The sequence below is a fragment of the Ihubacter massiliensis genome, assembly GCF_024125305.1.
GTDB classification, from domain to species: Bacteria; Bacillota; Clostridia; order Peptostreptococcales; family Anaerovoracaceae; genus Hominibacterium; species Hominibacterium faecale.
Map to the genome: position 1 here is coordinate 2703005 of NZ_JAMXVH010000001.1, position 57671 is coordinate 2760675.

The 57671-nt window shown below is 47.7% G+C and carries 55 protein-coding genes, 1 tRNA gene and 1 pseudogene (2 of these 57 running past the window's edge); 19 read left to right on the forward strand and 38 right to left on the reverse strand.

The genetic code is table 11. The features are described from left to right. The 6 genes from NIA71_RS12545 to NIA71_RS12570 all read right to left on the reverse strand — a co-directional run. Window positions 1-544: the 5' end (the start) of a sodium:solute symporter family protein gene (locus NIA71_RS12545; RefSeq protein ID WP_253020564.1), read on the reverse strand. 902 nt of this gene lie to the left of the window's left edge; only the first 544 of its 1446 coding nucleotides appear in the window; it begins with the start codon at window positions 542-544; the stop codon falls past the left edge of the window. A gap of 32 nt (window positions 545-576) precedes the next feature. Then, the gene (locus NIA71_RS12550; RefSeq protein WP_253020565.1) at window positions 577-1194 is read right to left on the reverse strand and encodes a hypothetical protein; all 618 of its coding nucleotides are present in this window, start codon (window positions 1192-1194) and stop codon (window positions 577-579) included. Between the two features lie 51 nt (window positions 1195-1245). Further along, window positions 1246-2475 carry a saccharopine dehydrogenase family protein gene (locus NIA71_RS12555; protein WP_253020566.1) on the reverse strand — a complete coding sequence of 410 codons (1230 nt, stop codon included), beginning with the start codon at window positions 2473-2475 and terminating at the stop codon, window positions 1246-1248. A gap of 275 nt (window positions 2476-2750) precedes the next feature. Next, on the reverse strand, window positions 2751-4229 hold the full coding sequence (locus tag NIA71_RS12560) for a sigma-54 interaction domain-containing protein (protein WP_253020567.1): 1479 nt from the start codon (window positions 4227-4229) through the stop codon (window positions 2751-2753). A gap of 202 nt (window positions 4230-4431) precedes the next feature. Further along, window positions 4432-5007, reverse strand: coding sequence for a pentapeptide repeat-containing protein (locus NIA71_RS12565; RefSeq protein ID WP_253020568.1), 576 nt, complete (start codon window positions 5005-5007; stop codon window positions 4432-4434). A 13-nt stretch (window positions 5008-5020) separates the two neighbouring features. After that, complete coding sequence (locus NIA71_RS12570) at window positions 5021-5845, reverse strand: DNA-formamidopyrimidine glycosylase family protein (protein WP_148397911.1); 825 nt, start codon at window positions 5843-5845, stop codon at window positions 5021-5023. Between the two features lie 320 nt (window positions 5846-6165). Here NIA71_RS12570 and NIA71_RS12575 point away from each other — a divergent pair, with 320 nt between their 5' ends. Further along, window positions 6166-6366 carry a hypothetical protein gene (locus NIA71_RS12575; protein WP_148397913.1) on the forward strand — a complete coding sequence of 67 codons (201 nt, stop codon included), beginning with the start codon at window positions 6166-6168 and terminating at the stop codon, window positions 6364-6366. Window positions 6367-6439: 73 nt separating this feature from the next. On the opposite strand, the gene NIA71_RS12580 is transcribed toward NIA71_RS12575, so the two are convergent. From NIA71_RS12580 to NIA71_RS12590, 3 genes are read right to left on the reverse strand one after another with little or no spacing between them, the layout of a single operon-like run. Next, window positions 6440-7054, reverse strand: coding sequence for a hypothetical protein (locus NIA71_RS12580; RefSeq protein ID WP_148397914.1), 615 nt, complete (start codon window positions 7052-7054; stop codon window positions 6440-6442). Beyond that, window positions 7044-7346 carry a DUF2089 family protein gene (locus NIA71_RS12585; protein WP_148397915.1) on the reverse strand — a complete coding sequence of 101 codons (303 nt, stop codon included), beginning with the start codon at window positions 7344-7346 and terminating at the stop codon, window positions 7044-7046. The genes NIA71_RS12580 and NIA71_RS12585 overlap by 11 nt, the downstream gene beginning before the upstream one ends. 14 nt (window positions 7347-7360) lie before the next feature. Further along, entirely contained in the window at window positions 7361-8029 is a 669-nt protein-coding gene (locus tag NIA71_RS12590; protein WP_253020569.1) for a hypothetical protein, read from the reverse strand. A gap of 335 nt (window positions 8030-8364) precedes the next feature. Between NIA71_RS12590 and NIA71_RS12595 the strand changes: the two genes are divergently transcribed. The 8 genes from NIA71_RS12595 to NIA71_RS12630 all read left to right on the forward strand — a co-directional run bounded on the left by NIA71_RS12595 (window position 8365) and on the right by NIA71_RS12630 (window position 16882). Beyond that, window positions 8365-8889 (forward strand): nitroreductase family protein, encoded by a 525-nt coding sequence (locus tag NIA71_RS12595; RefSeq protein ID WP_332108548.1) that lies wholly within the window; start codon window positions 8365-8367, stop codon window positions 8887-8889. A gap of 376 nt (window positions 8890-9265) precedes the next feature. Continuing rightward, window positions 9266-10273 carry a 3-deoxy-7-phosphoheptulonate synthase gene (gene aroF / locus NIA71_RS12600; RefSeq protein WP_148397917.1) on the forward strand — a complete coding sequence of 336 codons (1008 nt, stop codon included), beginning with the start codon at window positions 9266-9268 and terminating at the stop codon, window positions 10271-10273. 12 nt (window positions 10274-10285) lie between these two features. After that, the gene (locus NIA71_RS12605; RefSeq protein ID WP_253020570.1) at window positions 10286-11125 is read left to right on the forward strand and encodes a prephenate dehydrogenase; all 840 of its coding nucleotides are present in this window, start codon (window positions 10286-10288) and stop codon (window positions 11123-11125) included. Then, complete coding sequence (gene aroB, locus NIA71_RS12610) at window positions 11125-12195, forward strand: 3-dehydroquinate synthase (protein WP_253020571.1); 1071 nt, start codon at window positions 11125-11127, stop codon at window positions 12193-12195. The genes NIA71_RS12605 and aroB overlap by 1 nt, the downstream gene beginning before the upstream one ends. Further along, a complete protein-coding gene (locus NIA71_RS12615) occupies window positions 12192-13433 on the forward strand; it encodes a 3-phosphoshikimate 1-carboxyvinyltransferase (protein ID WP_253020572.1) in 1242 nt (413 codons plus the stop codon). Before aroB ends, NIA71_RS12615 begins: the two co-directional genes overlap by 4 nt. After that, window positions 13423-14499, forward strand: a complete 1077-nt coding sequence (gene aroC, locus NIA71_RS12620; protein WP_253020573.1) for a chorismate synthase — start codon at window positions 13423-13425, stop codon at window positions 14497-14499. Before NIA71_RS12615 ends, aroC begins: the two co-directional genes overlap by 11 nt. After that, window positions 14499-15641 carry a bifunctional chorismate mutase/prephenate dehydratase gene (locus NIA71_RS12625; RefSeq protein ID WP_148397922.1) on the forward strand — a complete coding sequence of 381 codons (1143 nt, stop codon included), beginning with the start codon at window positions 14499-14501 and terminating at the stop codon, window positions 15639-15641. The genes aroC and NIA71_RS12625 overlap by 1 nt, the downstream gene beginning before the upstream one ends. Before the next feature lie 11 nt (window positions 15642-15652). After that, the gene (locus NIA71_RS12630; RefSeq protein WP_148397923.1) at window positions 15653-16882 is read left to right on the forward strand and encodes a shikimate kinase; all 1230 of its coding nucleotides are present in this window, start codon (window positions 15653-15655) and stop codon (window positions 16880-16882) included. 279 nt (window positions 16883-17161) lie between these two features. On the opposite strand, the gene NIA71_RS12635 is transcribed toward NIA71_RS12630, so the two are convergent. Both NIA71_RS12635 and aguB read right to left on the reverse strand, forming a co-directional pair. Next, entirely contained in the window at window positions 17162-18799 is a 1638-nt protein-coding gene (locus NIA71_RS12635) for an amidohydrolase (RefSeq protein WP_253020574.1), read from the reverse strand. An 18-nt stretch (window positions 18800-18817) separates the two neighbouring features. Further along, window positions 18818-19705 carry an N-carbamoylputrescine amidase gene (gene aguB, locus NIA71_RS12640; RefSeq protein WP_148397925.1) on the reverse strand — a complete coding sequence of 296 codons (888 nt, stop codon included), beginning with the start codon at window positions 19703-19705 and terminating at the stop codon, window positions 18818-18820. A 192-nt stretch (window positions 19706-19897) separates the two neighbouring features. Here aguB and NIA71_RS12645 point away from each other — a divergent pair, with 192 nt between their 5' ends. After that, a complete protein-coding gene (locus NIA71_RS12645; protein ID WP_148397926.1) occupies window positions 19898-21472 on the forward strand; it encodes a helix-turn-helix domain-containing protein in 1575 nt (524 codons plus the stop codon). Between the two features lie 89 nt (window positions 21473-21561). Here the strand turns inward: NIA71_RS12645 and NIA71_RS12650 are convergent, their stop codons facing one another. From NIA71_RS12650 to NIA71_RS12670, 5 genes are all read right to left on the reverse strand, one after another. Beyond that, on the reverse strand, window positions 21562-22233 hold the full coding sequence (locus NIA71_RS12650; protein ID WP_148397927.1) for a GntR family transcriptional regulator: 672 nt from the start codon (window positions 22231-22233) through the stop codon (window positions 21562-21564). Between the two features lie 16 nt (window positions 22234-22249). Then, window positions 22250-23176 (reverse strand): 4-(cytidine 5'-diphospho)-2-C-methyl-D-erythritol kinase, encoded by a 927-nt coding sequence (gene ispE, locus NIA71_RS12655; RefSeq protein ID WP_253020575.1) that lies wholly within the window; start codon window positions 23174-23176, stop codon window positions 22250-22252. Between the two features lie 44 nt (window positions 23177-23220). Beyond that, window positions 23221-24102, reverse strand: a complete 882-nt coding sequence (locus NIA71_RS12660) for an Ig-like domain-containing protein (RefSeq protein WP_148397929.1) — start codon at window positions 24100-24102, stop codon at window positions 23221-23223. Continuing rightward, the gene (gene tadA, locus NIA71_RS12665) at window positions 24099-24554 is read right to left on the reverse strand and encodes a tRNA adenosine(34) deaminase TadA (RefSeq protein WP_148397930.1); all 456 of its coding nucleotides are present in this window, start codon (window positions 24552-24554) and stop codon (window positions 24099-24101) included. The genes NIA71_RS12660 and tadA overlap by 4 nt, the downstream gene beginning before the upstream one ends. A gap of 96 nt (window positions 24555-24650) precedes the next feature. Beyond that, window positions 24651-25520: a hypothetical protein gene (locus NIA71_RS12670; RefSeq protein ID WP_148397931.1), complete on the reverse strand. Its 870-nt coding sequence runs from the start codon at window positions 25518-25520 to the stop codon at window positions 24651-24653. A gap of 87 nt (window positions 25521-25607) precedes the next feature. On the opposite strand from NIA71_RS12670, the gene NIA71_RS12675 reads away from it, so the two are divergent. Beyond that, window positions 25608-26249: a CvpA family protein gene (locus tag NIA71_RS12675; RefSeq protein ID WP_148397932.1), complete on the forward strand. Its 642-nt coding sequence runs from the start codon at window positions 25608-25610 to the stop codon at window positions 26247-26249. A gap of 102 nt (window positions 26250-26351) precedes the next feature. Here the strand turns inward: NIA71_RS12675 and srtB are convergent, their stop codons facing one another. The 9 genes and pseudogenes from srtB to NIA71_RS12720 form a co-directional block, all read right to left on the reverse strand. Continuing rightward, window positions 26352-27110 carry a class B sortase gene (srtB, locus tag NIA71_RS12680; RefSeq protein ID WP_148397933.1) on the reverse strand — a complete coding sequence of 253 codons (759 nt, stop codon included), beginning with the start codon at window positions 27108-27110 and terminating at the stop codon, window positions 26352-26354. Between the two features lie 185 nt (window positions 27111-27295). Then, window positions 27296-28093, reverse strand: coding sequence for a hypothetical protein (locus NIA71_RS12685; RefSeq protein WP_253020576.1), 798 nt, complete (start codon window positions 28091-28093; stop codon window positions 27296-27298). Window positions 28094-28394: 301 nt separating this feature from the next. After that, window positions 28395-28838: an acetolactate synthase gene (locus NIA71_RS12690; protein WP_148397935.1), complete on the reverse strand. Its 444-nt coding sequence runs from the start codon at window positions 28836-28838 to the stop codon at window positions 28395-28397. 23 nt (window positions 28839-28861) lie between these two features. After that, window positions 28862-30163 carry a phenylacetate--CoA ligase family protein gene (locus tag NIA71_RS12695; protein WP_148397936.1) on the reverse strand — a complete coding sequence of 434 codons (1302 nt, stop codon included), beginning with the start codon at window positions 30161-30163 and terminating at the stop codon, window positions 28862-28864. Window positions 30164-30190: 27 nt separating this feature from the next. Next, window positions 30191-30766 (reverse strand): indolepyruvate oxidoreductase subunit beta, encoded by a 576-nt coding sequence (locus NIA71_RS12700; protein WP_253020577.1) that lies wholly within the window; start codon window positions 30764-30766, stop codon window positions 30191-30193. Between the two features lie 2 nt (window positions 30767-30768). Beyond that, the gene (gene iorA, locus NIA71_RS12705; RefSeq protein WP_253020578.1) at window positions 30769-32496 is read right to left on the reverse strand and encodes an indolepyruvate ferredoxin oxidoreductase subunit alpha; all 1728 of its coding nucleotides are present in this window, start codon (window positions 32494-32496) and stop codon (window positions 30769-30771) included. Window positions 32497-32512: 16 nt separating this feature from the next. Continuing rightward, window positions 32513-33814, reverse strand: coding sequence for a phenylacetate--CoA ligase family protein (locus tag NIA71_RS12710; protein WP_415270806.1), 1302 nt, complete (start codon window positions 33812-33814; stop codon window positions 32513-32515). Between the two features lie 409 nt (window positions 33815-34223). Further along, window positions 34224-34337: pseudogene (locus tag NIA71_RS12715) on the reverse strand (LPXTG cell wall anchor domain-containing protein); the annotation flags it as partial. 91 nt (window positions 34338-34428) lie between these two features. Then, a complete protein-coding gene (locus tag NIA71_RS12720) occupies window positions 34429-34878 on the reverse strand; it encodes a hypothetical protein (protein ID WP_148397940.1) in 450 nt (149 codons plus the stop codon). 315 nt (window positions 34879-35193) lie between these two features. Between NIA71_RS12720 and NIA71_RS12725 the strand changes: the two genes are divergently transcribed. From NIA71_RS12725 to NIA71_RS12740, 4 genes are all read left to right on the forward strand, one after another. Next, window positions 35194-36213, forward strand: a complete 1020-nt coding sequence (locus tag NIA71_RS12725) for a response regulator transcription factor (RefSeq protein WP_148397941.1) — start codon at window positions 35194-35196, stop codon at window positions 36211-36213. A gap of 242 nt (window positions 36214-36455) precedes the next feature. Beyond that, the gene (locus NIA71_RS12730) at window positions 36456-36683 is read left to right on the forward strand and encodes a hypothetical protein (RefSeq protein ID WP_253020580.1); all 228 of its coding nucleotides are present in this window, start codon (window positions 36456-36458) and stop codon (window positions 36681-36683) included. A 262-nt stretch (window positions 36684-36945) separates the two neighbouring features. Beyond that, window positions 36946-38229 (forward strand): saccharopine dehydrogenase family protein, encoded by a 1284-nt coding sequence (locus NIA71_RS12735; protein WP_148397942.1) that lies wholly within the window; start codon window positions 36946-36948, stop codon window positions 38227-38229. Between the two features lie 95 nt (window positions 38230-38324). Continuing rightward, window positions 38325-39668, forward strand: coding sequence for an APC family permease (locus NIA71_RS12740; protein WP_148397943.1), 1344 nt, complete (start codon window positions 38325-38327; stop codon window positions 39666-39668). Window positions 39669-39765: 97 nt separating this feature from the next. Here NIA71_RS12740 and NIA71_RS12745 read toward each other — a convergent pair whose 3' ends face one another. The 8 genes from NIA71_RS12745 to NIA71_RS12780 form a co-directional block, all read right to left on the reverse strand. Next, window positions 39766-41385 carry a carboxylesterase/lipase family protein gene (locus tag NIA71_RS12745; protein ID WP_148397944.1) on the reverse strand — a complete coding sequence of 540 codons (1620 nt, stop codon included), beginning with the start codon at window positions 41383-41385 and terminating at the stop codon, window positions 39766-39768. An 89-nt stretch (window positions 41386-41474) separates the two neighbouring features. Continuing rightward, entirely contained in the window at window positions 41475-42497 is a 1023-nt protein-coding gene (locus NIA71_RS12750) for a helix-turn-helix transcriptional regulator (protein ID WP_148397945.1), read from the reverse strand. A gap of 11 nt (window positions 42498-42508) precedes the next feature. Then, window positions 42509-43504, reverse strand: coding sequence for an NADH:flavin oxidoreductase (locus tag NIA71_RS12755; protein ID WP_148397946.1), 996 nt, complete (start codon window positions 43502-43504; stop codon window positions 42509-42511). Between the two features lie 373 nt (window positions 43505-43877). Beyond that, on the reverse strand, window positions 43878-44807 hold the full coding sequence (locus NIA71_RS12760) for a thiamine pyrophosphate-dependent enzyme (RefSeq protein WP_148397947.1): 930 nt from the start codon (window positions 44805-44807) through the stop codon (window positions 43878-43880). After that, the gene (porA, locus tag NIA71_RS12765; protein WP_148397948.1) at window positions 44807-45994 is read right to left on the reverse strand and encodes a pyruvate ferredoxin oxidoreductase; all 1188 of its coding nucleotides are present in this window, start codon (window positions 45992-45994) and stop codon (window positions 44807-44809) included. Before porA ends, NIA71_RS12760 begins: the two co-directional genes overlap by 1 nt. Continuing rightward, on the reverse strand, window positions 45994-46299 hold the full coding sequence (locus tag NIA71_RS12770) for a 4Fe-4S binding protein (protein ID WP_148397949.1): 306 nt from the start codon (window positions 46297-46299) through the stop codon (window positions 45994-45996). The genes porA and NIA71_RS12770 overlap by 1 nt, the downstream gene beginning before the upstream one ends. Beyond that, a complete protein-coding gene (locus NIA71_RS12775; RefSeq protein WP_148397950.1) occupies window positions 46299-46886 on the reverse strand; it encodes a 2-oxoacid:acceptor oxidoreductase family protein in 588 nt (195 codons plus the stop codon). The genes NIA71_RS12770 and NIA71_RS12775 overlap by 1 nt, the downstream gene beginning before the upstream one ends. 662 nt (window positions 46887-47548) lie before the next feature. Next, window positions 47549-48487, reverse strand: a complete 939-nt coding sequence (locus NIA71_RS12780) for a LysR family transcriptional regulator (RefSeq protein ID WP_253020581.1) — start codon at window positions 48485-48487, stop codon at window positions 47549-47551. A gap of 152 nt (window positions 48488-48639) precedes the next feature. Here NIA71_RS12780 and NIA71_RS12785 point away from each other — a divergent pair, with 152 nt between their 5' ends. From NIA71_RS12785 to NIA71_RS12800, 4 genes are all read left to right on the forward strand, one after another. Further along, entirely contained in the window at window positions 48640-48786 is a 147-nt protein-coding gene (locus tag NIA71_RS12785) for a hypothetical protein (protein ID WP_253020582.1), read from the forward strand. 99 nt (window positions 48787-48885) lie between these two features. Further along, window positions 48886-50646, forward strand: coding sequence for an ATP-binding protein (locus NIA71_RS12790; protein ID WP_253020583.1), 1761 nt, complete (start codon window positions 48886-48888; stop codon window positions 50644-50646). Between the two features lie 5 nt (window positions 50647-50651). Next, window positions 50652-51419, forward strand: coding sequence for a Na-translocating system protein MpsC family protein (locus NIA71_RS12795; RefSeq protein ID WP_148397953.1), 768 nt, complete (start codon window positions 50652-50654; stop codon window positions 51417-51419). 180 nt (window positions 51420-51599) lie between these two features. After that, window positions 51600-53117, forward strand: coding sequence for an amino acid permease (locus NIA71_RS12800; protein WP_148397954.1), 1518 nt, complete (start codon window positions 51600-51602; stop codon window positions 53115-53117). Window positions 53118-53232: 115 nt separating this feature from the next. Here the strand turns inward: NIA71_RS12800 and NIA71_RS12805 are convergent, their stop codons facing one another. From NIA71_RS12805 to NIA71_RS12825, 5 genes are all read right to left on the reverse strand, one after another. Beyond that, entirely contained in the window at window positions 53233-54456 is a 1224-nt protein-coding gene (locus NIA71_RS12805) for a GGDEF domain-containing protein (RefSeq protein WP_253020584.1), read from the reverse strand. Next, on the reverse strand, window positions 54453-55631 hold the full coding sequence (locus NIA71_RS12810; RefSeq protein ID WP_253020585.1) for a sensor domain-containing diguanylate cyclase: 1179 nt from the start codon (window positions 55629-55631) through the stop codon (window positions 54453-54455). Before NIA71_RS12810 ends, NIA71_RS12805 begins: the two co-directional genes overlap by 4 nt. Before the next feature lie 586 nt (window positions 55632-56217). Further along, window positions 56218-56293: transfer RNA gene (locus NIA71_RS12815), tRNA-Arg, on the reverse strand. Window positions 56294-56377: 84 nt separating this feature from the next. Next, window positions 56378-57307, reverse strand: coding sequence for an AEC family transporter (locus tag NIA71_RS12820; RefSeq protein ID WP_148398740.1), 930 nt, complete (start codon window positions 57305-57307; stop codon window positions 56378-56380). 221 nt (window positions 57308-57528) lie between these two features. Beyond that, window positions 57529-57671, reverse strand: partial view of a hypothetical protein gene (locus NIA71_RS12825; RefSeq protein ID WP_253020586.1) — the 3' portion only. The gene runs 40 nt beyond the window's last position; 143 of the gene's 183 nt are visible here — the last part of the coding sequence; its start codon lies beyond the right edge, outside the window; the stop codon is at window positions 57529-57531.

Consider the following 57671-nt stretch of genomic DNA (forward strand, 5'->3'; position numbering starts at 1 on the left):
AAAGCCCGGAAAGCGACGTGTAAAAAATAATGATTACGCCCAGGATCCCAAAGGCTACCCACATATTGATTCCTGTCACATAGGCGATCACCTGGCCGCCTGCTGTCAGCAGCGCCGCTTCGTATAAAAATGGAGGCAGCATTCCGATCGCCATAATCAGTTTTGTCTTTTTGCTGTACATATAGGCCATCAAATCGGGCATCGTGATAACCCAATCAGGCATCTTATCCCTTACGAAAGGCCCAATCCACAATGCCAGCGGCAGTCTCAGTATGGTATTGGGAATAACATAGATAAACAGAATGCAAATTCCCATGGTAGTTCCGCATTCCGCAAGACCGACAATGGACCAGGAGTCGATCCAGCTTGCGGCGCCCACACCGATCAGCACGGGAATTGTCAGCCTTCTTGAAGCCACGAAAAAGCTCTTCATATTTTTACTGGCCCGTTTGCGCATGACCAGCCCTACTGTGATAATTAAAAGGAAATAAACTACGATAATTCCCCAGTCCAGCCCAGACCATATCTTTGTAAAATCAATCATTTTCTTTCTCCTCCTGTGACAGCAAAATGAAATCAGAAATTGTTTTCTACTCTGTATTTGAGGCCCAGAATGTGTTCGCTCTCAACGCCAAAGTCGTCCAGATAGGCATACCTCTTATTTACGGCGCCGTTTTTGTATACGATTTGAAGCTCTACCGCCGGTCTGAAAAAATACTGCTGTTTCTTCAGCTCTAGTTGTCCCGGTCTGCCATAGAAGCGTTTCATAATTTTGTCCTGAATGTATTCTTCTGTCTGCTCCTGCATTTGCTGTTGAGATATTCCCGCCGGCAGCGCCGTCCGCTTCAGCGAACCGGCGATCTTCTTTGTCAGCTTGAGGCCGCCGCTCTCATAAACATCGTATTGGAAGGGATGGGCTTCGTTCAGGTCGAATATCACGCCTGCGTCTCCCACTTTTTCCAGGCCGTTTTTCCGAAACAGAATGCCTCTTTCCGCATGAAAATGATAGACCAGATAACAATATGGTACGTAGACATCCTTCCGGGCATTGACTTCAAACTTTACGATGGGCTTTCCGAAAAAACTGCCGTGCAGAAGGCGTAGTTTTTTCTCCACAGCTTCTTCACGATCCTGCGTTATGGGTGTGTACCAAACTTTCCCCAGTTGTTCTCGTTTTTCTAACCGTTTTACCATATCATCACCTGGTTCATCCTTTCTATTTCATTCCGATTCCTTCTGTTTTCGTTATCCCTCTATGCACACTTCTTTCCAGTTGTATGGGTATCCCGTTTCCATCATTCTCTTAAGGAAAGCGTCCGGATCCAACTGATCCGCAAAGATAATGCCTTTCTCAAGAGGCTGCGTTCCAATCATAATTGTACCGATGGCCAGGGGAAGGGCAACATATACCAAAGCTGTTCCAAAGAGTTTTTTCAATTCAGGCCCCGGCGCATTCATCTTTGGACAATTGGCCTTGTATGTGACTTTTTTTCCGTTCTTTTGGCCAGATACTTCTACGATCAGTTCGATAAACGCAGTCTCATCGGCCTTTTTCAGCTCTTCGTCCGTAGCGCCGAAGATATTGTTTTGCGGCGGCGGTACCATGGCAGCGATCACATCGATGGGCGCTACTTCCTGATCCCCTACTTTCACTTTTTCCTGGGAGCAAAGTCCCGAAGCGTAAAAAATTGCCGGCTGGTACATCAGATAATATTTGAAATCCAGATTCTTTACGCCGGCAAAGGTGGTCGGCATACTATAGATCTCTTCGTGGGAATGATGGGTAACAGGAAGACTCCCAACTGGTTCTGGGAAATCGCACATTTCCATTCCGCCGAAAGGCTCGTATCGGACAAATTTTCCTTCTTCCAGGGCATAGGTCGGGCTTGCGCAATCCACCAGCGCCTGCTTTGGCGACCATCCCGGATTCCAGGGGCGCAGCACCCAGTCGTAAGCGCCTTCCCCCGGCAGGACATTGGCCTTGCCGACCCGCATCTTAATGCTGTCCACCTGGTCCATTTTGTTGGCAAATCTTCTCGCTAAAACATTGGTCATTCCCGGGGCGAACCCGCAGCCAAAGAGCGCGGTCAGCCCGGCGTCTTTAAATTCTTTGCAGAGGGTCAGTTCCTCCACGTCTTTTCCTTCCAGAAATTCATCCCAATAGGGATCGTCAAAGGCCGTGTTGATATAGTTCGCCTTTGCCTTCAGCGCGCCTTTCATCACATAGGTGACCATCCATGGCATTACCATATCTACGACCACATCTACACCCTCGGCAGCTTTCGCCACATCTTCCGGATCAGTCGCATTGACGGATCCCGTCTTTACTTTGGGGCTGTTGATTTCTTTTGCAACAGCGAGGGCAGTCTCTTCTTTTAAGTCTACCAGTCGTATTTCCTCGATCTCACTTTGTCTTGCCAAAATCGATGCGCACGCACCGCCCTGACCTCCGGCACCAACAATCAATACTTTCATTTCGTTCCTCCTCATTATGTGAAAATGTTTGTATCGCGATGCCTCTATAAATCGCAAATCCCGTGCCACAAGTTAAGAAGGTTTAAATATCAACGTTTTTCCGATCAATAAGTTTTCAAAATCTTCACTTTATCTAATTTTTCTGAAAAATTTCATTATTTAATTTCTATTTGGAAACTCAGTGCCTCAATTTCCTGTCCAATGTCCCTTAATCGCTTTCTTTTTTATGTTTCCAGATAGAAACTATCGGTTTCCGATTGGAAACCGATAGCCTTTCAAAATGATAAACCATGTTTTTTAAATTTCTTGGAAACGGTTGATTTGCTGACTTTTAAAAGCTTTGCCACTTCACTTCCTGTCCCAGCCCTCTTCATAGTGGATTGCAGTAGGCTTTTTTCGAAATTCTCTACTTGCTGGGTAAGTGATAGGCTTTCATCCGGCTGCAGCTCTTCATTTACACTGCCGCCCACTTGCCTGGCAGCTTGTTTTTCCGTAATCTCTTCACCTTCCAAGATGATAATCAGGCGCTCGATCACATTTTTCAATTCACGGACATTCCCCGGCCAGTCATAATCGGTGAATACTTCAATTGCTTTTTGCGAAATGCCAATTTTGGTTTTATACTTCCGATTGTAACTGTCGAGGAACCAGTCGATAAGCTCCGCCACATCCTCCCTGCGCTCTCTGAGCGGCGGAATTATCAGAGGAATCACATTTAATCGATAGTACAAATCTTCTCTGAATTTGCCTTCCTTTACAGCCTCCTGCAAATTTACATTGGTAGCGGCTATGATTCTCACATCGATGGGCACCCGTTTTCTGCCGCCGATGCGCATGATTTCTTTCTCCTGAATAACTCGCAGCAGGTTGGATTGCAGGTGAAGCGGTAATTCCCCAATTTCATCCAGAAGCAATGTGCCCTTGTCCGCCACTTCGAAGAGGCCCTTTTTTCCACTTTTCTCTGCCCCGGTAAAGGTTCCTTTTTCATAGCCGAATAATTCGGATTCGATTAGATTCTCAGGAATGGCCGCACAGTTGATTTTGACAAAGGGACCTTCGCTGCGCAGGCTGTTTTTGTAGATCAGATCGGTCAGTTTTTCTTTTCCTGTCCCCGATTCACCTTGGATCAAGATGGTCACATCCTGCTTTGCCACTCTCACAGCCGAATCGACCAAGTTTTTCATCTTCTTGCTTTTATAGATCAGCGCGTCTCCGTCCAGGTTCTTTTTCCGATAATACTCCAGGCGGGACTCGTATTGTTCGGCCGTTTCCTCCATTTGTCTGAGTTTTTCCTGCATCTCCTGCAGCTGTGAGATATCACGATCAGTTGCGACAATCCTCACCAATTCTCCATTATCAAAATAGGGAATTGCTGTGGTCAGTACTTCTTTGCCTTCCACCATCTGAACTTTGCTTATCATTTTTCTATATTTGATCACTTCCAGACAGATTGATTCGCTCCAGTATCCCTCTTCAACCATTTCCCTTACGTTCTTGCCGATGATATCAGGGGGAAGTTCTTCCACATATTTTGCCGATGCCTGATTGACCATCAGAGTGTAGCCTTGTCCGTCTGTTATGTAAATGCCATCGTAAATACAGTCGATAATCGATTGCAGTTCCTTTTCCGAACATTTCATCAAGAGCTCTTTGGGCAGCGCTTTAATCAGTTTTTCCTCTTCAAAATAAAGCTCTGCGTCCGTTTCCTGTTTTACCAGTTTTCTGTTTACGCCGATCAGTTTTGTTCCCTGCATGCCGCACGCCTCCTTTAAAATAGATTAATGTTTATTGTATAATAGCTTGAAGATTCCGTCAATTTGATTAAAATGCCGTCATACAGGAAAAAGGCCCCGCTTTACTGCGGGGCTGGTGATAATCACATTTTTTCACAAAGTCATGGGTTGGTTTGCAGGGCCTCATCCTGAAAAAATGATCCCCTGGCTTCTGAGAAGCCAATCACTCCACAATAATTCCAGTTGCGGAAAGCAGGCGAATGGCATCCGGAAAGGTAAACTTCGCTTTTTTCAGCTGATTATTCTCCAGGGAAATCAGATAATCCTGGGCATCGCGAAAATCAGCTCCGGTCAGGTTGTTCTGCTGAAAGCTGACATCCTTCAGCCCGGCGCGCCGAAACGAGCTGTCCTTCAAATCGCACTGCTGAAAGGAACTGCCGATCAAATCACAATCATCGAACCGGAACTTCTTCATCTTGAATCCCACGAATAAATTGTGTTTCAGGGTACATGCTTCAAAAGCCGAGAAAGGAAGCATAATATTATTTTCCTTTTCCACTTCATTCCAGGCCATGCCAATCACCGAGCAGCCTTCAAAACGGTTGTCCGTAGCATCGGTAAATTTAAAATCGTTGTTTAAAATCGTGCAGCTCTGGAACGTACAGCTTTTGAAGGAACAATGCCGAATCTCCATCTCCAGGAACCTGCACTCCTTAAAGATGCAGTCGGTAAAAATGCAGTCTTCCACAAGGCCGCCTTCATATTGCAGTTTTTCAAATTCTTCATACTCATACAGCATCCGCTTCATCCCCTCACTTTAATGACTGGCATACCGGGCAGTAATAGACGTTTCCTCCCAGATAGGCCTTTCTTTCAATGGCGCTGCCGCAGACCGGGCAGGGTTCTTTCCAAGTTTTGCTGGAAAGAATCGATTTATAGCCTCCGGGATTTCCAAATAAATCCTTCTCCGTATTCCTGCCGCCTTTTTCCGCCATCTCCGCCAGAGTTTCCTTTATACTTTCAAAAATCCGCCGCCGCTTTTCTTCCAAGTCACACAGCTTGCTTTTGGGGTTTACACCTGCACGGAACAAAATATCCTGCAAGACACCGTTTCCCAGACCGGGAATGCGTTGCTCCGTAGCCAGGAGCCCTTTGATGCTGAGGATCTGTTTGGCCTCATCCCATATTGAGCAGAAATGATAAAAATCAAAAGCTTCCGTCAATGGAGACGGCTTTGATTTTGCCACTGAATAATACATATCATCATTCTCATCCTCTTTGAATAAATGGATCCCGCCGTACATCTGAACACTGCATGTCAATGCTGTTTTGTCTGTGAATTCGATAAACAGCTGATGCTTTTCCGGCTTTTTTTCATCTGCTTGAAAAAATCGCAGATTTGTGCCGTCGTTGAAGGTCAGACACAGATCGCCAATATGAAGCTGTACGATGCCTGCGAGGGCTTGGGCTTCATGGACTGTCTGGCCCTCCAGCTTGCTGGGATAGTCTTGCGGATCCCCTGTGAAAAAAGCGAATTTGTGGGGCGACTTTGCCGCATTTACAGTCTCGATGCCTTTTCCGCGGATGGTCTGGTTGAGCTGCTTTGCCAGCGTGCTGCTTTCTGGAATTTCAATCATGTATCCGATCCTCCTATATTCGTTGTCACAATTATCACACGTTTGTGCCGGCAGGTCAATATGCACCAGCGATTCGCTGCAAATTCATGCCGGAGCGTATGGCGGCATTGCACCAAAGCATTTGTCGTAAGCAGACCCAGCGCCGTATTTTGCTCTCCTCCGTGCGAGAACAAGCACAATGTTTACAATCGTAGGGCGAAGATGGCCAATCTGAATGAAACCCTATGGATGGAAATTATGGTGTATGGTACAATGTAGATGCATCTATTCCATCTTTGAAACAGACAGAATTGAACTAGGAAATGGGAGGAGAAAATATTATGAACAAGAAAACAACCGTGACTTTATACTATTTAGCTTCGGTGTTATTTTACATAGTCGCTATTACTAAGTTTATCAATTCGGGCTTTTCATCCGGCGTAATTTGGCTGTGCTTAGGTTCTGCTTGCCTTTGCTTTGGAGCAAGTGCCCAGAGTAAGAATAAGAGGTCTGATGATGAAGATACTTCCAATAAGAAGTAATCGACCAAATGGATAAATTCCATTTGATCGGTGGGATCGCAAATCCAGCCAGTCGGCGGACCGCACAAAACATTTAAAGCCCCTCCACCTGCAGCTTTTTCAGCTCCGCTTTCCGCCTCCTGGCCCGCACCACCAGGCGTCCGATCACATAAACCGGAATCATGGGAACGACCACCCATAAGACACTGGCAACCCAGGAGCTCGTCGTACTTACATAAAGTCCGTCGCCAAGGGGAATCATATCTTTCTCAATTGCATCCCCGGCGGGAAAACCGGTCAGCTTGCTCCCATCCAGCATCCTGTCGATCGTTTCCTGGTAGATGGCCCTGTCGCTTTCGCTCTCCAGCCTGCCGCTTTTGTCAAAGGATAAATAGACCTCATCGATCAAGGTTCCCCTTTTGTCGCGAACCTGCAGATCAGAGAAGTCCACCAGTTCTCCCTTTTTATCATAACGAAGGCTGATCGCAAACTGATTGCCGCCGTCCTCTGCGGTAAGTTTTTTTACGGTATAGGAGCTGGATGCCTCTAACAAGCTTAAATTCAGGCAGATCACAATAGCCGCTGCCGCCGCCATCGGGATCAAACCCCACCATTTGTTCCTGCGGGTGGAAAGCAGAAGTTCCAGGCCTAAAAGCACAATAATGAAAACAAGAAAGATCAGAAACCATATCATGGCATTACGCTCCATCCTGCCGCTCCTTTCTATACTCATTGATAATCAACTTGGCCGTTTCAAAGTCCAGCTTATCGTTTAAGGCCAGTTTCTTGATGAAATCCACATAAGGTTCCGGGCCTTTTTCCTCTTCCATCTGAATTTTTTGGATCAGCCGGTCCAGACGCAGCCTGACTGTGGGATATGTGACTTCATATTGGCGGGCCATATCCTTCAAAGACCCTGAGGATAAAACAAACCGTTTAATAAACGTAACGTCCTCTTCTTCCAAACCCGCCATCCATTCCGGTACCAGTTCAATGGTCATAATTGATTTCCTCCTTATAGATCCTGTATTTTCGTGCTGTCCAGCCCAGAGGCTCTTTTTCGTTTTTCCCTGATCTTACCGGCCAGATAAATGGCAAGCAGGACCAATGTGAGAAGGTTATGAATCAGAAAATTCCTTGGAAACAGGCTTTTGTCAAAATACGTAATTTCACTGTCATAGCCTTCTCTGATCTTGTTCAGCTCATCGATGGCGGCTGATTTGCCGATCATTGTATTGCCCGCCCACTCTGCTTTCAGCGCGTCGTTAACAGCCGTTTCATATTGTAAAGCCTCTTTGCCGCCGATCATTCGGTGCTGCCGGTCGAATTCCATATCCATATATTTGATGGTCCCGCCTTCCTTGACGGCCAGTTTGCCGAAGCCCTGGATCTGGTCTTGTTCATCCTGGACGACCTGGAATTTTCCCACAGCGTCCTCAAAGTTCTCGGGATCCTTATAAATGTAAATTTCACTGCGGGCTGCTGGAGACCTATGTTCGGTTACCACACTGAAAAACACACTGCTTCCGGTTCCAAGGACCAGTGCCGCCGCAATTAAAACGACCGCAGTTTTTTTCTTTCTCTTAACCAGCTGGACCTCTGCCGCAATAGCGGCGATAATCAGGCAAAGGCCGGTGAACACCGATAGGGCTGATATATAGCCGATCCATATAAATGAAGTCATACACACGTCCCTCCTTTAATAATTTTAAAATAACATTTAATTTTATTAAAGTCAATATTATATTAATATTTATTTTTCATAAAACCCATTTGACACCTTTTCAGAAAGAGACTACAATAATAAAAAAGTTTCCTTTGGAAACGTTATTCGCGCTTCGCGCTCACTTTCACAAGGTAAACTTTTTTGAAATACAGGAAATGCTACGCAATCGATATTTCCTGTATTATAGCAAAGCTCCGCAGCTAATCTGCGGCAAAATTCAAGATTGGATGTCCTGCCCAGCCGGAGCTTGTTTTCCTGGCGAAGGGCGGGAGCGAAACGGAAAGGAGATGCTTATGATGAAAAATGAGGTATTGCAAAATATCGTAACAAGAAGATCCATTCGTAAATATAAACAAACCCAGATTAAAGAGGAGGAACTGGAGACTGTTTTAGAGGCCGGCACTTACGCGCCCTCCGGCAGGGGCATGCAGTGCCCGATTCTGGTGGCCGTACAGGCGCCGGATACCATGGCCAAGATCGTAAAGATGAACGCCCAGGTCCTGGGATCCGACAAGAATCCTTACTACGGCGCGCCTACCGTCATTCTTGTCTTTGCGCCGGAAGAGCGCACCACTTATATTGAAGATGCCAGCTGTGTGCTGGATACCATGATGCTGGCGGCCCATTCCATCGGGCTGGCGGCCTGCTGGATTCACCGTGAGCGGGAAATGTTCCAAACCGAAGAAGGCAAAGATCTGATGAAGCAGTGGGGGATCCCCGAAGGCTTTGCGGGAATCGGCTCCCTGGCTCTAGGCTATGCGGACTGCGATCTGCCCCTGCCCCCGGAGAGAAAATCCGGCCGCATCATCCGTGCTTAGTCTTGCAATCAGCTGAAAATACGGCAATCGGCTCGGCAGACCATGCACCGGTGTCAGCAAGTTCATTATTTACGCAGCACAAATTTTGTAAAGTTTTTTATGGTTTTTCACAAAAACCGCTTTACATCTGCGGATGCCCTGTGGTAAAATGCTTACAGATTATCAAGAGAGGATAAAAGCGATGTTAAACAAATTCAACACATTTGCAGCTGAATACTTTTATTTTTACTTTACTTTCTTTTTTAAGGGTAAAGTGAATTTTGCTGCAATGGGATAACTCGTTTAACTAGTTGAAAGCCAATCAATACCACGAGATACTCTCCGCAAGTGAAATTCACTTGCGGAGTTTTTTCGTTTTAAGGAAAAGGAGAATAGCATGATTATTATCTTAAAAGACAATCCGGAAGAAAAACAACTTGAAAATTTAATCGCCTGGCTCAAGAGCATGAACCTGGACATTCACTTCAGTCAGGGAAAAAATACCACCATTCTTGGATTGATCGGTGATACTTCCGCCGTAGACATCGATCTCATCAACGCCCTCGATATTGTGGAAACCGTAAAGAGAGTCCAGGAACCTTATAAAAATGTGAACCGCAAGTTCCACCCTCAGGACACGATCGTAGACGTTGCCGGCGCTAAAATCGGGGGCGGAAATTTTCAGATCATCGCAGGACCCTGCTCCGTCGAATCCAGAGAGCAGGTCTGCCAGATCGCCAAGGACGTGAAAAAAGCCGGCGCTCATCTCTATCGCGGCGGCGCTTTCAAGCCGAGAACTTCACCATACGCATTCCAGGGCATGCGCTCCGAAGGAATCAATCTGCTGCTGGAAGCCAAGAAAGAATCTGGGCTGCCCATCGTTACAGAAGTAATGGATTTATCCCATCTTCCCCTTTTCGAGGATGTGGACGTCATCCAGGTCGGCGCCAGAAATATGCAGAACTTCGAACTTTTGAAAGAGCTGGGACATCTGGATAAGCCGATTTTGCTCAAACGGGGCCTTTCCAGCACCTTGCAGGAACTGCTTATGAGCGCAGAATACATCATGGCCGGCGGCAATGAGAATGTGATCCTCTGCGAAAGAGGAATCCGGACCTTCGAAACCGCCACCAGAAATACCTTGGACCTGGCGGCAGTACCGCTTCTTAAGACCATGACCCACCTGCCTATCGTCGTCGATCCCAGCCACGCCACCGGAATTGCCCATCTGGTAAAACCAATGGCTATGGCAGCAGCAGCGGCCGGCGCCGACGGACTGATGATCGAGGTACACAACGATCCGCCTCATGCCCTCTGCGACGGAGCTCAGTCTCTCACACCAGAAGCGTTCACCGACGTGGTGGAAGCAGTCAACGCCATTTTGCCCCACGCATACAAGGGTTAAGGAGCATCTGCCATGAAAATTGCAATTATCGGTCTGGGGCTGATCGGCGGCTCCATGGCAAAAGCGATTAAAGAAAACACCGATCACATCGTATATGGATACGACAGGAAGGATACGGTCATAAAAAAAGCTCAGCTGATCGGCGCCATCGACCAGGCGCTGACAGACAACCTGCTGAAAGAATGTGACCTGACTATCGTGGCTCTTTATCCTAAGGCCGCTGTCGATTATATCAGGGAGCATCAGGAGATGTTTAAAAAAGGCTCCATTGTGCTGGACTGCTGCGGAGTAAAACAAATTGTCTGCAGCCAGGTCGAGCCCATGGCGCTGAAACAGGGCTTCGTCTTTATCGGCGGACATCCCATGGCCGGTTTGGAGCATTCCGGCTTTGACCATGCAAAGAAGGCCCTTTTTAAAAACGCTTCTATGATCCTAACCCCGACAAAGGGCAGCGTACAGGATGTGGAAAAAGTAAAAGATTTATTTACTGCAATCGGCTTTACCAACCTGCAGATCGCAACACCGCAGGAGCACGATCAGATGATCGCCTTTACCTCCCAGCTGGCCCACGCAGTATCCAGCGCTTACATTAAAAGCCCCGCGGCTATAAAGCATAAAGGATTTTCCGCCGGAAGCTACCGGGATCTGACTCGTGTAGCCAAGCTGAACGAAGATATGTGGACGGAACTGTTTCTCGACAATTCGGATTATCTGGCGGAGGAGATCGACGGCATCGCTGATCGGCTGAAAGAATACAGCGCAGCCATCAAAGCTAAGGACGGAGAAACTCTGCGCAGCTTGTTAAAGGACGGCAGGGAGAAAAAAGCAATGATAGACGGAGAAATATTCTAATGGATACCATTCAAATTACAGCTTCAAAAACGTATCAGGTTCTCACAGGTCAAGGGCTGCTGTGTCAGGCCGGAAAACTGATCAGCGCGGCGCTGCCAGGTAAAGCCCGAAAGCTTTGCATCGTCGCCGATGATACCGTTGATCGGCTCTACAGTAAGGCGCTGGCGGAATCGCTGCTGAAAGCGGGATACGAAACGGTAAAGTTCACCTTTCCTCCAGGAGAAGCTTCCAAAAGCCTGGATACCGTGTCCCATCTTTTAGAGTTTCTGGCGGAAAGCCAGCTGACCCGCTCCGATGGAATCGTCGCTCTGGGTGGCGGCATCACCGGCGATCTGGCCGGATTTGCAGCCGCCGTCTATCTGCGGGGAATCGACTTTGTCCAGGTTCCGACCACGCTTCTGGCCGCAGTGGACTCCTCGGTGGGCGGAAAAACAGGCGTCAATTTGACATCGGGGAAAAACCTGGCCGGCGCCTTCTGGCAGCCATCGCTGGTTCTCTTTGATATTGACACCATGAAGACCCTTTCCTACGACTTGCTTCTGGATGGAGCCGCAGAAGCCATTAAAGCAGGAGCCATTGCCGATAAGGAGCTTTTTGCCTATATCCAGCAGGCTCCCCGGCTGGATGCGCCGGAAACCATCCGCCATTTGAGCCAGCGGGCTATTGAAATTAAACGGCAAGTGGTGGAGGCTGACGAACGGGATACCGGCGTGAGGCAGCTGCTTAACTTCGGCCATACCATCGGCCATGCCATTGAAAGATGCAGCGATTTTTCCATCAGTCACGGCCATGCGGTGGCCATCGGCATGGTGATTTGTTCCCGGGCTTCGCTTGCACTGGAATGGTCCAAGGAGGACTGCCTGAGGCCGATCCTTTCCAGTTTGAAGAAGTTTTCCTTCCCGCTGGAATGCCCTTATACGGCCCAGGAGCTCACCGCAGCCGCATTAAACGATAAAAAACGCATGGGAGACAAGATCACGCTGGTCGTCCCCCTTACCTTGGGAAACTGTACATTGAAAACCATTCCCGTCACCCAATTAGAAGAATTTATAAAGGCAGGACTTTCATGAAAATTGAAATCATTCCACAACCATTGGTCGGCAGCGTCAAGGCCGTTGCCTCCAAATCCCACGCGCACCGGCTGCTGATCGCCGCTGCCTTATCCAAGCGGACCCCAGCCATATCCATCGATACCACGTCCCAGGACATTGAAGCCACCAGGGCTTGTCTTTTGCAGCTGAAAAAGGACCATCCTGTCCTGGACTGTAAAGAAAGCGGATCAACCTTGCGGTTCCTGCTGCCAGTTACCATGGCGCTGAAGGAACGTGCCCTGTTTCTCGGCTGCGGGAGACTGCCGCAGCGCCCCATCTCTCCGCTAAAGGAAGAAATGGAGGCCCACGGATGCAAGTTTATCAATAAGCATCGCAAAAAGGGAAATTCCGCTGAGATTTGTGAAATACAGGGCCGTTTGCAGGCGGGAGTCTTTACCCTTCCCGGAAATGTAAGCTCTCAGTATATCACCGGCCTTCTCTACGCGCTGCCCCTGCTGGAGTCCGGCAGCCAAATCCGCATTACGACTCCGCTGGAGTCCAGAGGTTATGTGGATTTGACGCTGGATGTGCTGAAACAATTTCACATTGAAGTCTATATCGAAGAAAAGGAAGGCTGTCCCACTTATAAAATTCCGGGCGGTCAGAAGTACCTTCCGCCGGGGGACCTGGCGGCGGAAGGAGATTGGTCCAATATTGCCTTTTGGATCATCGCCGGCATCCTTTCCTCCGATTCGGGGATAATCTGCAACGGAATCAACCCCCGATCCATGCAGGGCGACCGGGAAATCCTCAATCTGGCCCGCAGAATGGGCGGAAACCTTACTGTAAAAGGAAACAGCGTTCTTTCCATGGCCAATACCCTGAGTGGCATTCATGTGGATGCTTCCCCAATTCCGGATTTGGTCCCCATCTTGGCGGTAGCCGCTTCCACAGCAAAGGGCACTACCCGCATACACAATGCCCATCGGCTGCGAATCAAGGAGTCGGATCGTCTGGCCTCCATGTACGATTGTCTTTCCCGGGTGGGAGCAAAGATTACGGAAGAGCCGGGAGGTCTGATCGTTGAAGGGGTTCCCAGGTTAAAAGGCGGTACTGTCAGCGGCTACAACGACCACCGCATTGTCATGGCTATGACCGTGGCATCGATTGTTTCAGAAGCTCCCATCATCATAGAGGGCGCCGAAGCAGTCAACAAGTCTTATCCGACGTTTTTTGAGGATTTTGAGGCTTTGGGAGGTGAATACCATGTTCTCTAGTTTTGGAAAAAATATAAAGGTAACCATTTTCGGCGGTTCCCATGAGCCAGAAGTCGGCGTGACCATCACCGGATTGCCCCGCCGCACAGCATTTGATCTGGCAGAGCTCCAGCACTTTCTGGACCGGCGGGCTCCAGGCAACAGTCCCTTTGCCACCACCCGCAAGGAAGCGGACTTGGTCCAGCCCAAATCCGGCATCCGGGTAATCGATAATCTGGCGATCACCATGGATCGCTCTATCACCATGGCCATTGCCAACACCAATACCCGATCAGGGGATTACAAGAATCTGCGGGATGTTCCCCGCCCCGGTCATGCGGATTTTCCCGCCCGGGTCAAGTACGGCGGCAGCCTGAACATGTCCGGCGGCGGTCCCTTCTCCGCCAGAATGACTGCTCCTCTGTGCATAGCAGGTGGAATCGCCCTCCAGCTTTTACGCAAGGAAGGTATTGAGACGGGCGCTCACCTTTATTCGGTTGGCTCAGCCTGCGACGCGCCGCTGAATCCCCTGGATCCCCATGCGCCTGAGCGCCCCTTTGCCGTTATCTCTGAGAATGCGGGGGGAAAAATGCAGGAACTGATTCTCCAGGCGAGAAAGGATGGAGATTCGATCGGCGGTATTGTCGAGGTCTATGCCAGAAATTGTCCGGTTGGTCTGGGCGGTCCCATGTATGACGGCGTGGAAAGCGTCCTTGCTCCTATCTTCTTTGGTATTCCTGCGGTCAAGGGTCTGGAGTTCGGCGCCGGCTTTGAAAGCGCCCGTCTTTACGGCTCAGAAAACAATGACCCGTTTTTTGTCGAAGGAGATCAAATTCGAACCGAAACCAACAACCACGGGGGCATCCTGGGGGGAATCACTTCCGGAATGCCGCTGATCGCCAGACTGGCTTTCAAGCCGACGCCATCCATCGCCAAGGAGCAGCGGTCCGTCAGTCTCAGCAAGAAAGAAAATGAAAAACTGTCCATTCGAGGCAGGCACGACCCTTGTGTGGCCGTCCGCGCCGTACCTGTTTGTCAGGCCGCACTCGCCATTGGACTTTTAGATATGATTATGGAGGAAAAATAATGAAATTAGAAGACATCAGAAAAGACATCGACCAGTTGGATTCACAGATTGCCCAGCTGTTCAAGGACCGTATGAACCTGGCCCTGGAAATCGCCAAGGAAAAGAAAGAAAACAGCCTGCCGGTTGTCAACACTTCCAGGGAAAAGGAGATCCTGCATCGCATTTCCGATGAGATCGGCGAGCCGCTGGACGGTTACGCAAGAATTCTCTTCAACACGCTCTTTGATCTCAGCCGTTCTTATCAGAACAATTACTTGTCCCGCATCTCCGATATCGGCGACCGCATTGAAAAAGCTTTGGCAGAAACGCCTAAGCTGTTCCCGAAAAAAGCAGTTGTTGCCTGTCAGGGGGTTGCCGGCTCCTATTCTCAGGCTGCCTGCGAAAAGCTTTTCGAGGTTCCCAGCACCATGTACTTCAACAGCTTTGAAGGTGTTTTCAACGCGGTTGAAAAGGGCCTGTGCCAATATGGAATTCTGCCCATCGAAAACAGCTCCTATGGCTCTGTGGGTACGGTCTATGACTTGATGAAAAACTACAATTTCCATATTGTCAAGAGCATTCGTCTCAGGGTCAGCCACAATCTGCTGGCAAAACCGGGCACTCAGATGAAGGATGTAAAGGAAATTTTCTCCCACGAACAGGCCATCGGTCAATGCGGAGAATTCCTCAAAACCCTGAAAGATGTGGAAATTACCGTCTGTGAAAATACGGCCAGAGCTGCCAAGATGGTCGCCGAATCCGACCGCAGCGATGTGGCCGCTATCTGCTCCAGCGATTGCATCGAGTTGTACGGGCTGGAATCCCTCAACAACAACATTCAGGTCAGCGACAACAATTACACCCGCTTCATCTGTATCTCCAAGAATCTGGAGATTTATCCGGGCGCAAACAAGATCAGCTTGATGCTTTCCCTGCCTCACAAACCCAGCGCTCTCTACCATATGATCGCCAAGTTTTCCGCTCTGGGTGTCAACCTGACCAAGCTGGAATCCAGACCAGTGCCGGGAAGCGATTTCGAATTCATGTTTTATTTCGACATGGAGGCTTCCGTTTATTCGCCGGAGCTGATCAATCTGCTGGGCCAGCTGGAAAACCAGCCTGAAATCTTCGTATTCCTGGGCAGCTATTCGGAAACGATTTAACGGAGCATGCCATGACATACGGACTCATAGGCGAGAAACTGGGGCACAGCTATTCCCAGCAGATCCACGAAAGCCTGGGCAAATATTCATACCAGCTTTTCAGCCTCAGCAAAACAGAATTTGAATCCTTTATCGCAGCCAGAAACTTTGACGGCCTGAATATTACCATTCCTTATAAAAAGGCCGTCATCCCCTTTTGCGATCAAGTGTCGGATCTGGCCCGGGAGATCGGAGCGGTGAATACCCTCTATTTCCGAGACGGCCAGCTCTGTGGCACCAACACGGATTATCAAGGGTTTCTCTATGCTGCTCAGGCGGCCGGGATCTCCTTTGAAAATAAAAAAGTATTGATCTTGGGCAACGGCGGCACCAGTCTCATGGCGCGCAAAGCGGCAAAAGACCAAGGTGCCCGCCGGATTCTCATCACCACCCGGCGGGGCGAGGCGGGCTGCATTTCTTATGAGGAGCTTTCGTCCCACAAAGATATCGATCTTATTGTCAACACCACCCCGGCAGGCACTTATCCCCATAATGGCGAAAGCCTGATCGACCTTGCGGATTTTCCCGCCTGCTCTGGTGTCATTGACGTTATTTATAACCCCTTCTCCACCGTGCTGCTGCAGCAGGCCAGGGAGCGGGGCATTGCCTGTACCAATGGGCTTCCTATGCTGGTGGCGCAGGCTACGGCGGCTGCGGAATATTTTCTCGGCGAAACCGGATTTCAGCAGCACAACGAATCCATTCTTCACCAGCTGCGGCGGCAAATCGAAAACATTGTCCTCATCGGCATGCCGGGCTGCGGAAAGACGACTTTAGGCAAACTGCTGGCAGAAAAGCTGGGTAAATCCTTTGTGGATATGGATTCGGTCATCGAGCAAACTGCCGGCAAATCGATTCCTGAGATTTTTGCCGAATCAGGCGAAGCCCATTTCCGCAGCCTGGAAACGGAAGCCGCCCGCAGCCTGGGCAAAGAAAAGGGTCAGGTCATTGCAACCGGCGGCGGCGTTGTTCTTCGCCCTGAAAATATGGCAGCTTTAGGTCAGAACGGGCGCATCGTCTTTCTCCAGCGGCCTTTGGATGAGCTGGCCATGGAAGGGCGGCCCCTTTCAAAAGACCGCGCTGCCCTGGCCCATATGTATGAAGTGCGCCTTCCTCTGTATGAGGCGTACAGCCAGCTTTCTTTTCAAACGGTTCCCGGTGCGGAGGAGAGCGCGGCCAGATTGCTGGCGCTCTTGGATTAGAGCCGGCAAAAAACTGAAAGCATCATGTTCTCGCAGGTTTCGAGGCCGGGAGCAAATCATCGCGATCTGTGGCCAGCAGCCTTTTCCACGATGATTTTAGGCCTTTTTCGCTGCTAATTTGCCTAAGAACAGCAGGAAATTATCGCTTTTCTTGCTGTTTTGCTTTTCCCACGATGAAAAATCATCGCAAACTTAATCCAAAACGAGCGCAAGCGATGATTTTGCTTTTCATCCTTTATTAATCCGGGCCCGACGGGCCCCCGAAGGGCCTATCCCCATCTACCCTTTAAAAATCGTCTCCCCTCTGCAAATCGTCTCGCAAACTTCAACGAATGCAATTTCATCCTCCGGTATCTCGAAGAGGTCCTTCTCCAGAATGACCAAATCCGCATCTTTTCCGGACTCGATGGAACCTGTCTCATCCTCGCGTCCCAGCACTTTGGCGCCATTGATGGTAAAGGATTCAATCATCTGCCGCAGAGACACCCGCTCCTCTTTACCAAGTACGCAGTTTGGGTCCTCCTTGTTCATTTCCGGATAACAACGATTGACTCCCATCTGAATCCCCCGAAGAGGCTTGGGTACAGGCGTCACACTGAAATCGCTGGCCGATGCGACGATCAGGCCGGCATCAAAGAAGGTCTTCATGGGGTATTCTTTTTCAACCCGCTCTTTACCCAAAAACGGCTCTTCCAGTTTGAAGTAATATCCTGGGTCCTTTACATACCAGTAAGGGTCCGCCGATATGGCCACATTGAGCGGCTTCATCCGCGGCAGATCGATCGGATCCAGCAGCTGAACATGGGCGGCCAGCGGCATCCTCTTCTTGGGACCGCCCACCTGTTCAACATATTCCAATACATCCAGCATCTGCTCCGCCGCCCGGTCGCCGATCACGTGGAAGTGGGGCATCAGCCCCGCCTGATCTGCCAAAACCACTACCTGCTTCAAATCCGCTTCCTTCCAGATAGGCTCGCCGCAGTAATCGGGCCGATTGGCATAAGGTTCCTTCAGCCACGCAGTAGACGCCTCAATAACACCGTCAACAAAAAATTTGACATGCTTGCCCTTGAGCATGATCCCGTCCGTCTCTTGACGATAGCGCTCATACTGATCCGCATCTTTCAGTGGGTCGTCCGCATAAGTATTAAACGAAACATTCATTTTAGAGATGAGCTTATTTTCTTTTTCCAGACGAAGCAGCGCCTGATAAGCCGGTCCGTCTCCGTCAATCATGGCATCATGGGACATGGTGATCCCGTAGGAAGCCATAATCTCCTGATACTTAAGAAGCCCTGCCATGTATTCCTCTACGGAATAGTCGGGGACGATCTTGCGCACCAAATCCTGGGCCGCTTCACGGAAGGTTCCGGTCAGTTCCCCAGTAACTGGATCTTTCTCAATGACTCCTCCCTCCGGGCAAACCGTATTCTCATCGATGCCGGCCAGCTCCATGGCCTTGGAGTTGGCCCATACGGAATGATGATCTCCTGAATCAAAGGCCATTGGAAGATCGGGCCTGATCTTATCCAGCATAAAGCGCGACGGCCCCTGCGGCGGAAAATGAGGATTTACCCACCCAACGCCCTGAAGAAAGGTTATATGGGGATACTCTTCCAGGAATGCTTCAATCCGTCTCAAATACTCGTCGACGTCTTTACAGTCAAACAGATCCACTTTATATAAAAGCTCGGTCCCGCCCCAGGAAGGATGGGCGTGGGAGTCGACAAATCCTGGGAGTACCATTTTTCCCTGAAGATCGATCACCTGCGTGTTCTCCTCTTTATATGCTAATATCTGATCGCTGCTTCCCACACCAGCGATTTTGGTCCCTGCCAGAGCAACGGCCTGGGCTTTGCTCCACTGCCGGTCAGCCGTGTAAACGGCCCCATTGTAAAATATTTTTGTTACTCTCACTTCCGCCTCCTTATCCTTTTATTTACTCTTTCCGTCCAATGTGAGCAATTTCTGATAGCACTCGGGGCGGCGGTCCCTGAACACACAGACCTCTCTTCGATAGGCTGCAAGTTCATCCAGATCAAAAGATACGGTGAGCACGGCCTCATGTTCGGTATCGGCCTCCGCAACCTTGTTTCCCCGGTTATCGGAGATAAAGGATGCTCCCCAGAAGCGGATCGCCGTTGTGCCCATCTTTTCAATTCCAATACGGTTTGAAGCCACAACAGGCACCATATTGGCCGCCGCATGGCCTAACATGGTATTTTGCCAGTGATCAAAATCATCGGGCTCACTGGCCAGTTCCGGCTCCGGTACGGCAAAAGTCCCGATGGCCGTAGGATACAGCAGAATCTCGGCGCCCATCAGAGCCATGCACCTTGCGGCTTCCGGGAACCATTGATCCCAGCAGATTCCGATTCCAATCTTGGCAAAACGGGTATCCCAAACCTTAAAGCCTGTGTCCCCGGGACTGAAATAAAACTTTTCGTAGTAGCCGGGATCATCTGGAATATGGGTTTTTCGGTAAATTCCCAGATTGGTGCCGTCGGCATCGATGACCATTATGGAATTAAAGCGGCAGCATCCGCTTTCTTCATAAAAGCTGATCGGAAGAACCACATTCAGTTCTTTTGCCAGCTTGGAGAATCGTTTAATTAACGGATGTCCTTCTGCCGGCCTTGCGATTTTTAAATTCTCATAATCGACCACTTGGGCAAAATACTGGGTGTGAAATAGTTCCTGAATCTGAATAATATTGGCTCCCTGTGCGGCGGCCTGACGAATTAATTTCTCTGCACGATCTGCATTTAGTTGCGGATCTTTTTCGCATATCATCTGCGTTGCAGCAACCGTTACCTTCTTCATCGTTTCCCTCCTCGACATTTCTTTGATCAAATTGTATCCAAAATAGCTGCCTCAATCTATAACTCTCTTGCGCAGTTTAATGTCTTTTTTTTAAATATTCAGATTTTTTCTTGTGTATTTCCCAGATCCTTCCGAATGTGATATAATCAAAAATAGCAACTAAGACTAGCTGAAACCGGAAAGGAATTCATAATGTTAAAGAAGATTCAGTATGAAGATGGTCTGCCTATAAAGGTACAAGTATTGAAGATTCAAGAGTATCCTTGGCATATGCACAATGACATTCAAGTCATCTACGTGCTGGAAGGTGAGATTGATCTAAAAATGACCTACACTCGCTATTATCTTTCAAAAAATCATATGCATTTTATTCATAGTGATGACGTACATGGAGTAAAAGGCCTTACAGAAAATAACTTAGTTGTTGTCCTCAGTCTTAATATGGATTACTTCTCCCAGTTCTATCCGGAGCTGGACACCCAAGTATTTACCACGAAGGGCAGCGAGGATGTGGCCACCTACAAAAGGCAGCTGGCCATGAAAGCCCATATCTTCGCCATCATTTCCGAATTGTACGCAAAAAAACGCGGTTACAAAAACCGCATGAAAGATCTGTCTTTGGAGTTAATGGACGCCTTATATAAGGATTTTCGGGGCTTCAAGGTGGATCGGGTCAACCGCAGCTTTGAACATATGATATCCCACGACATCCTGCAAATCGACCGGGTCAGCCGCGTGGTCAGCCTGGTATATAAAAACTACCCCTACAAAATAAGTCTGGCTGCCATTGCAGAAAAAGAAAACATCAACACCTATTACCTGTCCCATCTTTTCCAAAAGCAGATCGGCGACAGCTTTCGCAACTTTGTCAGTATGGTTCGCGTTGAAATGTCAGAGGCGCAGCTTTTGACTACAAATGCCTCCGTCTCACAAATTTCGCAAAACGTCGGCTTCTCTAATGCAAAATATTATGTGGAAAATTTTAAAGAGTGGTTCGGCTGTCATCCCAAGGAATACCGCCAGCTTTACAAAGATCAGATTCTAGGGAATGCTGCGGAACGAATCGAAGAACTACCTCTGGAAAGCATCAACGATGTCATCGATTCTTATTCCGAATTTCCGGTATTTATCGGCGCCAGTGGGATCATTCGCTCTGCGAAAATCGACTTAAAAAAAGAACCCGAAGGCACCATCCTGCCCATCCGCCACCGGTTGATTCCCAAGAAACTCTATGATCATTATGATCCTTTTACCCAATGTCTTTCCATGGTAAAGGCTTTGGTAAAGCCGCCCCATCAAATCCCCCAGCTGCCTTTGTTCGACTCGCCTCAGGACACGGCCGGGCTAAAGGCGATCAATGGGCTCAAAAAACCCCAGTACTACTTATATGCGCTTTTGTCCACAATGTATGAAACGGTAGTATGCGCGGAAGATACTTTTCTGCTGGTAAAAAGCGGGGAAAACTATCAGCTTTTGTTTTTCAACGATAACAAAGATGAATCCCAAAGCTATGAGTTCAGCCTCTTTAAAATTTCCGGCGAATATCAGATTACCGAGCGGCGGTTTCAAGCCGGCGACTCCTGCATCAGCGGCTGGAAGCAACTTAATTTTAAGAGCCAGCTGACTAGCCAGGAATTCGAGAGCATACAAGCGCTGTCAGCGCCCAGGACCGTTTATCAGATGATTTCGCCGTGGGGCAGCTGCACCCTTTCCGCCAACCTATCTGCAAATGAAATCCGATTTTTGGAGTTAAGGAAGGAGGAGTGAGCGGGGGATACCGCTGTCCAGTCTTCAGATCGTAAGCAAAAAACAACCCAAAAGGCTCGCAGGCTTTTGGGTTGCAGCTATGTTGCCTTTTATCGGCGTCCCTGGGCAATGCCGTCCCGGATCACCATGTCCTTCAGCCGGTCAATATGTATATCAGCGGCGGCCCTGGCATCAGCAGCCCGCCCGTCGCGAATGGCCTCCATGATTTGCCTATGCTCTTCCGGCATGTTCTCCGCCCGGCGGAAGTTATCATAGTATATATAGCGGAATCTCAGAACCAGCTCCTGCAGCTGTTCAATCATTTGTACCAAAATATTGTTGTTGCAGGATTCCACAATGATCCTGTGAAACTTGGTATCATAAGCGATCATATTGGCGGTGTTGCCTTCTGCGACTGCTTGGTTGTAGGAGTCGGACGCTTTTTTTAGTTCCGCCATCTGTCCGTCAGTCATACGAGATGCAGCAAAAAACGCCGCCAGCCCTTCCATGTCCTGGCGCACTTCCAGGATATCAACCATATCCTTTGTGGATATTTGAGAAGCATATGCGCCCCTTCTAGGTTCTATAGTCACCAGACCTTCTTTCTCCAGCTTGCGAATTGCTTCGCGGATTGGAGTCCTGCTGACACCCATGTCTTCTGCCAATTCCACTTCCATCATTCTCGTCCCCGGCACGATCTTTCCAGTCAGTATCTGCATTTTCAGCTCTTCATATACGATTTCTCTAAGGGGTCTATGGTTTTGGATATCAAAATTCAGCATCTTTTTTCCTCTCACATTAATAGGTAGTTCTGGTCCAGAACGTTTCTTTATTATAGGCTTTCAGCTCTTCATAAGCGCGCTGCGCTTCGCCCCTGTTCCTACACAGAGCGAAGATAGTGGGACCACTTCCGCTCATTAAAACTGCCTCTTCGTTAAACAGCCTTTCAACCTTGTTCTTTGTATACATAACATTAGGATACCTTGTAAGAGTAAAATTTTCAAGTACATTGATCATATTTTTTTGAATTATTTTATAATTTTTTTCGGCAAGAGCAGCAACAAGCTCAGCTGTATTGGGACGTTCTTCAATTTTATCAAGTGCAAGTCCCTGATAGACTTCCGCAGTTGACACACCAATAGACGGTTTGGTGAGAACCAGATGGCTCTTTAGCCCGATGATTGGTTCCAAATCAGTTCCTGTTCCCCGGGCCACGGCGCAGTGTGCAGCCAAGGGATCATTGGCAAGTCCCAAATCCGGGTTTTCCTTTGCCTGCCCCATGATGGAAAAGGGAACATCCGATCCAAGTTCACTGCCCATTTCACACATATCTTTCACAGTCAAACCCAAACTCCAAAGTTGATTTAGAGCGTGAAGCACAGCAGCTCCGTTGCTGCTGCCTCCCGCCAGCCCGGCAGCCACGGGAATCCTCTTTTTTATATCGATCCGAATCTTACCGCTGCGTGCTTCTCCGTATTGGCGGATCATCAAATGCGCCGCCTTGTAAGCTAAGTTGCGGCTGTCTCTCGGCAGATAGGGTCTGTTTGTGGATACTTCGATCTCAACTCGGCCGTTTTGGTTTTCAAACCACCGCACTGCAACATCATCGTGCAGTAAAATCTGCTGCATAACCATTTCCACTTGGTGATATCCATTTTCAAGTCTTTTCTTTACGTCCAGGGAAAGATTGATTTTTCCACAGGCTTTTACTTGGATTCTCTGCATCTTCTCCTCCTCAAAAAAGAGCGGGATACCCCCGCTCTTTTTCATTATTTTTTCTTGGAATTATTTTTGTTCTTGCTGTTCTTCTGTTTTCCCGTCTGGTTCTTCGGTCTGGTTGTTCCTTTATTTGGCTGCTGGGATTTTTTCGGTTTTGCTTTTTTCGGTGCCTTATACTTTCCACCGCCTGCAGAAATCGGTCTCGGCCCCGCCACCCGCTTTTTGTTCGCTTCTTTCTCAAGCAGTTCTTTTTCTTCTTTTGCCCGCTTGGCAGCTCGTTTTGCAGCAGCCGCCGCTTCTTTTTCTTTTGTCTTCTGATCCTTTTCTACGATCTCTTCAACGGATTTACCTGTGCGCTTGGCTTCTTTATATGGATTTACCGTATCATGTTTGCCTTTTGCCGCCTTTTCCTTTTCCATCTGTTTTTTCATGCTTCTGGATGAGAAAAAGATCATGCCGACCATCATCACACCCATCATAACCATGTTTACGGTCATATTTTTGGATTGATCCAGCGTTTTAAATGAAACTTTATCTCCTTTAGCGAGCGTATCTCCGTTGGTAGCCTGAAATTCGGGATCAATGGTCAAGGTATATTCCGTGTCTCCCTGGATTTTAGCGTCTGCGCTGCTGAGAACCATCATCAGCCCGTCTTCGTCGGGGCTGTATGCCACATAGATGGGAACATCCTTGCCTTTTTCATCCACCAGTTTAACAGCTTTTTTGTTGGCCTTGCGAATATCTTTGGACTTGGGCCTTACATCCTGATTAAACCAAATCTTAATACTTGCATTTTCTACTGCGGTCCCCGTAGCTCCGTCCTTTGGGTATTGATCTTTTATCGCCAAGTCGCCTTGTCCTGCAAAACAAACGGATGCTGACATGAATACCAGCATAACGGAAAGGCATAAGATAGCGCCTATTCTTTTCATAGTTGTATTTCCTCCGACTTCTTCTTTCTCAATTGTTTAAAGAATGCTTTGAGTATGTCATGACATTCCTGCTGCATGATGCCCGTCTCAATTTCGACATAATGATTGAGCCGCGGTTCCTGCGGTATATTGAAAACAGAGCCGCATGCGCCTCCCTTGGGATCCATCGTTCCAATGTAAAGTTTTTTAATGCGGGCCCAAACAATGGCTCCCGCACACATGGCACATGGCTCAGCCGTAACATACAGATTACAGCCCAAAAGTCTCCAGCCGCCCAGCACCTGCGCTGCCTCTCGCAAGGCGATCATCTCTGCATGGGCTGTCGGATCTTTTGCTCTCTCTGTTAAATTGTGTCCGCGTCCTATGATCATGCCGTCTTTTTCAACTACGGCTCCAATGGGGACTTCACCCAGATCATAAGCGATTTGCGCCTCTTTTAAGGCTTCTAACATGTACTTCCTCATATACCCTACAATGTTACCATATTTTCTGGTTTCTATCAAGCAAAATTCGCCGTTTAACGGGAAAATCGGGAGGAAGCCGGAGGGTTATTTCTTAAATTCTTCGATTGAACCAGTCGAACGGTTGACTGCCGCAATCCAATAGCCGTAGGCCACTTGCCTATTTTTTAAGGATGCGCCTTCAGCATCGGCTTGATAACCTTCTGCACCCATGATCGGCTGCCAGAGAACAAATCCGGAATTGCCGCTGTCCGGCTGTTCTTGTTCCAAATAGCGGCCCGGTACTCCGATAAAATAGTAGTCCTTGCTCAGGCCAAAGATGAAATGTCTGTATCTGGACATGGTATATTGAGCGCCCGGGGATACCAGCGGGAATTTCCCCAAGTTGACGATCCTTCTCCAGTCAGCTCCAGTTCGGTCTTCCTTAAAAGGAATCAGCCTGTCGTAAAGTTCTTTTTTGTTTTCAATCGCTTCACAGCATTGCAGGACGTAGTGGTTATAATAGTCATTATAGGTCTCGGGCCCTTTCTTGCCTGCGGCTTCAATCTTTGCTTCCAGCGTCCCCCGAAGAATCGGATGAAGCGGCTCCCGATTATCTGTTGCCGATACTGCGACGATTATGGCAATGGTAAAGTAATCCAAGCCGTTTCCATTTCCATCTACATCTGCCGGATTAATTCGAAGATAGGTTTCACCGCGCCCTCTGCTGCTGATCATCAGGTTACCGACAATTTTATAGATTGTTTTTTCATTCTTCTTGCCGAATAAAATCAACTTATAGACATAGCTGCCTCGTTCAAAGCACCTGAGATTTTCTGCTCCTACCCGCAGGGATCCTCGATTTCCACCGGTCTCCAACTTTATGTATCCACGGATTTGTTTGTTTTTGTCCAAGGCAAAGTTCCGGTTCTGTTCATCCAGCATAATAAAGCTTTTTTTATGACTCATATACTCCATGGTCTGCGACCTCCTTGATTTTTCACTGTTTTTCTAGTAATATATGAACAGGTTTAACTGGCTATTCGAATAAAGTGGAGGTATATTTTGTTTTTAGATATCGTTGTTGCTATCATTTTGATCCTGACGATGGTTTCCGGATTCCGCAAAGGGTTTATTTATACATTTACCCATACACTGGGGTGGCTGGGGGCCATGATCGCAGCCTTCTTTTTTGCATCGCCCCTGCGGAAGTATTTGATCGATACTACCCAGCTGGACGATCAGATTTATAAAGCCTTTTATGACAAGCTTTCTCTGTCCTCCGATTCGCTAGCAGCATCATCCGACACGCTGCCCTTGATTTTGGGAAAAGGAATCGACACAGCGGCGTCGGAGGCGGCTCAGAACATTGCCGGCAGGCTGACCGAGCTGACGATGACGATTGTCTCTTTTCTGCTCATCCTGCTGGCCGTCAAATTGATTGCCTTTTTTCTGACCTTGGCCCTATCTAAAAGGCAGAACAAAGGGTTTGTCGGTTTTTTGGACGGGCTGTTGGGCCTGGCTGCCGGTATGATTCGCGGGGTCCTCTTTGTCTTTCTTTTTCTGGCGCTCTTGCTGCCGGTGGTGAATTTGGTATCGCCGGCCAGTACGCAGCTGATTCTGGATAGTCTGGACGCTTCTTATTTCAGCCGGACCCTTTATGACAGCAATTTTATCGTGCTGGTCATCGGCGATTTACTTACATAATGTGATTGTATTAGGGGCTTTATATGACAACAGCGCCGGAAGCCTGATTTCTTATATGAAATCGGTTTCCGGCGCTGATTTTTTTAATCATACGTCGCGTTGTTATTTTACCCGTTTGGCGACAACTGCGAATCTGCCCAGCTTATCCGGCACGTGATAGCTGCAAGTAGATAGGGTAATCAGCTGTTCTCCGTATTGGGCGTCCACTCCCGTGTCGTATTCAGACAGGTTTTTGACTTCCTTGACGTATTCGTTGAACTGTTTCTTTCCAGTAAGCCCTGCGTGGTTATAGTATTTGAACACGTTTTTGTTTTCCGGGTAAATCTGTGAATAAAAGGCTGCTACAATTTCGTATTCTCCTTGTCCACCCTTGTAGATAGTATCGAATTTGATGGTTTTGTGCTCCTGGTAAAAATCTTCTTCCGCAAAATCCAAAAGGTCGTGGAACATGGTTCCGTCCTTCATATTGTGGCCGTAGAGCATCCAGTTAGATGTTGGTTTAAAAATGTCGCTTTGAGCATCCATGAACGGTACGCCGGAGATGCTGTATTCTTTATCAAAATTGCGCCTCAGGTAAAATTCCGGATCGCGCTGTGTCTGCATGACCGGATAATCCATGCGGGTCCCCTCTACCGTAAGCCATCCTATAAGATCGGAATTCTTTTTATAAAGATCCACATATTTTCCGATGACAATCCCTTTGTCTGTCACCAAATCTTCTTGTTCTGTTTTCAGCTCACCCAAATCCGTAAGGGCCTTCTCTGCTCTCCACCCTGTCAGGTAGTGATTGAGGATCGCCCCCAAAGACCCTACGAACACCATCAGGGCGATTACAAAAACAATTTTTCTTCCTGTGCTCATGCTTTCCCCTTTTGCTTCTTTTCTATTCCTATTTTATCATAAAGTGATAGTGGCCGCATTGGTTTTTTATATAATCTGCCCCATTCCGGACAGCGGCGCAAAGCTGTGCCGGATGTTCATGCCCGGTAAAAATCACCGGGTTCCGATTGCTGTAGAAAATACTGTACCTCGCATAAGCGCCAGTATTATTCCAATTCACCCCATTGGCAGCCATATTTCCAACCAGTTTCCATCCAGAACCGCCCGCCGTTATAGGTGAATTTATTTTCAACAATGCCTTTTTTGGTATATTTGATCTTGGTTACACGGCCGTTTTTATAGGTTTTATAAGATAAGGTTACGGATTTCCCCGGAACTATGGTTTTCTTTTTTCCTTTTATTTGAATAATGCCTTTCGCAAACAACTGGTCGTTTGTCATGCTTTCCCATTCTTCTTGAGATAAATTCAAATATAAGTTTAACGCCTTTTGATCCTTAAAGTACCATCCATCCGATTGGAATTGCATTTTTTTGCTGCTTTTATTGGTAATTCTGACAGCTACTTTACTGGTTTTCTTTGTTTTGGAGGCCATCGCATATTCCCAGTTAGGTTCATTTGTTGGAACCGCCCATTCTATACCGCTGAATTCGCTGTATTCCTTACGGCTGCCGCTTTTTTTATAAGCTCTGACTTTATAGAAATAATTCTTGTTCTTCTTAAGCTTTTTGTTCGTCCAGGACACAGTCTTGCCGCTCTTGATGGTCTTGACCTTTTTGTATCTGCCTTTTTCCTTAGTTGCCCGATATACTTCATAGCCCTTGGCGCCCTTCACTCTTTTCCAGGTATTTTTGATGCTGGTGCCGCTGGCTGCGTAATTAACCAGCTTTGGCTTGGACAATTCTGTGTCTGCGGATGCCGTGTCGACAATCATCCCTCCTGGAACAACGGCGAATGCCATGATCATCCCAATGATCAGGGCAGCATGTTTTTTCCTACTGCTCATTTTCCTTTCCTCCTTAATAAAGAGACATCTAAGCGTTTCACCTGCGTCAATTAAATATAATTATCTCGATTATACTTGTATTTGTATTCTGTCTTAAATCCTTTAAAGTGCCTCATTTTTTGATAGCAACCCGGCAGCCTAACCTGGTCTGATTCAGATGGCAAGCCGCGGCATCCTGATAAAGTCTGGCTGCTGGTGCAAATATCGATTTCATCGATATTCCCTTTGTAATTGAAAAGGGGCGGTCGTATAAAAGGAATCATCCCTTCTCCCTCATACGACAGCCCTTTCAAGTTCTTCCTTATTTTACGTGGCTCATTTTGCTGATTTCTTCCATCTTGTACAGCTTTACATCGTGGGCCAGCAGAACGTCAATGGCTTTCTGCGGATCCTGAACTTTAAGCACGATAATTGCCGCGCCTTCCTTGGAACGGATGGTGGAATAAATATAGTCCACGCCGATCTGTTCTTTTGCCAGGATTTCCAGCACATCTGCGAATCCGCCGGGACGGTCTTCCAGCTCCACCGCGATGACTTCTGTGATACTTGCGGTAAATCCGTTTTCCTTGAGCACTTTCGTCGCTTCCTCCGGATCGTCAACAATACATCTGAGGATACCAAAGTCTACTGTATCGGCGATACAGGAAGCTTTGATATCGATTCCATCGTTGCCCAGCACTCTCGTCAGTTCCGCCAGCCTTCCAGTGGTGTTCTCCACGAACACGGACATCTGTTTAATTAACATCTTTGTTACCTCCTAACTCCACACTACAGTTTCCTTGTATCTTCAACTCTAACGGCCTTACCTTCACTTCTAGGAAGGGTTCCGGCATTGAGGAAGCGGATCTTACATCCGATTCCCAGGATGCCTCTCAATTCATGATCGACACGGCTTCTCAGGTTTTCAACAAACTTGATATCATCGATTGCCAGACCATCAGCCAGCTCTACAGCCAGTTCGAAAGTATCCTTGTTGTCCTCTCTGCCCACATACAGCTTGTAGTTCATGGTCAGCGTATCGGCAAACTGAGCGATTACAGTTTCTACCTGTGATGGGAATACATTGACTCCGCGGATAATGAGCATGTCGTCGGTACGTCCGAATACGCGGCTCATTCTCACCAGGGTTCTGCCGCATTTGCATTTTTCATGGGTCAGCGAACAGATATCTCTCGTTCTGTAGCGAACCAGCGGCATACCTTCTTTTCCGATCGTCGTAATGACCAGCTCTCCCTTTTCACCGTCCGGCAGCGGTTCCAGCGTATCCGGGTCGATGATTTCCGGGAAGAAATAGTCCTCCATGATATGCATACCATCGTTTTCGCTGCAGCTTGTGGAAACGCCAGGCCCCATGATCTCGGAAAGTCCGTAAATATCGTGGGCATGAATGCCCAGTCGTTTTTCAATTTCGTTTCTCATGCCTTCTGTCCAGGGCTCTGCTCCGAAAACACCTCCCTGAAGGGGAATTTCATCCGGCTTCAGACCCGCTTTTTCAGCTGCTTCGGCGATGGTCAGAGCATAGGACGGCGTGCAGCAAAGATGAGTGCTCTTCATATCCATCATGAACATCAGCTGTTTCTGGGTGTTGCCGCTGCTCATGGGAATAACGGTAGCGCCCATGGTTTCAGCGCCGATATGTGCTCCCAGACCGCCTGTGAACAGTCCGTATCCATAAGCAACCTGAACGACAGAGCTCTTGGTGGCTCCTGCCATTGATAAACATCTGGCTACGCATTCGCCCCACATATCCAGGTCGCTTCTCGTATAGCCGGCAATCTTGGGTTTTCCGGTGGTTCCGGAGGATGCGTGGATACGCACGATATCATCCATATCGGCCGCAAACAACCCATTGGGATAGTTGTTGGCCAGGTCCTCTTTGGTGATGAACGGCAGTTTTGTAATATCGGACAGCTGCTGGATGTCCTCCGGCTTTACGCCCTTTTCATCCATCTTCGCTCGGTACGGCTGCACATTTTTATAGACATGCGCCACGGTCTTTTTCAATCTTTCCAGCTGAATGGCCTGCATGGTTTCCCGATCAGCGCATTCGATTGCTTCATTCCAAATCATATTTCTTTCACCTCTCCATCGTATTTTCTATGCCTGATAACCCTTTTCAAAAGCGGTTTTATTCAGTTCTACAAATTTTGGTTTTACTGTTTTTTCAATCTGCCGGATCCAGGTTTCCTTAGAGAAAGGCAGCTCTTTGGCCATTGCGCCCAGCAGTACGGTGTTTACGGCTTTGATGCTGCCGCATTCCGTTGCGATGCCCAGTGCATCCAGACAAGTCACTTTGTCCGCGTTATCTTTAAGGAAATCGACGATTTCAGCAGGATACTGGGCCGCTCCCATAATAACCGGCATTGGCTTGATCTGCTGCGTATTGACAAAGATGGCGCCGCCCTGTTTCAGGTAGGGAATCCATCTATACGCCTCCAGTTCTTCAAAGGCTACGATCACATCGGCCCCGCCTTCTTCGATGAGAGGCGAACGCACTTCGTTCTCGCTGATTCTTACATGAGTCACCACGCTCCCGCCCCTCTGGGCCATGCCATGGACTTCCGCCAGCTTTACGTCATACCCTTCCTCCAGGGCGATATTTCCCAGAAGCACGCTGGCCAAAAGAGTCCCCTGGCCGCCGACTCCCACGATCAAGATATTTATGTCTTTCATCTTTATTTTACCTCCTCTTCAATGGCGTCGAACGGGCATACGCGTTTGCACAGCCCGCAGCCAACACAGCGTTCAGCTGCGATTACAGGTTTTCCATTTTCCAGTTCAATGGCAGGGCATCCAATTCCCATGCACATTTTACAGTTCTTGCACTTATCTGTAATCAGATGAGGTATATCCGGCTGCTTGACAATCAAGGCACAGGGCCGCTTGGTAATGATGACCGACAGCTCTTCTCTGGCTGTCTCTTCTTTAACAGCCTTTTCTACAGCTGGCAGGTCGAATGGATCCACTTCCACAATATGCTCTACGCCGCAGGCTTTGCAGAGCTGGGCGATATCGATGGCAGGAGCTTCCTGACCTTTGGCATTCTTTCCAGTGGAAGGGTTATCCTGATGGCCGGTCATGCCAGTGATCCGGTTATCAAGAATAATCACCGTTCCAGTCGCCTGATTATAGTTCATATTAATCAATCCGGTAACGCCGGAATGGAAGAAAGTCGAATCTCCCAGAACAGCTACCGTATCTCTGGCCGCCTCTTTACCTCTAGCCTTTTCGAATCCGTGGGCCATGGTGATGGATGCGCCCATGCACAGGCAGGCATCCATTGCTGATGTTGGCGGCAGGGAGCCCAAGGTATAACATCCAATGTCGCCCATAACGTGCTTTTTCAGTTTTCCCAATATGTAGAACAGTCCTCGATGCGGGCATCCCGCGCACATGAGCGGCGGTCTTGCCGGCGCCTCCTGTGGGGCTACATGCTCTGGCGCTTCTCCAGTAAAGGCCTCCCGGATCATGTTGGCCGAGTATTCTCCCTGAATCGTGAACATCTCCTTGCCTTTTGCCGGAATACCCATGGCGCGAATCTGTTCTTCGAAGAAGGGGTTTCCCTCTTCAATTACATAGACCTCTTCCACCTGCTTTGCAAACTCTTCAATAAGAGCTTTGGGCAGCGGGTTGATGATGCCCATTTTGAGGACGCTGGCCTGAGGCAGCGCTTCTTTTACATACTGATAGCAGATTCCGCTGGTTATGATACCGATCTTTTTATCATTCAGTTCTATGCGGTTGATTGGAAAATCTTTTGAATCTTCTTCAATCTGGTTCAGCCGCTTTTCCTGAATCACATGCAGCTTTTTGGCCATAGCCGGCATCGCTACATATTTTTGAATATTTTTTTCGTAAGGGATCAGTTCTTTTTCCTTGCGATCTTCTACGGTAACGATTCCTCTGGAGTGGGAAATCCTTGTATTGGACCTCATGAGAACCGGCGTGTCGTATTTTTCGCTCAGTTCATAAGCGTATTTCATAAAGTCTTTGCATTCCTGCGCATTAGCCGGTTCCAGTATCGGTACGCCCGCGCCTCTGCCGTGGTAGCGGGAATCCTGCTCATTCTGGCTGGAGTGGCATCCGTTGTCGTCAGCTACCAAAACCACCAGTCCGCCGGTAACACCTGTATATGCAGCAGTAAAAAACGGATCGGCTGCTACGTTAAGACCTACATGTTTCATGCAGGATAACGCTCTGGCACCGCCGATGGATGCGCCTACCGCCACTTCTGTTCCCACTTTTTCATTGGGGGCCCATTCCACATGCATTTCGTCATACTGAGCCGCAGCTTCCGTGACTTCTGTACTGGGTGTTCCCGGGTAGGAAGAAATGACTCTTACTCCCGCTTCAAAGGCCCCTCTAGCAAAGGCCTCATTTCCTAACATTATTTTCTTTTCCATGTCCAACCTCTTTACTCTATTTATTTTTTCTATGATCGATGACTCTCTTGGCTTTTCCTTCAAATCTGGGCAGTGTACCTGGAGATACCAGCGACACCTTGGCGTCAATGTTTAAAATGACCCTCAGGTTGTGCTTGATCTTGGCTCTGAGCTCTTCCAGCTTGGTGAAATCGTCCAAAAGTGAAGCATCGGAGAATTCCACTTTTACTTCGATTCGATCCATATATCCTTCGGTGGTGAGCACGATCTCGTAAAACGGCTCCACTTCCTTCATACTCATGATAACAGATTCAATCTGAGAGGGGAATACGTTGACGCCTCGAATCACCAGCATATCGTCGGTTCTTCCCTGAACTTTCGCCATGCGCATGGTCGTGCGGCCGCACTGACAGGGCTGGTCATTGAACCAGCTGATATCTCTGGTTCTATATCTAAGTACAGGAAAGGCCTGTTTTGTCAGCGTGGTGATGACGAGTTCGCCTTTTTCTCCTACAGGAAGCGGCTCCAGCGTGTTTGGATCAATAATCTCGGAAAAGTATTGATCTTCTGCGATGTGCATGCCCTGTTTTAAGTAACATTCACCCGAGTATCCCGGTCCGCCGACTTCCGAAAGGCCGTAATTTTCAGTGGCCAGAATGCCCAGCTGCTTTTCAATCTTGGCGCGCATTTCCTCGGTGTGGCCTTCTCCTCCAAAGAGAGCAAGGCGCAGCTTAATCTTGTCCTTATCAATGCCCTTTTTCTCCATTTCATCCGCCAGGTAAAGGGCGTAGGACGGGGTCGCAATCAAGATGGTGGAGCCGAAATCCTGCATGAGCATCAGCTGCCGTTCCGTGTTTCCGCTGGAAAGAGGCACAACCATGGCCCCCAGCTTTTCCATGCCGTAATGCAAGCCGAATCCGCCGGTAAAAAGCCCGTAGCCAAAGGCAATCTGAACAATATCATCGGGAGTTCCGCCTGCAGCGCAGATGACTCTAGCCATGATCTCGGACCAGTTATCTAAATCCTGTTTAGTATAGCCTACGATTTTTGGCTTTCCTGTGGTCCCGGAAGAACCGTGGATCCGGACGACGTCTCTTTTATCAACGGCAAACATGCCGAACGGATAGCTGTCTCTCAGGTCATCTGCAGTGGTAAAGGGTAGATGGCGCACATCGTCCAGCGTTTTTATGTGCTCCGGCTTTAATCCGATCTCATCAAATTTGCGTTTGTACAGGGGCACTCTGTTATAGCAGACATCCACAATTTTTTTCAGCCGCTCCAGCTGAATTTGGCGGATGGTTTCTCTGTCAGCGCACTCCATCTGTCTGTTCCAAATAATGTGTTCCATATTTTCTCTCATCTTTTTTCTTTCTTTTTCCTCAAATTTCAGGCATTCGAGCCCAATTCGCTAATAGAAATATTTTATAACATATTTCCCAAAAAATCAAACCCTTCCAGGAAGCTTATCAGATTTACACAACTTTATCGGTTTGGAAGCTGCGGGGCCGGTGCTTTTTGGTTTACCATAATGAAAACAGCTTATTTTCTTTCAAATTAGTGTAAATTTTGTGGGTTTGCAGCCTTGAAATTTTTCAATATGGAGATTTTCAATGATTTTCACACAATTAACCTCTGAACAATAAAAATTGCACTAATTTTGATTGAAGCTGCAAAATTAGTGCAATCCTAGACACCAGGCCACTTTAGATGGCTACCGTATGAAACAAATTGCTTTTCATATTTTTACTTTATTTCTTTGTACTTCTTTTTCTTCGCCCAGTTGCAATTACAGCGCCGGCAGCAGCGGCCGCCAGGATCAGCAGCGCAACATAAAGCGCCATGTTGGTATCATCTCCCGTTTTTACATCCGGGTCTGCATCAGCATCTTCCTCTGTGGTAGTTGCTGACCATTATAAGAGTTACATTTCAGTTCCTTCTCCAAAACAATCTCATTTAATTATGCTGCAAGAAGAATTCCACGCCATTATTCTCTCCCACTTTTCCCAAGTACCACTTGCCTCCATAGCGGAAAAAGAAACAAAGAATTGAATTCTTTCCATGCGTCACAGCATCAGCAGTTTCAAACTTTATGCGCTCTGACTGCTGCGGTCCGATCGAAAAATCCGCCTCCGCACAACAGTCCCAAGACCCGGCGGAACCGATCTCATCTATGTAATGCGCCTGCCTGGAAATCAGCATGTCCGAATTCCCGTGATTGTTCAGCTCCAGTTCCACATGGTCGTCCATACCTGTATCATAATGCAGCTTTGCTGTAAAATTAACTTCTGTATCCGGGTGGGGCCGCATCCCTCCTTTTTGTCCGGCCGTATCAGCAAATACCAAGCTGGATGCTACGGTCAACGTCATAAGGGCAAATAAAATACCCGCTATTTTTCTTTTCATGTTCTTCTCCTTTGTAAAAGTTACACAATCAGCATAAATAGCAGGTTCATCTTATGTATGTTTCTTTCTTGATAAAATTGTGCTCGTCTCCATTGTAGCCGATTTTCAGGAGCGCTGTCATCGTACAAATTCCATTTTTTTTCGACGATTTATCCGCGGGCATCAGCCTTTACTCTTGCGGACGGCTCAGCGGCATCCTCTTGGTTCCGGTTCATTGTTTTTTTCTTTTGACGCAGTACGGATTTTTACTGGTGGAAACCCCGCTTTGGTGCTATACTTTAATTGCTGATTGAAATAGTTATTGAGGGAGCAAGGATGATTTCAAATACAATCTTTATCACATATACCATTATGTGTTTTATCGGCCTGCAGGCCGTTACCCTGGTGATCATGATCATCAAACACAATGATTCCGGAAGCACGGAACTTCTAAAGGCTGCAAGAAATTTTGTGATCATTTCTGTAATTCTGGGGCTTTTTTATTACATTACCTATTACCGCGAACTGGTGCTGCATCAATTCACTGCCGGAATCTTTCTCCGTGCTCTTGACGCGGTGATTTTTTATGCACTAGGTCTTACTTGGGTCAAGCTGATTGATAAAATTATCGCTTCACCCAGTCCCCGCATGGACTGGTGGCGCAAATATACGGACAAAGCCTTTGCCTGCCTGATGTTTCTATCAGCGGTTATTTACATATTCCTGCTGGATGAAAATTATCGTACCCATGCGATCTGGTCGGAAGCGGTGGTTATAACCTGGGAAGTTGTCCTCGGCCTCACTGTAGTTGTGTTTACCCTTGCCTATATTTTGATCGGCTATAAAGATCTCACTGATACAGCCAGCAGGGGATACATTATTGTCATCAGTCTGCTGGTCAACTTCAATAACCTGTGGAATAACACTCTGGTTATTTCCGTATTCACTAGAGAAAGAAGCCTGAACATCAGTCTCTCCATGCTCTATGGCATCACTTCTATTCTGCTGCTGGTGATTAATTTGTTTACCGTTCTTTATTTATATAAGAAGGATTTTTCTCCTTTTTATTTTGGTAAAAAGGAACAGGTCTCCCGGGAGCTCACTGAGGAAGCATTCCTGGATTTGGTCGCGCAAAGCCGCCGTCTTACCGAGCGGGAGCGGGATGTGATGATCCTGGCTTATCAGGGGCTGACGAATCCGGACATCGCAGAAAAGTTATTTATATCCAAACATACGGTAAAGCGGCATATGCACAATATCTTTGAAAAGTTAGAAGTCGCTTCCAGAATGGAGCTGGTCCATTTGATTCAGTCCAAGGATTACAGCAAGTATCAGGATGCGTCCGGGGAAGGATGAATTAAGACAGTCTGACAGCGGTTTCGCCTTGAGATGCCGACTCGCGTTATACGAAAATAACGGCATTTGAAAACAAGTCCCGTTATTATAATACTATCTAATGTGGCTGCGTCCCGTTAAACGGGGGCAGCCTTACTTTTTTTGGGCGAAACTGTCAGAATCAAAGCCTTTCAGACGCAATTATGATACTGGGCCCTTTGGGGAGGCGTCCTCCAGGCGACCCACGCGGCCTAGGGCGGTCTATGAAAATTTTTTACAGGTTTTTAGAAAATTGCCCTCTGGAGGTTGAAAGCAGCTACAAAATCCCTGAAATTTCGTTTTTCTGTATCCTCCTGATGCCTGGTGCCAGTCACCCTGCAGCCGCCTCGCATTCCGGTAAACGTTTCCGCAAGGCCAAGGGCAGCTCCGCCATCCAGCAAAAACCCGAATCGTTTTCTGAAAAGTTTCAGAATTCAGCCAAAAAAGTTTAACTGCTGACACCAGTCTTTTCTTTTATCGCCAAAAACTTTAAGTCTATTATTAGTCCGATAATTCTGTATCTTTCGGGCCTGTTCGATTAAATCCTTGAAATTCCAACACAATAACCCATTCGGTCCATAGCGTTTTTGCTTAAATAACCCACGTGGCTAATTGTCAGAAGGTTTTGTTTTGCCATAAAATACAGTTACACTTTTAAATGTGTCCGCGCAAAGATGCGGCACAAAGCTATTATGTAAATTGGAGGAACAGAAGATGAAATTACTTATTATCGGAGCAGGCGGCGTAGGAACATCAGCGGCAAAGATCATTGAACGCAGAGGCGCAGAAGGCGACTGGGCAGAAAAAGTAGTAGTGGCTGACTACGATTTCGACAGAGCAAAGAAAGTTGCCAATGAGATTTGCGGCGGCGGAAAATTCGTCCCGGCTCAGATCAATGCCATGGACGCAGAAAGCATTAAATCGGTAGTAAAAGAACACGATGTTGACTTCGCAATGAACGCTTGCGATCCTAGAATGAACGAAACGATCTTCGACACTTGCCTGGAAGCAGGAATCGGATATCTGGACTGCGCGATGACTCTGGGAACTGAGCATCCGGAAAAGCCTTATGAGCTGGCTAACATCAAGCTGGGTGACTACCAGTTCGCGAAGCAGAAGGAATGGGAAGCTTCCGGTAAAATCGCAGTATGCGGATCCGGTGTTGAACCTGGTATGGCGGACGTATTCGCTAAATATGCACAGAAGCACCTGTTTGATACCATCGATCGTGTAGACGTAAGAGACGGCGACAACTATGGAAATACTGATTCCGACTTCGGTTTCTCCGTATGGACGACCATCGAAGAATGTCTGCAGCCGCCAGTAATCTGGGAAAAGAACGAAGAGCATCCGGAAGGCCACTGGTTCTGTACCGAGCAGTTCTCCGAGCCTGAAGTATTCAACTTCCCTGGCGGAATCGGCGACGTAGAAGTTGTTAACGTAGAACACGAAGAAGTACTGCTGGTTCCAAGAGAAATCGACTGTAACCGCGTAACCTTCAAATACGGCGTACCTGCTGACTTCAGAAGAAAGCTGCTGGTGCTGCATGAGTATGGACTGGCTGACAAGAAGACCAAGATCAAGGTCGGCGACAGTGAAATTACACCGAGAGACTTCGTATGTAAGGTAATTCCGAGCCCGGTAGACGCTACCACAACCATGACCGGAAAAGGCTGCGCAGGAACATGGGTAACAGGCTGGAAAGACGGAAAATACAGATCCATTTACCTGTATCAGATCGCAGACAATCAGGATTGCATCAAGAAGTATACAACCAACTCTGTAGTAGCACAGACAGCAGTAGGCCCAGTTATCATGATGGAACTGATCGCCAAAGGCATTTGGAGCGATGCCGGTGCATGGGGACCAGAACACTTTGATCCAGATCCATTCGTAGAAAGACTGGCTAAGTATGAATTCCCGGCTGGAATCAGAGAAATGGATTCCGAATATGCGGATATGCTCAACGAGCAGGCAATGCTGGAACAGTTAAAATAAAACTATTTCGCAAAATACGGATATTAGCAGGGCCGGCGCATTGACCCGGCTCTGCTCTTCCATTTTATCACGCTATTGAAAGGAAAATTGCTGTTATGTCACAAAAAAAGAAGATTTCCACCTTTGCCCTGGTAATGATGATCTGCGTTACCGTTGCAGGCGGTGGATTTGGGATCGAGGACCTGGTTGGTTCTGTCGGACCTGGAATGACGCTTTTAGTATTTATCCTGATTCCATTCGTTTGGTCCCTTCCTTTTGGGCTCTCTTCCGCCGAACTGTCTTCCGCATATCCTGAAGACGGCGGAATGTACACTTGGGCAAAAAATGGCCTGGGCGAAAAAGCCGGTTTTGTCAGCGGCTGGTGCTACACCATTGCCGGATTCGTTGAACCTGCAACCTTCGCCGTATTAAGCGCCAATTACATGAAAATGCTCCTTCCCATCGAAGTTAACGATTTTGTTTACTGGTGCCTGTGCGCGGCTCTCATTGTTATTTTTGCTATTATTAATGTCATCGGTATCAAACTCGTTAGTAACATGGCGACGGTTGTTACACTCCTGTGCATCATTCCATTTATCGTTCTTGTGGTTATGTCCCTCATGGATGTCAACTACAGCCCGGTAGAGCCGATGCTCCCTGAAAATATGTCCTTCCTGGAAGCCGCCGGCAACGGACTTTTGATCGGTATCTGGTTCAACACCGGATTTGAAACCATCTCCACCATGTCCGGAGATATTGAAAACGGATCGAAAAAGGTTCCAAAAGCGATTGTAATCGCCATTCCGTTTATCTCTGTAATGTATATCTTGTGGGTAATTCCTGCGCTGGCTTCCGTTGGAAACTGGCAGGATTGGTCCTCCGAAGGCCCTCTTTCCTTCGTAGAAATCGGACAGATCGTAGGCGGAGCTCCTTTGAGATGGGCGTTCGTCGCTGCAGGAAGCCTGGCCAGCATGATGATTCTCTGCGAATACATACTGGCTTACGCATATGTAATGAAATCCTTTAGTGAAAAAGGACAGTTTTTCAAGATTTTCTCCAAAGAACATAAAAAGTTCAAAACGCCTTACATGGCGATCATCATTCTCTCTGGTGTCAGCATCGTTTTATGTTCTTCCGGCAGCTTCATTGAGTTCGTAGGAATTGCCTCGATCTTATATGCGGTTCCCGTTATCATGATGTTCATCGCAAACATCAAGCTGAGAGTTAAAAATCCGGATTTGAGGCTGGACTTTAAAGTTCCGCTTCCCAACAAGGCCTATATTGTGTATTTGTGTTTTCCAATCGTCATCTACGGCGCCAGCGTGTTTACAGACAACTGGATCGTAGGATTAGGCCTGGCTGCCACCTCTATTCCAGCTTACCTCTTCTTCAAAAAGCTGTACAGAGGCGGACGCTACTGGGAAGAATGTCATAAAAACGAGGAGAAACGCTCCGCATAAAAAACATTTGTTATTTTCGCAATAAATTCTTCTGACATAAAGGAAGGGGAGGATAGCCAATCGGTTATCCTCCCTTTTCATATTTACTCACTGGCAGCTATTTAATATCATATTTGATCAGCGTCTCGATCAGCTCTCTCTGCTTGGACAGGGGATCCTTCTCTACCTTCCATTCCTCGCCGATGATCATGGTCTGCCTGGTATCGCCGTTGTACTGGGGCCAATCGGCTCCTTCGATGCTGGGATCGCCGGTCTTGGCAAAGTTGACCCAGGCCTCCTGTACTTTCGCAGCCAACTCCTTATTGGGGTTTTCGCCGGTAAAGGAAGTATCCTGCAGGTTGTTGAATACATAGGACAGTTCCACCGCGTGACAGGCTCCGTAGCGCTCGATGGCGGATGGATAGGTCCAATAATACATGTAGGTCTTGCCGCCTGCTTTGGTATGATTAGCCGCTTCAATGCATGCCGGTACGCGGAAGGCGATGTCATTGTAAAACTCTACGGTTTTCCACGGTTCTTCCTTGTCGCTCTGTAAAGAGATAAATTCGTCTACGGTCTTTCGGTCTTTTTTGCTCATTGCCTCTTTATCCCCTGCAAAACGCTCCGCCATCCAGCCCTGGAAGGCCTCATAGTTTTCCTCTTCATCCCCTACGGCCATTTCGCCGATCCAGTAGTTCCACTCATTTTTATTGGTGCCGATCATTAGATCCACATCTTTGCCCGCGCCCTTTTCATAAGCAGCATACAGTTCCTCCAGAGATTCAGGCAGTACCTTTCCGTCACGCTGGGGCATATTGGTCAGATCATTGACCGTCGTTCCTTCATCATCAATTTCTGCAGCATTGATCTTCTTTAGTTCCTCTTCGGACAGCGCCGCCAGTTCTTTCATATTCTTGGCGCCGCTTACCTCCAGAATCGTCTTGGTAAGTTCCTGGCAGTCCTCCTTGCTGTAAGTCAGAGCAGCTGATCCGCTCTCAGAAATGCAGCGCTTAAAGAGCCCCTTCGCTTCATCCATGGCCAGCATCAGAGATGTGGTTCCACCGCCTGCCGATTCACCGAAGATCGTTACATTCTCCGGGTCGCCTCCAAATTGCGCGATATTTTCTTTCACCCATTTCAGCGCCTGGACGTGATCCAGCAGGCCCAGATTGGGCGCATCCCCGTAATCGCTTCCGCCCTCAACGGAGGAAAAATCGATAAATCCCATGATTCCAATTCGATAATTGGCTGTCACCAGGATCACATCATCGTGGGCCTTAACAAAACTCTGTCCGTCATACAGCGGATCGCCGGAACCGCCCCAGCCATATGCGCCGCCATGGAAAAATACCATGACCGGTTTCTTTTCATCGCTGTTAGGCGATGCGGTCCAAACGTTGAGAGTCAGACAGTCTTCACTCTGCTCCCGCTTGGATGCTGCTTCTGAAAACCATTCGGTCTGGATCGCCGAATAACCATAATCGAAAGCATCCACATCCTCATCGCTGTCATCCGGGTCCTGCGGCGCTTTCCACCTCAAATCGCCTGTCGGCGCTTTTGCATAAGGGATCCCTTTATAGGAAGATACGCCCTCATTTACCGTACCGATCATATTGCCGTTCTGACACTTTACACCGTCCGCCGCCTCTGCCTTTTCTTTCTCCTGACTGCCGCATCCGGCGAGGAGACCAAGGCACAAAATCAGGATTGCGGCCGCGATCAAACTTTTTCTCTTCATGAAAAAACCTCCTTTCAAGGTAACATCTTGCGGTGAGTGTACTTGAATAGAGGCGGTTTTGTCTATCACCCAGGTGGGTGGTTTTTTGATTAATTCGAATATTTGGTCATTTCTTTTTCAGAATTGATGAGATGGACCAGCTCGATCCTTGTGGAAACATCCATTTTTTCAAAAATGTTGTGGATATGCTGTTTTACGGTGTTGCGGGAGATGCAGAGCTGCTGGGCAATGTCCGGATTGGATAGTCCGTCGTAAACCAGCTCCATGATCTCTCGCTCGCGGCGGGTAAGGCGATGTTTTTCCGCTGCCAAATCCAGCGGGGAGATCTGCGGCATCGTCTCTTGCTGGGCATCCGCTCCCTTTTGGGCAGGCGGGCCGGCAATATAGATGGGTGTGAAATCCGTTCGAAAAATAAAGATCAGCGTCGCCAGGCCTATGACAGCCAGCAGCGGCCCCGTAGGGTCAAAGGTATGCAGATCCCAGGCGGAAATGCCGAACTTTCCAAAATACAATTTTAAATTAACGGCAGCCTGGGACAGATCCAGCAGGATCAAGGCTGCGGAAACTACGAAAATATAAATCCTGTGCATAAGGAGGGGCACATCCCTGGCCGCTTTCCAGCAGCCGTATAGAATCAGAAGTATGGTCAGGACAATAAACAGCATTTCCACGTAAGATAGCGGCCCGGCTGCGCCGGATTGATGGATCTGGTAATAACCATCCATAAAGACGCCGGTCATGATGCAGGAAAAAACAGACCGCAGGCCCACAATGACGACCGCCGCCGCAAGGAACCGTCGGGCTGCTACCAGTTCCTCATCCAGGCTGCCAATGAGCAGCAGCCACAGCAGCATGATCCCGCATCCCACCAGATAATCCAGCAGTCTCCATCCCAGGCCCAATTCATAAACTTGCAAGACATTCTCTCTATAATAAAAAAGAAAATACAGCAGGCTGTAGAGAAAGGCGCAAGTAACAAAAGACAGTACGCAGGTGTACTGTCTTGTTCTGTGAAAAGGCCGGGATACCGCGGCCAGACCCATGGCAGCGATCCCTGCCAGACCCAAAAACACCGCGGCCATGTATCCAAAGAAAACGATATTTATATACATTTTCCTTCCCCTTATTTTCTATAAAAATTAAGCGTCCGTTCCGCCCACTGGGAATCTTTCATAACCGTTCTGCCGACCCCGATCAGATCCGCAATCTCAGCCTCCAAAAGCGCTTCCACGTCTTCCGGGTCTTTAACGCCGCCGGTGGAAATCACTGGGATAGAAACAGCATCTTTGACCGCCTTTGATTCGGCGCCAAAGTATCCCGGCTTACTGTTTTCCGGGTTGACATACCCGCACATTCCGCCGGAAATATCCAGCACGTCGATTCCAGCATCTTCGAAAATCTTTGCTGCCGCTGCCGCATCTTCCGCCTTATTGCCACCCTGCAGATAGTCACAGGCGCCCAGCCGCAGAAACAGCGGATAATCGCGCCCTACTGCCTTCCTCACCGCATCGATCACTTCCAGGTGAATGCGAATGCGGTTTTCCAGTCTGCCGCCGTATTCATCGTTTCGCAGGTTGGTCAGAGGCGAGTAAAACTGATTGAGCAGATAAGAGTGGGCCGAATGAATTTCTACGCCGTCATAGCCGGCCGCTTTTGCCCGAACAGCGGCATCTGCGAAAGCATCCACCACTCGGGCGATATCTGCCTTGGTCATCTCTTCGGGCACGCCTCCCTGCCTGGGATTCATCACAGGAGAAGGTCCTTTTAATTCCATGCCCGTCACTTCCGGCGTTGTGCAGCTTCCGGCATGGTTCATCTGCAGGACCGCTCTGGTGCCCGCTCCTTTAATGACCCGGGCCAGCTTCGCCAGTCCAGGAACGGTATCGTCCTGTGCGATGGAAACCTGTCCGGCAGAAGCCTTGCCCTGCTGCATGATATAGCAATGCTCTACAATAGCCAGGGAAAAAGCTCCGCCGCGCATCTTATCTTGGTAATAAGCCAGCGAATCATCGGTCACCTTGCCGTCGGGCGATGCTTTGGCAATGGTGATCGGCGGATAGATCAGCCTGTTCTTAAAGGTAATCTTTCCTGCTGCCAGGGGGGTATTGATAATTGCCATTTTCCGTCACTTCCTTTTATCATCGTTTCATCTCTAAATTGAACACTTCTATTATACCACGGCCCGGCTTGTTTTCGTCAACGCATTTTTGAGCTGTGCCATTTCCTTACACCTTTATTGTTTTAACTTCTTCTGGGAAAACTTTTGAAAATATTTTTCCTTTTTACGCAATCCAATGGGTTTGCGGGTTTCGATCCTGCTTCAAATGGGGATTTTGGCCGCCCAGCCAATTTTTGTAGCTGCAAACCGTTGGAATTTGCGTAAATTTTAGCAAAAAACGAAAATCTTTTCCCCAGACTCCACGACCCTAAAAAACAAAAAAGCCGACCGCCCCGCCTAACCGGAAGAGCAATCGGCCTTCATTACTTTCTAACTATTTACATCTCTTCAGCAGTTTCTCCCACTGATCATCCACGTACTCCTGTGTATTCTCAATCATCCATTCGTTTCCCGGCCGGAACATGTGCTTAAAACGGCCCTGCCTGGAAAGGAATTCTTCCACCGGCTTTTTCCGCTTAGGCTCATAGGTCAGCTTCCACTTGCCGTTCTCGATCTCGTACAGCGGCCATACGCAGGTATCTACTGCCAGCTGGCAGATTTCCGCTAGATCCTCGGCCTCATAGCGCCAGCCTCGCGGGCACGGCGAAAGGATGTTCAAAAAACACGGCCCCTTGGTGTAAATCGCTTTGTGGGACTTTTCGTGCAAATCTTTGAAGTTGCCGATAAAGGTCGTTTGGGCTGCGTAAGGGATGTTGTGGGCTGCGATGATTTCCGTCAGGTTCTTTTTGCACTGAATCTTTCCCGGGCTGACTGTTCCCACCGGGGAAGTGGTGGCATCAGCATAGCGGGGGGTTGAGGAGGATCGCTGAATCCCCGTATTCATGTACGCTTCGTTGTCATAGCACACATAGACCATGTCATGGCCCCGCTCCATGGCTCCGGACAGAGACTGGAGGCCAATATCATAGGTGCCGCCGTCGCCGCCGAAGGTGATAAACTTAAAGTTATCCTTGATCTTGCCTTTCTTTTTCAGCACTTTATAAGCAGCCTCCACGCCGCTGATGGTAGCGGCCGCGTTTTCAAAGGCTGTATGAATATAGCTGTCCGTATAGGCTGTATTGGGATAAATAAAGGTGGAAACCTCCAGACAGCTGGTAGCGTTTCCTACCACTGCTTTATCCCCCTCTTCCAGTGCCCGAAGCACGCCGCGCACCGCAACACCGGCGCCGCATCCGGCACAGAGACGGTGGCCGCCTGCCAGCCGTTCCTGTTTTTCTACTTCTTTTTTTAAATTATATGCCATTATATAAACCTCGAATCTCTCACACCAATGTAGCGATAAACATCTCCCGGATCGTCGTTGTCGTAGATCACGAACAGATCCTGATAAATATCATAAAAATCTTCCACCGTAACGTCTCTGCCGCCTAGCCCGTAAATGTAGTTGACGGCGTAGGGCTTGTTTTCCAGGTCATACAGAGAATTCCGGGCTTCGTTGAACAGCGGCCCGCCGCTGTTGGAAAAGCTCTCAGCCTTATCCATAATCGCAACCGCCTTTACCTTACACATGGCTTCTGCCAGCGGGATCCGCGGGAATGGACGGAATACTCTCAGTTTGATCAGACCCACCTTCTTGCCTTCGGCACGCAGTCTGTCCACCGCTTCCTTGCCCGTTCCGGCGCTGGAACCAATGATTACCAGAGCTACCTCCGCATCGTCCATCATGTATTCTTCAAAAAAGCCGTAGCTTCTTCCAGTTAAGTCTTCAAATTTTTCCGCCACATCGCGGATCACCGGCATGGCGTCCTTCATGGCCTGAGCCTGCTGTCTCTTGATCTCCATATAATAAGGAGAAATTCCATAAGGTCCTACGGCCAGCGGGTTCTCATGCTTGAGCAGGTAGTTTTCCGGGTTGTATTCTCCGATGAATTCTCTCACCCTTTCGTCCTCGATCAGCTCGATATTTGAAACGCCGTGGCTGGTAATAAACCCGTCCTGGCAGATCATGATCGGCAGCCGGCACGCTTCGGAAATGAGAATTCCCTGGATAAAGTTATCGTATACCTCCTGGTTGGTCTCTGCATACATCTGCAGCCATCCAGAGTCTCGTGCTCCCATGGAGTCGGAATGGTCGTTATTAATATTGATCGGGCCGGTCAGAGCTCGGTTTACAACGGCCATAGTGATGGGCAGTCTTGAGGAGGCCGCCACATAAAGAAGCTCCCACATCAAGGCCAGACCGGCTGATGAGGTGGCGGTAACTGCCCTTGCGCCGGCAGCTGATGCTCCGATGCAGGTTGACATGGCGCTATGCTCCGATTCGACTGCAATGAATTCTGTGTCCACCAATCCGTTGGCTATGTATTCGGAAAAGTATTGAGGAATTTCTGTGGATGGGGTAATGGGAAATGCCCCCATTACGTCCGGATTAATCTGTTTCATTGCCATCGCAACAGCTTCGTTGCCGGACATCCTGTCTCTGATTGCCATTATTTAACCTCCTTCACCAAATCGATCGCTTTAAACGGACATACCTTGACACAAATACCGCATCCCTTGCAGTGCAGGTAGTCAAAATCCAGGCGTTTGCCGTCTTTTACCGGAATAGAGCTGTCCGGACAGTATGGTATACACAGCATACAATGTTTGCATTTGTCCTCCAGAAACACCGGACGCATGGTGCGCCAGTCTCCGGTATTAACCAGCAGCGATGTGGCAGGTTCGTAGATTTCCGCCCCGACAGTCAGCTCCTGCCAGGTGGATTGTTCGTTGATATCCTGTGCTTTCTTGTTCATTAGCTCACCTTTACCTCTTCCATTGATTTCTTCAGGGCCTTCATATTGCCGGAAATGACATCCGGCTTGTGGGAAAATTTATGACGGAAGGATTCTTCCATGTCTTTTATGAACTGGTCCTGGTCGATGACCCGGCTCACTTTGACAGCTGCCGCCAGCATAGGCGTGTTGGGGTAATTCTTCCCCAGGGTTTCCATGGAAATTTTCTCTGCATCCACAGCGCAAATCTTACCGTCAAAGTCCGGCAGCATCTTGCGAATTTCAGCTGGGTCCTTTTTGCTGTTAATGATCAGCGCGCCTCCTTCTTTGATGCCTTTAGTAACATCCACGGTTCCCAAAAGGGTTTCATCTACGACTACTACATAGTCGGGATGATAAATATTTGAATGAACTTTACAAGGTTCATCAGTGATCCGGTTGTAAGCCGTAATGGGCGCTCCCATTCTTTCCGGGCCGTATTCCGGGAAACCCTGCACATGTTTGCCCGAGTTGAAAGCTACGTCTGCCAGCAGCAGGCACGCGGTCTTGGCGCCCTGTCCGCCTCTTCCATGCCATCTGATTTCCACGGCCTCATTTTTCTTTGTCATGTCGATTTTCCTTCCTTTCCTGGTGTCGTTGTATTAATGAACAAAGTCGGCTTGCCGCTTCATAATAGAAGCAGTCTTTGTCGATTCTTCCGGAGTATTAAAAAAGCTTTCGTCCTTGTATAAGGACGAAAGCCATAAGCTTCCGCTATACCACCTAATACAACATACTATCATACGCGTTCCTGATAACGGAGGAATACCCGTCAGGACTTACTTTGCCGTTCAGCCCTGCGACTCGGAAGTGATTTTCGGTCTACCTTCTCCTGCCTCGGGCTTCCACCGTCCCCGATTCGCTTACCATTCAAAAGTGCCTACTCTCTTCGTCAATGTCTTTATTTCTATTTAATTATCTTTGTGTATTCTAACTCATAGGATTCAGGCTGTCAATATTTTTTATATATTTTACACAAAAAAATTATTTTTTTCTTGTGTCTAATCACTACGTTTTTGCACATTTTGCCAAACCGAGTCTGCTGCATGGAGCAAAAATAACCTTTCTAATCAGTGGCATGTCGTTCTTTGCATAAGACCCCTGAAAAGCGATGACATGGGCTGCCAGGCAAGCGCCTTCCATTCCAATTATCCCGTTCTGCTTCTGGCATTACGATACCACTCCCCTTCTGAAAGGTGAAATTAAAAAAAGACATATCGATATGTAGGTATCAATATGTCTGCTTTCTCAGTTCTTTTATGACTTTGTTGACTTCTTTCAGGAAGTCAATAAGCATTTTATTGTCCTTGAGATTTTTATGATAAATGATCGAATCCCGGTACTTTCGATCTGCCGCTTTGCATGGTTTCTGCACCAGGTGGTAACGCTTGAGCAATTCGCCTGGAATGGGAGATACCCACATATAGCTGGTCTCTATATTGGATAGAATATCGAATTGGCTGCTCCTTTCATATACATAAATCTCCCGCTTGCCTTCTACTTGGGAACTGTTTTCTTTCAAATTTTCTTTTACTGACAAGTAGGGTATTGTCGTATCTCCATGTATGATCTCCGTGTATCTCCACAGATCCTCCGGGTCAAGGATTGCCTTATTTGCCATGGGATGCTTATTGGGCATGAGGACCAAATACTCAAACTCGAATACACTTCGCCATTCAATGCCTTTATTTTGGATCAGCCCGCTGAAATAATCCTCGTGAAGAACCGGATAGCGGATTATGGCGACTTCTTCCTCCCCGCCTATCACGTTCTTGATGGCGTCCATAGTTCCCGTTTCCTTAAAGTCGATATCAATCCCCTGATCCGGGGCGATATTATTAATGAAATTAGTAAACGCCTGGGTAATATAACTGGCCCGGGGCGTACAAATGCCAAAAGAAATTCGATCGGGCTTGGTCCTCTGGTAGCGTTCTTCGATCTGGTCCAACTGGTCTAGAAGTCCCTTTGCATAAACAAGGAATTCTCGGCCTTTTTTCGTTGGTTCCACGCCTTTTTCTGTACGTTTAAAAATTGTTATTCCAAGGTCGTTTTCCAGTTCCTTAATCGCTTTGCTCAGGTTGGGCTGGGCCATAAACAGATTCTCAGCCGCCTGACTGATGGACCCTGTTTTTTCCACCTCAACCGCATACTTCAGATGTACTACATTCATTACTCAAATCACACTCCCCCTCTGCATTGATAAAACAGAGCTTTTCTAATTAGTCATACATTATAGCATAGTCTGAGATAATGTATGATTATTTTATTGATTATTACCATATTTTTTAAACTTTCGGATACCCTAACCTTGAGGTGAAGAATATGAATTTAAACAGATTCAAAAATGACAACCGGGCCAACTCCTCTCTGGTCATCGATCATATGGTAGCGGAAGCGGAAAAGCAGATCGAAAAGATGACCGGTGAAAAGGTGACCCTGATCGTTCGCAGACCCGGGCGGTGGGCCTGATTAAAAAACACAGCAGTGCAGACGTTCTGTGCTGCTTTTTTCATGGGCAAAATGAGCGCGGATCGGGAATTTTTTTAAGTGCTATGTTATAATAGTGGCATGAGTAAACCCGTATTAAAAATTATCTGCATCATAACCGTCTTTTCTATGACCGTTGCTTTTATCATCGGCTCCATTGTCCTGGTACGAAGCACGGATTATTTGACTGCAGAGATTCAGGGCAAAATTGTCAGTACTGCGGAGAATTATGCACACGATTTCAGCGCCAGCTTTAACCATATGGAGGGACTTACCGATTCGCTGTCCGCCTATGTAAGCACCACCTTTGATCGGAATCAATTCAAGGCGGATCCGCGGGGATATTTGGGAAAATATAAAAAACAGCTCTCCGGTATGATCCGCAAAACTTTATCAACAACAGAAACGGCTCATAGCCTTTATGTAACCTTTAACCCCCGACTTACTTTAGATAATGATGAAGTATGGTATGCCATCATGGGCGGAAAAATCAAGGAGATTTCGGCTGACTTCAAAAATAATAAGCGGGACTTTACCCTTCCGTACCAAGAGGATATGGCCTATTTTTTTGAACCTCAGAATCAAGATGCGGGGACTTGGACCGGCCCTTATTTCGATAAGGATATCAGGCAGGAAGTGTTCTCTTATTCCCGTGCGATTTACACAGACGGACTCTTCATCGGCGTCGCCGGGGCCGATATTTCTGCAGATGACACAGTAAACGTCATCAGCGGCATGAAACTTTATGACAGCGGCTATTCCGTCCTTTTGGATGAAAATTTTCAGGTTGTAGTACATCCGTCGGTCGATGGTAAAGATAACCAAGAAGAGATCTCCACGTCACTGCGAAAAAAATTGGGAGCTGCGGCAAAGGAGCGTTCCGGCACGATTGCCTATACGCAGGACCGCGTTGAAAACATACTGGGATTTTCACGCCTGGATAACGGATGGATTTTTATGGTTATACAGCCTAAGGCCGAAGCGTTCGCGCCCATCCGATCTTTGACGATTGTTCTAATCGTACTCGGCGTTATCCTGGCCATTGTTCTGATCGCGTTTCTAATTGTATTTTCTCTGCCTTTCATCAAACGTCAACACTCCTTGGAAGCAGAAAACCAGGAAAAAGATATTATGCTCATCTACCAGTCCCGGCAGGCAAAGACCGGTGAAATGATGGGTAATATTACCCACCAGTGGAAGCAGCCGCTCAATACCATTAACCTGATTCTGGCCAATCTCCTCGACAGCTACCGCTTCGGCGATCTGGACGAAAAGCGCCTGCAGAAAAGCGTCTCTAAAGTGGAAAAAATCGTAGAAAACATGTCCGAAACTATAACCGATTTTTCCGATTTTCTCAAACCATCAAAGGAAAAAATTTCATTTGATGTCCGGGATTGTGTCAAAAGCGCCTTATCCCTCATGGAGGAAAGCATCAGCTATCACCGGATCACCGTCACCTCTGATTATGAGGGAGCAGCAAGTGGATTCGGCTATCCCAATGAACTTACCCATGTCATCTTTAACATTCTCAACAACGCCCGTGACGCGATTGTCGAATCGTCCCCTCACGAGCGAACAATTGCCATCCGCGTCACTACGGAGGAAGAATTTTTAGATATTTCCATCACCAATAACGGCGGCCAGATCCGCCCGGAGCATGCAGACCGTCTCTTTGAACCGTATTTTACTACCAAAGAGCATGCGGGCGGATCTGGCCTTGGACTTTATATCTCAAAGCAAATAATTGAGCAGCGCATGGAAGGGCGGCTTCTTCTGGAAAACGTACCCACGGGAGTCTGCTGCCATGTCAAAATACCGCTGATACATGAGGAGTGTGATTAAGAATAATGGATACGGTCCAACTATTGAAAAACATAAAAATTTTATACGTGGAAGACGATGAGCAGGCCCGGGAAGAGCTTCAAGATGTCCTCAAGCGCCGGGCGGGCAAGGTTATGATCGCCGAAAATGGGAAGCAGGGTCTGGAACTGTATCGGGATTTTTTGCCGGATATTATTTTGGCGGATCTTTATATGCCGGAAATGGACGGTATTGAAATGATCCGGCGAATTCGGGATTTAAAAACAGGAAAGCCGTCGGTCATCGTTATTTCCGCAGTAAATGATGTGGATACAGTGCTCAGCGCCGTGGATGCGGGCATCGATAAATATCTGCTCAAGCCGGTCAATCTGTCCGACCTGCTCCAGGCTCTGACCGAACTGGCGCAAGAGCTCCACACCAGGCGGCAAGCCGCCGGCGTTGCTCTTACGGAAAACAAACGGCAGCTGGAAGGCGAGATCAAAAAACAGTTTGCCGCATTTATCAAATCCACCACCGGAAAAGGTCCCAGAGACATTGATGTTTTTATCCATAACGGGTCCATTGAAATCCTCGCATCCGAAGTTTTAACAATATTCGAAAAAAACCTCCTTGACAATTATCAGAATATTGCTATAATTAAACACATCAGAGAATTGTTCTACTCTGTGAAGGAAGCGGATATCTGTCAGCTGATCCAATCGGTCCTGGGACAGCAAGTTCGGCTGAAGGAAGTCCTGATCAACGCAGAAAAGGACAGAAACAAATTAATATTCACCATGGATCAGGATGTCTGAAGCTTCTGATAAACTTAAACAAGAGTGTCAGAGGAAGCATTCCGGTACAGTGGTCGTGATTCCTTTAATTGGAAGCTCGGGAAGAAAACGAGTCTGTTCGCTGTCTGAGGCCAATGCAAAGATAATTTGCATTGGTCTTTTTTATTAGATGGAACAACATGACAAAGGAGGGTTTTATCAATGTTAGAAGAGAAGAAAGTCATCGCAGAAAAGGACGCGCCGGAACTTCAGCGCGGGATTAAAGGCTGGCAGGTCACCTTTATTGGCCTGGGCGGAGTAATCGGCTCCTGCTACTTCCTGGGACTCGGGCTTACCATTCAAACTATGGGTCCTGCAGTCATCATTGGTTTTGGTATTGTAGGCGTTATCATCTACGCAGTTATGGTAGCTTATGCAGAACTGCTTGTAAACCTGCCTAGAAAAGGGTCCTTTGTATCTTATACCAAGGAATTCCTTGGTCCCCAGTGGTCCATTGGTATGGGCTGGGCCTTCTGGTGCAATTGGGTTGCATATGTCCCTTCGGAAGCAGTGGCGATGGCCACGGTGCTTCAATACCTGACCGGTTCCACCAGCGTAACCTTCTATATAGCGACAGCTGTGGGTGCTATGGCTGCAATCACGGTCATCAATTCCTGCGCAGTCAATATTTTTGCAAAAATCGAATCAGGCCTCGCAATCACGAAAGTCATAATTATTATTTTATTTGTTATTCTAGCCTTTGGTATTTGGGTCGGTCTCTGGGGAAGCGATGAGTTCCTCGGCGGAAAGATAAACTTTGGCGGCGACATCAGCTTTGCGGAATCTATGTTCCCTAAGGGCGCGCTGATTGTATTTACGCAAATGACACTGGTACTCGTAACTTGCCAGGGCACAGAGATCGTAGGTCTTGCCGCTGCCGAATCCCAGGATCCGGAGCGCTCTGTTCCTAAGGCATGCAGAAGTGTAACATGGAGGCTGCTTGGCCTTTATATTATTCCGATTATTTTGGTACTGCTTATTTATCCTTGGGATTTGGCAAATGACTCAAACCCGGTATTTGCGGACATCATGAACCGCTACGACATGGGATTCTTTGGAACGGTCATGTCAGCTGTGGTATTCGTCGCTGCGTTTTCCTGTGCCAACACCGGCTTTTATGGAACAGTTCGCGCCATGTATGGTTTGGCTTGTGAGGGCCTTGCACCAAAGTTCCTGACCAAGCTGACCAAGAATGGAAATCCAAGAAACTGCGTATGGTTCACCCTGGCATGTATGTGGGTGGTTCTTGTCCTCGGCCTTATCTCAGAGCTTACGGGAGCGTTGGAGACTTTATACGGGAGCTTGCTTTCCATATCTGGTTTTACGGGAACCCTGGCCTGGATCGGAATTTGCCTGTCCCAGGTGGTCATGAGAAGGCGTCTGCGGGCAAGAGGCTACGACCCCAGAGTATGTCTGAAAGCAAAAGTAAGCGACTGGCTGGAATGGCTGCCGTTTGCAGGAGCCTGTGTACAGGTGATCGCTCTGGTCATGCTGGTTATCGAGGATCAGCTGGTATTTGGAATTGCACTTGCTGCCGTAGTTGTTCCAATGCTGGTAAGATGGATTAATGTCAAGAGAGGAACCGCAAGAGATGTGGTTATGGTAAGCGAGGGGGAAAAATCCTTTGATGAAACTTTCCCGGACCTGACAAAGAAAGGCACCGGTAAGGATTTAGCCTAAGACTGCAGAAATGGGAACTGCATTTCGATAGAATATCTTACCTTTGAAAAGCACTGCCCTTTCATCAATAACATAGAAAAACAGCAGACCCGCGGGTTTGCTGTTTTTCTATGTCTTAATTCTTTCTTCCTTTATAAATTTCTTGTTTGTTTCTGTACATCCTTTCATCTGCCATCTGCAAAAGTTTCGCTATATCAGAAGCCTCTTCTCGATGGGCCACACCCCAGCTTATGGATATTTCCGCATGAGAATTTCGTTTTTTTCCGTATTCCACCAGTTCCTTATTAATACTGTACATACGTTGCATGGGAACGGTTTCATTGGCTTCCATGAAAAGAACCAGAAATTCATCGCCACCATAGCGAAAGAACAAGTCTTGCTGGCGGATATATTTTTTTACGGTTTTCGCCACAGTAATCAAATATTGATCGCCTTCCAAGTGGCCGTATTGGTCATTGACCTCCTTTAAACCGTTTAAATCTACAAAGCAGACGCAAAACGGCGTTTCTTTTTCCCAGAGTTCTTGCAGGATATCATCTGCGTATTGCCGATTATAACAACCGGTCAGCAGATCGGTATATGCAATGATCCGCAGCTTTTCATCATCTTGTTTTTCCTGGAGCAGCGCTTCCCGTTCTTTCCGATTCAGGTCTGCATAGTAGTTGAGCCGGCTCATCCTGAAGCTGTAAGAGGAGGCCAAATAAAATCCTAGTATGGCGAAACAAGCTGATTTAATCCCCCACAATTTGAAAACCAAGTCATTCCCATCGGTATAATAAGTGAGCAGATTCAGAATCAAATAGACATATAAAACCAGGGTCAGCCGTACTAGAAATGTCAAGCTGGATCGGTCTTTTGCCAGCTGTTTTATCTTGGACCCCGTCCCCGATTTTCGAATCGCATGGAAAATCACGCCAGCCAGAATAAATCCCAGCAGCACTGGATAGCGCTTGAGATTTTCTGACATCAACGTCTGATTATCAAACAGCATCAATGGTTTATTCATAAACAGTGCAAAGGCACAGCGAAGGATAATATTCACTGCCAGCCCGTTTAGAACTCCGTTTAAAGCCATATAGATGTCAGCTATCCAGGACTGCCTGTAGATAATATGAATTTCAGCCATCAAGAAACAGAAAAAAATGGACCAGTTGGCGATCAAATGGAGTTGTAAAAGGCTGCATCCTGTAAACACCGCGTAGTTGAGGACGAATACACCAATTGCACGCAGCACACTGGTTTTTTTCCCAAAGCACTCATCAGCCAGGGCCAAAAACTGCCAATTGAAATAAAAGTAGGCGGCTCCTGCTGCAAAAAATGTTAGTAACCATGTGCTCATCTCAAATCACCGCCTTTTTTCAGCCGTTTTTTATCCCGATACATAGCCTCATCCGCAACTCGGATCAGGTCATCAACCTCCATCTCTCCACAGGCAGCGCCATAACTGAAAGACATGGGCTCTTCCAGTCGGGAAATCGCATTGCGCAAAGCTTTCATTCTTTCTTCAGCCGTTTCCAGCGTTGTGTTCGGGAAAACCAGCAAAAATTCATCCCCGCCGATTCTGGCCAGCAGTTCCCCTTGTGTCAAATGTGATTTCAGTTCTTCTGCAAACCGTATCAGCAACTGGTCTCCGACTTGATGTCCTTTTTCGTCGTTTATTTTTTTCAATCCGTCTAAATCGATAAACGCAATCGAGCAGGTCTCCTTTCCTTGCATTTTTTGGAGATATTCGGTAATATAACGCCGCGAAAAGCACCTAGTCATTGCATCTTGTTTTAAGGAAGTCTCAAGCTCAATCCGCATTATCTGCTCCCGCGCCCGCTCTGCGGCCAGCCGCTCGTATTCTTCTTCCACTCTTCGTTCCCTGGCAATGATCCATTTTTGCCTAATAATAAGAAAAATCAGCAAAAGAAGCAGCAGATTACCAGCGGCCAGCAGGATCGCCACGATATTGCCAACCTTAATCATACAAAATATGGAATCTGCAAGCACGTATAAAACCCCGCACCACAAAAAACAGAGAAACAAATCATCCTGCTTGCGGTCGTGCTTCAATTCAATGAACCTTGATTGCAGCAACGGTCGGCAGAAAAGGAGCATCACGCAAAGAAGACAATTGGCGGCCAGCAGAATGCCCATCCGAATATGGGGGCTGTAAAAAATCTGGTCAATCGTAATATTTCCAATCAGAGCCGCTGCGCCGATTAGCGTCAGAAGAATGGAAGAAAAAAGTAGAAAAGGAATCAAGTATCCAAGCTTTGCTTTGTACTGTTGCTCCCTGAACAATTTTATCGGGACAAGATGAAGCGCTCCAAAAATCAAAAGAAAGAGGGGCAGGGATGGTCCCAAAATAGCCCCCGCAAGAATCCATGTTACCCTAGCCACACAAAAGGCAATTTGCAGCGCCCGCCAGTTATCCCACTTAACAAAAGCGCCCTCTTTTTCCCATAAATACTCCCACATTGCCGAGGACGCCGCCAGCAGGATTGTTAAAAGTAAAAATGTCCATTCCATAAAGCTCCATCCGATTTCTCTCAGCATCAGCAGAAAAATTTCTACAAACATGCACCGCTGAGCATTTATTTCGTATATCCCAATTATAGTTCAGCGCATTCGAATAAACAACTGTATATTGAGGATATCTTTTTTCCCTTGCGGGAAATTTTGGCGGCGTGCTCCTGAAGGGCCTGTTGGAGCTATTTGGATTGTTGGGCTTGCCGAGCCTGTTGGACTTGCCGGGGCCCGGCTACGGGCCTCGGCTATAGGTGAAATCATCGCGATTCAGCTTTCCTGTGAAGCTCCACGATAATTTTTTATCGCTATCCGGCAACAAAGACTCGTTTAGGGGATAATTTGGCTCCACATTATGCCAAATTGACCGCCAAATTCGCCAAAAATTATCGCGGGCGGCCAATTTTCGGTGCTTCCGCGATGAAATCGCTGTCATTCCCCGGAGCGGTGGCCCGCCAGCCTTGATCACTTTTATCCCACTGGCTCTCATGGGGAAGATACTCTTCCCCACCCCCTTTGCGCCGGAGGTCCGAATCGTTCCTTTTGAAACAGAAAAACGACAGGGGTTTATTTCCCTGCCGTTTATTCATGGCACTCCCGAGAGGATTCGAACCTCCGACGCACGGTTTAGGAAACCGACGCTCTATCCCCTGAGCTACGGGAGCATGCAAATGACTGCTTTACTATAATACCACATATCCCATGAGGATTTCAACATTTTTCAGCCATGAATTGCAGGCCTCCTCACTTTACAATTCGATGATAATCGCAAAGATCGGAATCGTTATGATCGAAAGGACCGTTGACAGCAACACCGTCTTAGTGGCGAACGCCACCTCGCCTTTGTATTGCTGGCTGAAAATCGTCGATGCCGAAGCCACCGGCATTGCAAAACTGATAATCAAAACCTTTTCCAACAGAGTGAATTCCCCGGCCCAAAGCTTTACAATCACAAGCGTGACTACCGGAACGATCAGCAGTTTGACAAAAGAGATTACATAGACCTGCCAATCTCCTACAATTTCCTTAATTTTTAAGGCTCCCAGCTGATAGCCGATAGCAAACATCGTAAGAGGTGTCGTCGCCGCTCCGATCATCTCAATGGAACCGCCCAAAAGCTCGGGCAGACGGCAGTTGAGCAGGAACAGCGCCAAGCCGATCATGACTCCAATCAACCCCGGATTCAGGAATTGTTTGGCCCGAATCTTCAGATCAGCCCCCGCCGATAACTGAATCAGCACAATTCCAATGGTAAACATCAGCACATCATTGATCATTTCCAGAATTGCAGCAAAAAATACAGCTTCCGTGCCATATAACGCTTTGATAACCGGGATTCCAAGAAAGCCTGTATTCCCGAAAATCAGCATAAACACCGCCATATACTGCTTTGTTTTGGACATACGCAGCAATCTTGCCAGCGGAAAACTTACAGCGATCAATATGGCAAACACAATCAGCGCCACAGCCATCATATAGCCGCTGTCTTTCAAAATTTGAAAACTAAACTCCATCTGCATAGCGTTGATAACCATGCACGGCCAGGTCAGGTTTACCACGATGGCCGATACCGCTTCGCTTTGATGATCGCTGATCAGCTCTTTCTTACGAAAAAAAATTCCCGGCAGGATCAGTATAAAGATCATGATCAGTGAACTTAAAATCTCTCCAATAAGCATCTTACACCTCCCTCTATTAGAAAAAAGTGCTATAAATGCTCTTGTTTATAACTCAAAAACAAGAAAATTTATAGCACTTCGGCAATGATTTCTTTTTTATATAATAACTGGATTCCAAAGTTTTTTCAATTATTTTTTTGGCTGAGGAGAAAATCAGCGCGGCCCGGCCTTGCACCCGCTCCATCTATAGTCCGGTAATTTTTAATAAAAATTGATGGTTTTTACGCAAAAATGCTGCGTTGCAGGGCCTGGTCCCGGCAAAAAGCAGAATTTTCAGCTTCAAGCCGAACTGGAGAGGCCGCAACCGTTGAAAAAAGAGAAAATTTTAAAAAATATTTTTTGTTTTTACCCAAGATGAGCATTC

Bases quoted from the DNA above. Each gene is read 5' to 3' on its own strand.
- NIA71_RS12550 (WP_253020565.1), bottom strand. From the start codon at position 1,194: ATGGTAAAACGGTTAGAAAAACGAGAACAACTGGGGAAAGTTTGGTAC.
- NIA71_RS12555 (WP_253020566.1), bottom strand. From the start codon at position 2,475: ATGAAAGTATTGATTGTTGGTGCCGGAGGTCAGGGCGGTGCGTGCGCA.
- NIA71_RS12560 (WP_253020567.1), bottom strand. From the start codon at position 4,229: ATGCAGGGAACAAAACTGATCGGCGTAAACAGAAAACTGGTAAAACAG.
- NIA71_RS12565 (WP_253020568.1), bottom strand. From the start codon at position 5,007: ATGCTGTATGAGTATGAAGAATTTGAAAAACTGCAATATGAAGGCGGC.
- NIA71_RS12570 (WP_148397911.1), bottom strand. From the start codon at position 5,845: ATGATTGAAATTCCAGAAAGCAGCACGCTGGCAAAGCAGCTCAACCAG.
- NIA71_RS12575 (WP_148397913.1), top strand. From the start codon at position 6,166: ATGAACAAGAAAACAACCGTGACTTTATACTATTTAGCTTCGGTGTTA.
- NIA71_RS12580 (WP_148397914.1), bottom strand. From the start codon at position 7,054: ATGGAGCGTAATGCCATGATATGGTTTCTGATCTTTCTTGTTTTCATT.
- NIA71_RS12585 (WP_148397915.1), bottom strand. From the start codon at position 7,346: ATGACCATTGAACTGGTACCGGAATGGATGGCGGGTTTGGAAGAAGAG.
- NIA71_RS12590 (WP_253020569.1), bottom strand. From the start codon at position 8,029: ATGACTTCATTTATATGGATCGGCTATATATCAGCCCTATCGGTGTTC.
- NIA71_RS12595 (WP_332108548.1), top strand. From the start codon at position 8,365: ATGATGAAAAATGAGGTATTGCAAAATATCGTAACAAGAAGATCCATT.
- aroF (WP_148397917.1), top strand. From the start codon at position 9,266: ATGATTATTATCTTAAAAGACAATCCGGAAGAAAAACAACTTGAAAAT.
- NIA71_RS12605 (WP_253020570.1), top strand. From the start codon at position 10,286: ATGAAAATTGCAATTATCGGTCTGGGGCTGATCGGCGGCTCCATGGCA.
- aroB (WP_253020571.1), top strand. From the start codon at position 11,125: ATGGATACCATTCAAATTACAGCTTCAAAAACGTATCAGGTTCTCACA.
- NIA71_RS12615 (WP_253020572.1), top strand. From the start codon at position 12,192: ATGAAAATTGAAATCATTCCACAACCATTGGTCGGCAGCGTCAAGGCC.
- aroC (WP_253020573.1), top strand. From the start codon at position 13,423: ATGTTCTCTAGTTTTGGAAAAAATATAAAGGTAACCATTTTCGGCGGT.
- NIA71_RS12625 (WP_148397922.1), top strand. From the start codon at position 14,499: ATGAAATTAGAAGACATCAGAAAAGACATCGACCAGTTGGATTCACAG.
- NIA71_RS12630 (WP_148397923.1), top strand. From the start codon at position 15,653: ATGACATACGGACTCATAGGCGAGAAACTGGGGCACAGCTATTCCCAG.
- aguB (WP_148397925.1), bottom strand. From the start codon at position 19,705: ATGAAGAAGGTAACGGTTGCTGCAACGCAGATGATATGCGAAAAAGAT.
- NIA71_RS12645 (WP_148397926.1), top strand. From the start codon at position 19,898: ATGTTAAAGAAGATTCAGTATGAAGATGGTCTGCCTATAAAGGTACAA.
- NIA71_RS12650 (WP_148397927.1), bottom strand. From the start codon at position 22,233: ATGCTGAATTTTGATATCCAAAACCATAGACCCCTTAGAGAAATCGTA.
- ispE (WP_253020575.1), bottom strand. From the start codon at position 23,176: ATGCAGAGAATCCAAGTAAAAGCCTGTGGAAAAATCAATCTTTCCCTG.
- NIA71_RS12660 (WP_148397929.1), bottom strand. From the start codon at position 24,102: ATGAAAAGAATAGGCGCTATCTTATGCCTTTCCGTTATGCTGGTATTC.
- tadA (WP_148397930.1), bottom strand. From the start codon at position 24,554: ATGTTAGAAGCCTTAAAAGAGGCGCAAATCGCTTATGATCTGGGTGAA.
- NIA71_RS12670 (WP_148397931.1), bottom strand. From the start codon at position 25,520: ATGGAGTATATGAGTCATAAAAAAAGCTTTATTATGCTGGATGAACAG.
- srtB (WP_148397933.1), bottom strand. From the start codon at position 27,110: ATGAGCACAGGAAGAAAAATTGTTTTTGTAATCGCCCTGATGGTGTTC.
- NIA71_RS12685 (WP_253020576.1), bottom strand. From the start codon at position 28,093: ATGAGCAGTAGGAAAAAACATGCTGCCCTGATCATTGGGATGATCATG.
- NIA71_RS12690 (WP_148397935.1), bottom strand. From the start codon at position 28,838: ATGTTAATTAAACAGATGTCCGTGTTCGTGGAGAACACCACTGGAAGG.
- NIA71_RS12695 (WP_148397936.1), bottom strand. From the start codon at position 30,163: ATGATTTGGAATGAAGCAATCGAATGCGCTGATCGGGAAACCATGCAG.
- NIA71_RS12700 (WP_253020577.1), bottom strand. From the start codon at position 30,766: ATGAAAGACATAAATATCTTGATCGTGGGAGTCGGCGGCCAGGGGACT.
- iorA (WP_253020578.1), bottom strand. From the start codon at position 32,496: ATGGAAAAGAAAATAATGTTAGGAAATGAGGCCTTTGCTAGAGGGGCC.
- NIA71_RS12720 (WP_148397940.1), bottom strand. From the start codon at position 34,878: ATGAAAAGAAAAATAGCGGGTATTTTATTTGCCCTTATGACGTTGACC.
- NIA71_RS12725 (WP_148397941.1), top strand. From the start codon at position 35,194: ATGATTTCAAATACAATCTTTATCACATATACCATTATGTGTTTTATC.
- NIA71_RS12730 (WP_253020580.1), top strand. From the start codon at position 36,456: ATGAAAATTTTTTACAGGTTTTTAGAAAATTGCCCTCTGGAGGTTGAA.
- NIA71_RS12735 (WP_148397942.1), top strand. From the start codon at position 36,946: ATGAAATTACTTATTATCGGAGCAGGCGGCGTAGGAACATCAGCGGCA.
- NIA71_RS12740 (WP_148397943.1), top strand. From the start codon at position 38,325: ATGTCACAAAAAAAGAAGATTTCCACCTTTGCCCTGGTAATGATGATC.
- NIA71_RS12745 (WP_148397944.1), bottom strand. From the start codon at position 41,385: ATGAAGAGAAAAAGTTTGATCGCGGCCGCAATCCTGATTTTGTGCCTT.
- NIA71_RS12750 (WP_148397945.1), bottom strand. From the start codon at position 42,497: ATGTATATAAATATCGTTTTCTTTGGATACATGGCCGCGGTGTTTTTG.
- NIA71_RS12755 (WP_148397946.1), bottom strand. From the start codon at position 43,504: ATGGCAATTATCAATACCCCCCTGGCAGCAGGAAAGATTACCTTTAAG.
- NIA71_RS12760 (WP_148397947.1), bottom strand. From the start codon at position 44,807: ATGGCATATAATTTAAAAAAAGAAGTAGAAAAACAGGAACGGCTGGCA.
- porA (WP_148397948.1), bottom strand. From the start codon at position 45,994: ATGGCAATCAGAGACAGGATGTCCGGCAACGAAGCTGTTGCGATGGCA.
- NIA71_RS12770 (WP_148397949.1), bottom strand. From the start codon at position 46,299: ATGAACAAGAAAGCACAGGATATCAACGAACAATCCACCTGGCAGGAG.
- NIA71_RS12775 (WP_148397950.1), bottom strand. From the start codon at position 46,886: ATGACAAAGAAAAATGAGGCCGTGGAAATCAGATGGCATGGAAGAGGC.
- NIA71_RS12780 (WP_253020581.1), bottom strand. From the start codon at position 48,487: ATGAATGTAGTACATCTGAAGTATGCGGTTGAGGTGGAAAAAACAGGG.
- NIA71_RS12785 (WP_253020582.1), top strand. From the start codon at position 48,640: ATGAATTTAAACAGATTCAAAAATGACAACCGGGCCAACTCCTCTCTG.
- NIA71_RS12790 (WP_253020583.1), top strand. From the start codon at position 48,886: ATGAGTAAACCCGTATTAAAAATTATCTGCATCATAACCGTCTTTTCT.
- NIA71_RS12795 (WP_148397953.1), top strand. From the start codon at position 50,652: ATGGATACGGTCCAACTATTGAAAAACATAAAAATTTTATACGTGGAA.
- NIA71_RS12800 (WP_148397954.1), top strand. From the start codon at position 51,600: ATGTTAGAAGAGAAGAAAGTCATCGCAGAAAAGGACGCGCCGGAACTT.
- NIA71_RS12805 (WP_253020584.1), bottom strand. From the start codon at position 54,456: ATGAGCACATGGTTACTAACATTTTTTGCAGCAGGAGCCGCCTACTTT.
- NIA71_RS12810 (WP_253020585.1), bottom strand. From the start codon at position 55,631: ATGGAATGGACATTTTTACTTTTAACAATCCTGCTGGCGGCGTCCTCG.
- NIA71_RS12820 (WP_148398740.1), bottom strand. From the start codon at position 57,307: ATGCTTATTGGAGAGATTTTAAGTTCACTGATCATGATCTTTATACTG.